The following is a 56655-nucleotide window of genomic DNA, read 5'->3' on the forward strand; positions in this document are numbered from 1 at the left end:
ACAATACCTTTCGCTATAAAGTATTTATTTCCTTCTTCCACCAAACTAACATCCTACTTTAGAAAGAAATCAATACCTTTTTGGAAAAGTATCGCACCAAATAGTTTAAGTGTACTACTTCACAAGTGAACAACTAATCTTATATTTTTTGTATGCTAATGGTGTCATGTTCATAGACTTTCGGAATTTATCGATGAAATAACTTGTACTGTTAAACCCTACTTGATAGGTAACATCTGTAACATTGGAATCTGGATGTTGTAATAAAATTAAACTTTTTTGAATTCGATAATCGTTTACGTAATTTAAAGGTGTTTTCTTTAAAATTCGTTTAAAATATCGACAGCATTCGGAACGGCTTAATTGACCAGCTCGTGCAATATCGTCTAAAAGGATTTTCTCAGCATAATGCAGGTGTATCCAATTTAGCATTTGTTTCATTCGATTATTCTTTAACATTTCCGTCTCTTCGGACTCTAATTGAATACCATTTATTATTAGGTTCTTCCAAATTAAAGTAAGATGTACGGTAATGTCAATTTCATAGCATGGTGGATTTTGTTGTATCAACTGATTGATTTTCATGATAGAGGCTAAAATATTTTTCGCCCAAAGCTCCGTTGGATCCAATAATAAATAAGGTATATTAGTTGCTTGAATATAGGGATTTACATAGGTTGTATAAAGTTCCTGAGATAAAATGAAGTGTGGTGAAACATTCAAACAAATATAGACACAACCCGACTCATTCTTATCTTTTGCCATGTGAAGGCAGCCACTATTTATAAATAGCCCTTCACTTTCTTGAACTGTAATATTCTCCTCATTTATTTGAAAAATTGCTTCTCCTTTTACAATGAAGATAAACTGAAATTCATCATGCCAATGAAGTGGTACATATCCATTTATATTTTGGTTAATGATAGTTTCATAACAAGCAATAGGTAACTCAACTGTACGGTGTTCAGTTAATTCTTTTAAACTTTCATCAACCATAAATTTTTTTATTTGCATATATATCACCTCAATATACTTATATTTTTTTATTCGATTCAGATATTATTTTAGAGGTTTTCCACTTATTATTTAAATATTATAACACTATTTTTATATTTAAGGGTGGAGGATCTATGATGAATAGACGAAAGGGCATATTTCTTGTTATAACGGGAGCAGTATTTTGGGGGATCGGTGGTACAGTTGCAAAAAAGCTTTTTCAACAGTATCAAATCGATCTAGATTGGTTGGTAATAATCCGATTGCTTATAGCTGGATTTTTACTCTTAGCAGTTCAGTTTTTCAGAAAAGATCGTTCCCAAATACTTGGTGTTTGGAAATCTCGAAGGACAGCTATTCATTTAATTATCTTCGGGTTACTCGGTATGCTTGCGGTTCAATACACATATATGGCTTCCATTAAATATGGAAATGCTGCTGTTGCAACACTATTACAGTATTTAGCGCCTGTTATGATTATCGTATACTTAATTTTCCGCAAACAATTGGTTTTAACACGAAGTGATTTGTTGACTGTTTCTTTGGCCTTATTGGGTTGTTTTTTCTTATTAACAAACGGCTCAATCTCTCAATTATCTGTACCTGCACTTTCAATCATTTGGGGTGTTTTATCAGGAATAGCATTAGCATTTTATACTCTTTATGCAGTTCCATTACTGAAGCAATATCATTCACTTGTCATTGTCGGATGGGCTATGATTATCGGTGGTTTTGCATTAAGTTTTATCCATCCTCCCTGGCAAATGGACCTTAAAAGCTTAACGATAGAAGCTTATTTATATTTAGTCTTCGTTATCATATTTGGTACCATGATTGCATTTTGGTTCTATATAGAAAGTTTACAAAGTCTGCTACCTAAAGAATCAAGTCTTCTTGGAAGCATAGAGCCACTAGCTGCTGTTTTGACAACGGTCTTTTGGTTAAAAGAAGCCTTTGGTTTATTTCAATGGGTAGGTACAGCTTGTATCATTGGAATGATATTATTGTTGGCTTTGAATAAAGAGTCTTCTCCAAGAACTGGTCAACCTCCTAAAAATGAAGAGCCCCTCAAAGTTAGTTGATTAGAGGGGCTTTCTTAAACTAACGCACTATTTTAAGGACAATACTTCACATCATCTTTTTGTGTTCTCACCAGATCTTTATATGTTTTTATCCTTTACACGTTTCATTTAAAGACAAACAGAGCCATAATGATGTCGCCCCTCAAAAAGAAAAGCAATGATACTCTCATAATAGGGTATAAATTTTTTTAATTCGATTAGCTCTAAGATTTCTTCTTTAGAGGCCCATTTGACTGCTTGTACCTCTTCAGTCTGTAATGTCAATTCATTCAAATCTAATTCATATTCAATTAAATAATAATCATCAAAGCCTCTTTCAAAGTTAATAGTAAATCGTGGGCGTATCCGTTCAAAGTTATAAAGAATCCCCAGCTCCTCGAATAACTCTCTTGAAGCAGCCTGCTGACTTGTTTCGCCTGCAACCGCACTACCACCACAAGTGATATCCCAAAGGTTCGACCATCCTTGCTTAAAGGGCTGACGCTGCTGAATGAGCATCTCTCCTTTTGGGTTAAATATACATACGTGTACTACTAAATGAAACTCATCTGAAGTCATTTCGTCGCCACGAGCTATTTGTTTATCAATTTTATTACGGTGCTTATCATACAAATCCCACTTTTCCATCGCCAAACTCCTATGTATATTTTTTGTACAAGATTCTCAGTATACTATTGATTAAATTTATAATAATGATTTTTACAAAATATATCCAACACTTCGTAATAAAATGATAACGATCCAAAAATCGTGGGAGAACATTTTATACTAAAAGTTAAAAGTCCCGTAAAACTGACGATACTCCTTATTAAACCAAACTACCTCTTTAGAAAGAAAGGCGATACCTTTTTGTAAAAGTATCGCTCCCGTTTGTTTAAGTACATGTCTTCACAAACAACGTCTTTTCCGTTCATTCTACTTTAAATTTCTTGAGTTATTTCTCTTAAAAATTGTTTTCTCTTCTCATCTGTTGTTAAGTTGACTCTAGAAAAATGTATCCATTTAGTGTATTCATTTTTAATTCCCAGGTCAGCTAAAGTTCGATTAATGAAAACTCCTTGAATAGCATTGCCTCCTTCAGATTCAATATATTCTTTATCCGTTGTAGAAGTTGAAATCACAGTTGTTTTTTCTATATTTGTCAATAGCCCTTTGAGAGTACTTGTTGTTTTATCCTCTAGGAAAGCGAATCCACTCAACATCACTTTATCAATAAATCCTTTTAGAATAGCAGGTAAGTCCCACCACCAGACAGGAAATATAAAAATCAACTCGGTTGTCTGACTTAATTTTTTTTGATAGTCCTTAACTAATTCGTAAGGTGTTTCTCCTCTATTAAATTGCGCCAATTCTTCTGCTGTAAATACGGGATTAAATCCATCTTTATATAGATCGATCACTTGAAATGTTTCTTTCTTAGCTTCTAAGTGTTTCGTGATAGAAGTTAAAATTGCATGATTATAGCTTCCTTCCCATGGATGTGCATAGACAATGGTTTTCATTACTAGTTCACCCTTCTCCCTTATTTTCATTATTTTGATGTACATTCATCTTATTGTATGCTATATATTTTTACAAGTACGGTAATTAAAGTACGATACTAACCTAAAGGAGAGTGCTAAATGAAAAAAGAATCTTATCTATTTGAAGGGAATTTGAAGGATACTGGTTTTGGATATACTTTGTCATTAATTGGCGGAAAATACAAAATGACAGTTTTATATGCGTTATATTTAAACAATAACCCTATACGATATAATCAGTTGAAACGGAAGCTTGGCAATATTTCTTTTAAAACATTAACCAATACACTAAAGGAACTTGAGAGTGATCAACTAATTATTCGAATGGAATATCCTCAAGTACCGCCAAAAGTAGAATATAGTTTATCAGAAAAGGGGTTGTCACTGATTCCTGTATTAGATGCAATTTGCTATTGGGGAGAAGAACAATTGGATAAAAGGAAGGAAGTCACGATTAAAGAAAATAATAACTAAATAAAGCTGCCTTGTCAGCAGCTGTAGATTCATTTTCCATATTATTATTCAATAAACATACCCCGATTATGAAAAAAGATTGGTTATTGACATGCTGGCGACTATATTCAATAACAAGCATAATCAAGCAAATGACAGTAATTTTTACTATAGGATGAATAAATTGAATATATGAAGTTATTTTAGGTGAAAATACCAGTGATTATCATGTAGATCGTATATTTTCGGAGGTTGTTTATGAAAGGAAACTGGAAAATGTATTTATTATTGGTATTGCCTTGGTTAACTATAAGAAAACTTGGTAAATTTAGCTTTCTTCGCTTTCTCCCCACTATTATTTTTAGCGACTTGGTTATTGCATTAATAAGTGAGCTATCCCGAAATTTAAAATGGTGGAAAGTAAGAAAACCTATATTCCCCAAATTAGCAACGGATGTCTCTTTTGTATTTGGACCTTTTACAATCCTAAACTTTTGGATTTTTAAATTAACTTACAAAAGATTTTGGCTATATCTATTTTCTAATGTCATTGCTGACTATTTATTTGCATATCCATTAACTTCAATAGCCGAGAAGCTTAGAGTATATAAAATGGTAAGAATGAGCCGAAAACAACTTTTCTTTTTAAGCATTGCAGTAGCAATAATTAACTACTTGTATCAATCATTATTTGTCGAACCTTTAAGAAGGAAGCATAAAGAATGTAAATGAGAATTTATATCTATACCAAAGAACCCCTAGTTTATGTGTTGTTCAAACCAGGGTTCTTCTATTGTTTCATCTACACCAAGAATGCAAATTTTGTTAACCTGCCCCGTTAATACCAAGTCTAAAAGCAGCAATAATACCTATTGGATTAACAACCGGAAATGAAATAAGTTAGTCTCTTATAACTGTAAACTCATAGTAATAGTCCTGGTGTTAAATCCCAATTTCTCATACAGTTTAATTGCATGATTCTCTGCAAATGCACTTAGACGGATTTCTGAATATCCATCTTGTTTTAGATGGTCAATACCTGCTCTCATTAACAGTTTGGAGATTCCTTTCCCTCTAAATTCTTCTATAACAAATAGTTCGTAAATAAATCCAATTACCCTATCAGTAAATTGGTCTTTACTTGTCCCTATAAGAATCCAGCCCATTATTTTGTTGTTTTTTGTTGCTATTAAATAATAGCTTCCGTTTTCCAAAAGTGGTTTAACAAGCTGGTCAATTTTTTCCTTCGTAGGTTCCACTTGTCCTAAAGTACCATCAAAAACAGCTTGTGGTGAAAGAGATAATACCTTTTTTAGTTCAAAATCATTAGGTTTTCTAATATCCATTAATTGAATCAGTCCTTTGATTTACTTTTATTCAAGTTTAGCATATATTTTGAAGGCGATTATGCTAAACTTGAATTCTATTTGCGCCAACCTGCCCTGCCCCTATAGCGACACAAGAATATCGCTAAGATATTGCATAAACTCCAGTAAATTCAATATGAAAATAGCCACTAGAGGATGTATGGAATTATTAAATTTACCTACCATTTTATAGGTTCATCAAATTAACCACAGCGATTTCCACTATAGCAACACAGAATATGGCCCTCTTTCTTTAAAGAAAGCCTCGGCTAAAAATTATGTATAATTATATTCACTCTAGATCAACTATCCTACTTTAGTAAGAAATGCGATACCTCTTTGTTGAAGTATCTCACCCTATAGTTTAAGTGAATACATTCACAATCATTCCATCTCTTAAGAAAAAAGAGCTGACAATAAGCAGCTCTTTGATCTAAAAATTAAAATTATTTTCTTAAAACTGGAATCCAAATTTCGCTTTTCACAGATGGTGAAGTTAAATCTTGGGTTTTAATCGACAAGATCTCGGGTCCTTCTGTTACTTGATAATTGGAAGATGGAAACCACTCAGAAAAAATCCTACCCCAAGTTTCCTGTAAAGTACTAGGAAAAGATCCCGTTGATTCAAATATCGCCCAGGTTAAAGCAGGAACTTCAAGTTTTGAAAAGTTTTCAGGACATTCTTCTGTTGTTGCCACTCCTATATACTGATCAAGCTCTCCTTTTTCTTCCATACGTCCATCAGAAAAGTTTGTAGATGCTTGAATCATCCCTTTAGGTTCAACATTAGAGAGTTTTTTTAATTGATCTATTTTTCCCATATCCAAAGATTTCCACATTGCTGTAATTTCTGGGTTTTCCCCTTCAAAAATAATTGGAACTCTTTTCATAATACCAACTATGTTAAATGCCTTTTTTTGTTCAATTCGGTAATTCATTTCATTTCCTCCTCTAATTGATAATTGGAAGGTCATTGGTGGAAAGGCCTTTAATTGCTGTCCGTTGTTTCTTGCTTCTGATGGTGTTACACCATGTAAATTTTGAAAAGCTCTAGTAAAAGAGTCTGGAGAATTGTATCCATATTTAACCGCAATATCAATTATCTTTAAAATACTATTTGTAAGCTCAAATGCTGCCAAACTCAGTCGTCTACGGCGAATGTATTCTGATAATGTTATACCTGCCAGAAACGAAAACATTCTTTTAAAATGATATTCAGAGCAATGAGCAATTCTTGCCACTATTTTAAAGTCTATTTCGTTCGTGAGGTTATCCTCAATATACCTCATTGCATTATTCATGTTCTTAAGCAAATCCAATAAATGACCCCCTTTCATCAATAGAATAACAGGAGTTGAATGTATCCGTCCGACATTATGTGCACCATTTTGTCGGTTTAATCCTATCTTTTACTAAACTGACCTTTTCTACCATAAGAAAGATCTTACATATTACAGTTTACTGCCACTTTAGCACCACATGAAAAAGGCCCCCCTTTATATAAGAAATGCACCCTTTTGTTTAAGTACATACTTTCACAAACAGAACCCATAATCTCCATAGTAAGAAAGCTGCCCAGTTTGGATTAGATTTAGATATTCCCATCCTTCATTAGCAGCACTTTAGTTCCACCTTCTTTAATTCCCACTACTTTCATATCTTCGGTACCAAAGGTCTCATTGACTTACAAAAGTGAAGTATTCAGCCCCTCTGCCTTCAACTCTTCTTCAGATTGGCCAAGGCCATTTTGAATATTAGAGGGCGATGCATTTCCGATTCCAATAGGACTGGCCGTATTTTCAGCAAACAAGCTATTGTAAAAAAGAGTATCTGCATGTGCAAGTGGAGATTTATTAGAGACCAAGGCAATTTCACTTAGAAAATGTGAACCTTCGTCTGGTTCGATGAGATTATGTAACACTTCTTGTCCCTTTGCGGCATAATAGTCGGTAATCCGTCCATCTTTAAAAATTAGATAAAATTCATCGATCAATTGAAGTTCCAGAAGATCTAAATTGCAATCTATAGAAAACAGAAAAAAATATATCTGTTCTCTTGGCTAAAATCTTCATCTGATCTGATCTTCTCCTCCTCATCTTTACAATTCTCCATCAAGATACTTTATTAGGTACAATTCAGGCTGCGCGAAGAACTCTGTAAAGCTGCATAAATCCAGATACGTCTGATGCTCTACATCATAACATCCTATCAGGCCATTATTCTTTGGGTTCCAAACCAACTGTAGGTCAGAGTAATTGTCGATATCAGCTGAAAGACGCAGCAGCTTTTGTCCACCGATTTTCATCTCAATTGTATCGTTCAACGTAAAAAAATCTATATACTCGATTTCATATTCATTTTGCGCTAGCTCAAGGCGTAGCTGATCTCCTGTAAGGAAGCAGACCAGTTCATCAGGTAATTTATATTTTTTAAGCTCATTTTTCTTGTTCGCTGGATCATGAAATTCAGCCGGCTCCAACGATTTCAAATAATTAGCCATAACCGTATCCTTATTGCTGACCGCAATCGTATATGGCCGATCGCCGTCTTTTTCCGCTTTAGTAACATCTGCACCATGTTCAATTAAAAATTTAACCATGCCCATATTCCCCATACGAGCAGCCACTGTTAATGGAGTCGCTTGATAAGGATAGACCATATCCGGTTGATTATAATTGATGTCCACTCCATGATTGAGCAAATACTTGAGTGTCTTCAGGTCATGGTCCGATGCAGCTTCACGCATGATGGCACCGCCGTGCAGCTTGATATCTAATCCCAGCTCATGAATAAGCGGAATGTTTTTTTTGTTGCCATAATAGGCTTCTGAATATGCACCCGACCCCATTTGATTAGGCTTGTCCATATCGGCTCCTTGCGCTGCAATGTAACGGACGATATCCTCCCCGCAATAACGTACAGCTCTCAAAAAAGCTGGATTATGATGAACATTCAGGTTAACGCCATGCTCTACCAGCAGCTTTAGAACCTCCATTTTCTGCAATACGAGCGCCAGATCTAACGGACTAAGAGAAATACGCTTACTAAGTACGATACCCTCCTCAATATCCCAGCCTGCTGCGATTTCCGCCTCTAAAGCTGGAATATTTCCTTCATAAATATGCATCGCAATTTCCGGCAGCTCCTGAAACCTTCCAATATCTCTCAAGACGATCAACCTTACCACTCCTTAGCTCAAAATTTTATGACACACCTTATCCGGATCTTTTTTTATAATTGTAAAACATAGTTAAATTGGGTTATTTTTTTTGATTATAACAATCCTTTATATTCTTAGTATTACTACGATTAGTTTTAGAAAAAGTTCCCGTTATTTAACAAACCTTTACCAATAGCAAGATTTCACTTATTGCAGGAATGCTTCCCCTTTAATAACTTAATAGACAAAAGTGCGTTCATCCGTCTTGGATCAATGCAACAGTTAGCTGAAGAACTAGCGTATTATCTTTATCTCCTTAAAGCCCCTATCCAAACATCACCTTTGTCGAGACTATATTGCAGGAAACTCCCATCTTCATCTTTAATTCTTACGGCATCATAGGCTTTTTCTTTTATTCTTGATACTTCTTTTTCAGTTAAAGCTCCTTCTTCTAACCATTCATTTAAGTCGTTTTCATCGTAATAATCACTCTCTATATGCAAATCCCATTCAAATTGTTCTAACTTGTCTCTCAAAGAATGAAATTTATCAAATGGAAATCTCTTATTTTCTTGCCTTCTTTTGAAGGTTTCATCATAAAAATCAAGACAATTTCTATATGCGACGACAATTTGTGAATTAATAAAATGGGGGTCATAAAGCCAGAGTTTCAAATAAAAGTCTTCATCTTCTTTTTTCATTTTTTGATGCCACTTTAGGTAAACTTCGATCATTGCATCAAGTAAAAGGCAATTATACCAATTAGGAGGGGTTCTTCGTTCTAATCCATAAAAAGGGTGAATCCATAATTTTTCGTATTGTCTTTGGTAATTCCTTAAGTAGTCCATATCTAAATTCATTGCATTTTGCTTCCATCTTTCGATTTTTCTTTTATGCCTTTTCCAACCTCGTATTTTCTTCTTTTTTGAAAAATAAAACACTTGTACACTTCCTTTATTGATTTATATAACTCAATGATACCTTATCTTCTTATTTAACTCCCTGCACCTTTAGCTACATGAGAGAAAAACTTCCCTTCTATTTAAGAAAAGCCCCCCATAGTTTAAGTACCTTCACAAAGTGATATTTAGAATATACCAAAAAGATGAATCAAAAAGAATGAGTAGCAACTTTCATTTCATGCTGTCCATAAATCAAATCAGGTGACGTTAGAGATGTTTAAAAGGATAAAAAAATGCAACTAATAATATCAGCTGCATTTCTTTAATATATTCTTTGGACTTTTTATCTGTTATTTATGGTCATGGATTGAAATTCTAGCGGCTTACTCCCCTACCATACCGTCGTTATCATTATCGCGCATATATTTGTACAACCAATGATCACTTGTTATTGGCATGCTATATCCTGCTGCTTTTGCTTCTTTAATTGTTACTTGACCATCACCGTTTGTATCCACAGTAGAAATATCCTCTTTCTTCTTCGAACTAGCTGATTCAGAAGACTTACTGCCAGTTAATCCAAGTGATTTATTTACTTCATCAGGGTTCACATTGTCGAATTCATCCTTAATGACATTTCCTTTTATTGTATAGGTATACTGATATCTAGAAGGAATCTGCGTTTCTGTATTAGGATATGTGATGATTGCTTCAAAGTTCGTGGCTCCACCTGCCTTACGGATTGCGTCTTCCATATAAGCTTGATCACCATGGCGGTTAAGCGTACTATCTTGTGGGGTAATATTATAAGCATTCGACACTCCCCCAAGTGAATCTGCAATGATATGTCCTTCATCTAAATCTGCTCTCTCGACACCAGGAACCTTTGCTTCATCAGAGTAGTATCTGCCAGACGATGTTACTGGTTCCTTATTGTCATCTTGTAGAATGATTTCTTCAGCAATGACACGGACTAGCTGCCCATGCTTATTCGTAAATGCCCAATATTCACGATCCCCGTATCCAATATCAACAACAACATTCGGTTCACGATGACCAGATAAATCACCGCCATCCACTTCAATAAGTTTGTATCCTTTGAACAGTTCATTTTTTGATTGGGCTGCTGCTTCCTCTACTACTTGTTTTTCAGTCGATGTTTTTTCTGTTTCACTATTTTTGGTAGTTACTTCTTGTGAATCAGCTTTCCCATCTGTATTCGATACATCTTCTACGTTGGAACAACCAACTATAAAGATAGCAGTTAAAAGTAAGATTAAATAGTTCATTTTCTTTTTCATGTTAAGACTCCTCATGATGTTTTCTTATTATTCATTCTAGAAATTTTCAACTTATACAGAATTAACAATGTTAACCTGTTTAAAATAGTATATTACAATTTTAATATTATTACAGTAAATACTTAGATTATGTAGTATTAAATTCAATAAAAGATTTGGAGAGATATTACATTATTTTTTTCTAATTAGAAGTTTCACTAGTATTTGCTTTTCGATTCAACAAAAGATGCTATTTGATTAATTTTAGTACTGAAATAGGCACTATTCCAAGTCAGAAATTGTCCCCTTTAATATTACCTAGCATCTACAGTAGAAAATTTCTTTTTGTTTACTTTAACCAAGGTAAAAGATAATAAAGCAGAAATAAAGATTAGGATGGAGGCAAATATATAAACGGCTCTTATTCCAACAAAGTCAGCAATGAAACCTATTAGAAAAATGGATAAACCTGTAACAGTTGATAATAGAATACTCTGTGATGCAAATACCTTGGGTAAGTCTATGGTTTGAATATTTATTTGAAATGCAGTTTGTTGAGCCACATCTCTTATTTGGTAGGCTGGACCCATTGCAATACAAAGCAGAAGAGCCAATATAGGACTACTGGTCAGCCCATAAATTAAAGTAAAAATACTAAATACTAACGAACCAACTGCCATACTAAGTATCAAGTGCTTCTGAATTATTTTAGCTATGAATATGGTGATTATCCCCCCTAAAATAGCACCAACATAATAGCTTGCATTAATAAAACCCCACCATTGCTCTCCTTGGTTTAGGGCTTCTTTTACATACACCAATGTTATTGCCCCAACCCAAATGGAACCTGCCATTCCCTCAATAACATCCATTAAAGTAACCATTCTAAGCGTCTGATTATGCCATAAAATCTTCCATCCTTCATTCATCAGCGCCCACTTGGATTTATTTTCGACAGGAACTTCCATATTAGAAACGAAATGTTTTGATGTAATATATAAAGCCAATACAGAAAGCCAAAGCAATACTACATTAAACGCCAAAGTAGAATTATGTCCCCAATTTATTACTGCAAAACCTGTAAAGCTGTAACCCGCTATTTGAACAGATTGAGTTGTGATGGATAGTGAACTGTTAGCTCTCACAAGATTTTCCTTTGGTACAATTTTAGGTGTAACAGAGTTAAGTAATGGGTTTCCCCATCCTTCCATAAAAGATATAACTAAAATAAATAGAAGCAAAACATAAATATGATTCGTTATCGGCATAAAACCGAGTAGTAAAAAAGAAAGTAATAATGCTTTCAACCCCTGAAGCTTTAACATTAATTTAGTGAAAGCAAACTTTCTATAAATTAATGGGGATGTTAGACCTGCAGTTAAATTAGCCAAAGCCTTGAATAAAGGAAACAATGAGGACATTAATGCAGATTCCGTTTTTTGATATATGTAGGTGGTAATGACCATAATGTAAATGACATCCGCTAAGGCTATGCTTGTCTTAGCAAACCAGAAACTATAAAAACGTATACTATTCATACTATCTCCTCTCTTGATTAATCGAAAACAACCCTATGATTATATCATTAAAATACAAGTTTTTCCTTCTTCTTTTTGTTTATTGCGCACATATCAAACGATTATATATCCATTCCACCGCATAAAAACGCAGCTTTTATACAACCTGAAAGTTAACTTAAACAAGTAGTCAACTTTTTTAGTTACCTTATAAAATTACGCTCTTACTTCTTCATTACTTTTTTAAAGTGGAAAAATTCATATTCTGTATCTGGTTTCGTTTCATCCACTTCAAAGTCTGGGCCAGGGTTACCTCTATGCAAAAATTCCACAATATGAAAACCACATTTATTCACATAAAAGTGAATATTGCGTTTTTCAAAATAGGGTGTATATAGCTCCCAAACTTTTGTTTCTGGGTATGCTGCCTCTATTGCTTGCCACGCTTTTGTCCCGATTCCTTTACCATGGGCATTCGCATTCATATATAAAAATACAACTTCATTATGCTGTGTGTCTTCATCAATCTTTAACACTGCTCCACCCAGATTTTCTCCGCTCATTACGAGATGATAGATCGCTGCATCTGGTTCTGCGAGCATTTGCTCAACATCCTTTTCAGATGGAACCGGTGCTATTTCAGCTGGATTATCATGCTCTGGAAAACTATCCTTTAACCCTTTTAAGAAAGCTTTGTGTAATTCCTGCTTAAAATCGGCCAGCATATACTTGTTTACCGGAAGAAGTGTAACGTTTTGTTCCATATTACCTATCATCCTGCCACGTCCTTTCCACACTTCTTTGTACTTTACCTTATTCATTATTCTCCAAGTACAGAGCAGAACTGTAGTAAATGGTATATAAATACCTAATCTACTTCCCGTTCACTTCATGTTTACTATATAAAAGGAAGTCATCTTAAAATGGCTGTTGAAGTGATCAATATTAGATCTTATCCTAGTAATCAGCCCACGCCCCCTTATGCAAAAATCTTTTGCCCGATCTTGTCTCCTTATTTATGTAATCGGTACTTTTCCTTTAAACTTGAAACACCATATTTGCTCGTTCTTTTGGATATTCTGTGTTTACATAATAATCCTCTGCCTTCCAGTATCTATGCTTAAATTTATTTAGATTCTGCTGCGTTTCCTTGCTTTCTCGTGCAAATCTAGTTTCCTTTGAACAATCTAAATAGAGGATAAAATCGAAAAACTCTCTCCATTCTTTCCGTTGTAAGAAAACTCCTTCTATTATGATTAAGTCAGTATGCGATAAGGAAATCGTTTCTATTTGGTGGGTATCATCGTCTGAATTATATTTACGCAGCTGTAATTCTGTTGTCTCTTTTAGTTCCTTAAAAAGTGATTCTCGTAACGTATGGACATCCCATTGTAAATGATAGTATTCATACCATTCCTCATAGCCGGTATGATAACGCCGATTTTTTTCTACAATATAATCATCTATGTGTAAAACTGTTACAGAAAATCCTTTTTCATGGAGACTTGCTTGTAGTTTTTTCACGATGGTTGTTTTTCCAGACCGGCTTAACCCGTCTATCCCAACCACAACTCTTTTCCCACTTGCGGGTATTGGAATGCTTGCTGCTATAGCATTTATATGATCTTGCAAATTAGTCCCTCTTTTCCTTTAGAGCTGTTTCACTAAATTTGTTATCATTCTCTCATTCTTCTTTATCATTAGATTTTAACAGACCAGTCTGATTACATCCAGTTTTTTGGAAAATTCCTCACCTATTAGGTATCTCTTTTTTCAATCTAGAAATCAATTATTTTTCTCTTTTTATCATCTGACCTCTCCTACTTCAATTAAATAAGCGTTTTAAATTTCCTAATCTAAAGCAATGGAGACCAAAACTTTTTGGTCTCACTTTCTCTTTTACTAAAAGGGGATGCTTGCTGCTTTTCTTTTGTAAAATTCTATTAAACTTTTTTCGTTAATGGAAACAGTACACAATCTTTAATTGTCTCACTGTCTGTTAATATCATTAAAAGGCGTTCAATCCCAAATCCCCAACCAGAAATTGGCGGCATTCCATATTCCATTGCCAATAAGTAGTCTTCATCCATTTCCATTGCCTCTAAATCACCGCCGCTTTTCAAAACAGCCTGTGCCTCTAATCTTCTTCTTTGCTCAAGAGGATCCACTAATTCAGAATATGCATTGATAATTTCAGCTCCATTTACTACTAATTGAAAGCGATCCGTAATTGCGGGATTATGATCATTTGCTCTTGCCAAAGGTGACAAATCAATAGGATGATTGATTAAAAAAGTTGGCTCTATTAGTTGCGGACGGCACATTTTTTTATATAACAAATCGATAAAGTTCCCTCTTCCTAAGGTCTCGATATTGTCTTGTTCTAAATAGATACTTCTCCGCTTTGTTTCTTCATACAAGTCATCTACATTGGGAAATAAATCAATATCAATGCCTGTATCTTTTAGAATTAAATCCCTAAAGGAGACGACTTTCCAGTCTAAAGAAAAATCAATGGTTTTTCCTTGGATGGAAATAACGGTTGTATGAAAAACCTCATTCAGCACATATAGAAGTAAATCACGCATGAGTGCCATTGTATCCTCATAGCTCCAATAAGCCGCATAGCCTTCTACCATCGTAAATTCTTGAAGATGCTGAGGACTGACTCCTTCATTTCGAAAGCACTTTGCAAGCTCAAATATTTTAGTAAAGCCTCCTACTATTAATCTTTTTAAGTAAGTCTCTGGTGCAATTCGTAAATTTAATTCCGAATCCAATGCATTATGATACGTTCTAAATGGACGAGCTAATGCCCCGGAAGAAGTATGCTGTAATACAGGTGTCTCCACTTCTAGGAAACCTCTTTCTTCTAAAAATCTCCGAATTGCACGCACTAACTTTGTTCGTGTTAACATTCGTTCTTTTGTTTCCTTTGTCATCATCAGGTCTAAATAACGTTGTCGATAACGGGTCTCTACATTGTTTAATCCATGCCATTTTTCTGGCAGAGGATGCAGAGCCTTTCCTAGTAAAACATATTTTTCGATCCGCAGCGTTTTTTCCTTTGTTTTTGTCGAATACATTTTTCCTTCCACACCAATAAAATCTCCTACATCAAAATAGTTAGCGAAAACATTGGCTGACTGCTCTCCGACCTCTTCTTTTTTCAAAAGCAGCTGCAGACTTCCTTGAATATCTGAAATCGTCAGGAAGCTAAATTTACTAAACTGGCGAATCCCCATGATTCTTCCTGCCACTCGCACTTCTTCTGTGCCATCCTCCAGTAAAGCTGCTTCATAAAGTTCATAATTTGTCTCATATCTTTCTGGATATACGAAAACTCCCTCTGATCTTAATGCCGCTAATTTTTCTATTCTCCGTATTGTTTGTTCCTGGCTCATTCTATGGCCCTCCAGTCCTTTTATTGGATTTTTTATTTATTCTATATAAAATAAAAAAACTCCCACCCCCAAGATTATTCATCTTGAGGACGAGAGTTATTATTAACTTCGTGGTACCACCCCAGTTTATTGATATGTTGCCATATCAACCTCTTCGGGTACGGCAATTAAAAAATTGGTTATACCCTATCTCTATAACGGGAGATCCCGTCGCAGTATCACAAAGAGTGTTTCTTTGATCCGTGCGAAAGCTCCAAGTCTTTTTTCATTAAGATTCTTATTACTCCTTTTCACCAGCTGGAGCTCTCTTTAAATAATAAATCAAAATTACTCTTCTCTTCTTAGCCAACTATTCCGTATTTATTTTAGAAAATATTACCTTAAATTAGATTTATAGTCAATAGTTACAACTAAAGGTTACTTGTATACTAGTTTTTTTATTTTCATTATAACTGGTTCTAAAGCAGTTATACTATTTGGTGAGATAACTCACTTATAAATTTCGTGAATTCTTCCCCACATTTTAGTAATTCTTTTAGAAACAATTGCTCTTCAAATGCGAATTTTTTCTGCTTGTTTCTTATACTGAACAATATTTGATTTTCTGGCTTTGTGTTGATTCTTTCCATTTTCCAAGTCTGATCGTTCATAAAATAACTCGTTTCTCCGCTGCCATTTTCCAAGTATTCTAACGTCATTCGCAGCAAACCAATCCACATTAATTCTACATCATCGCTGTTTTCCTCTGATGTTATATTATGATTATAATATGTGATATGGATGAAGCCGTCTATATAACCATTGTTTCGCACTTGATAGTCATTTGCTATGCTTATTGCTTTCTCTTCTGTAATAGCAATTTTTTCTCTTTGTGAATTAAATATATATGTATGTATATTTATCACACTCTCTCCTCCTTAAATGTTAAAAGAGAATATCCACTTGCATATTCTCTTTTATTTCCTATTTAAAAAGTAGGCAAATTATCTAAGTTATTTTCTTTAATCCCATCTGGTTCACTACGGATAATATCCCTGCCATATTTATGAAAAACATCTACATGCGCTAATTTCCCTGCTTTAGCTTCATCAATGGCAGTAATATAATCTAATTCTCTACCACTGCTCGTTTTAAAAGCAATAATATCATCATCCTCATTTTTACGAACAGCGACAATTTGTTCTACATTAGGATCTATTTCTTCGGCCGCTTCTTTTTGAGCTTGGCCACTTGCTTGCTGCAAGTAATTATCGTATATTTTTTGATAGTCTTTTTCATCCATTATAGCCACCTCCAAACCATTAGTATGCTCTGGAGTTTTCAAGTTATGTATCATCTATCTTTCATCATGGTTAATCAAGTATTTTTCTTTAAAGCTCGGGCTTAACTGACTCCACACATCAAATTTATTTCCATCAAGATCGTAAAAAACAAAATTGTTGCCTGGATGTCCTCTATCCTCAATATCGTCAACCGTAACACCTTTTTCTTTTAAGGAGGAATGAAGTTTCTTTAATTGGTCTATCCCATCAACTTCAAATGTCAGGAAGAAATGCTCATTTCCTGCATCATCTTGAAAGGCTGCTTTTTCTCCTTTTTCCGCTTTAACAAGAAAGAAACTTTGATTCGCAAAGTCTAGAATAGCTTTATCTCCATTTCTGAAATTTTCTCTTGCTCCTAATTTTTCTTGATACCAGTTTGAGGCTAATTCTGGATTTTCAACTGGCAGATAAATCGTTCCCACTCTGTGGATGATTGTATTCATTATTTTTCTCCTTTTCGATAGAATAGCTTGCTTTTATATTCGACGAAAAGGAAAATATATCCTCTTCTTTGTATGTGGTTTGGCTGATATTTTGTTGCTTTGACTGATTTTCCCGCTGGTTTGGCTGATATCTTTTTACTTTGGCTGATTTCCTCGCTAGTTTGGCTGATATCTTTTTACTTTGGCTGATTTTCCCGCTGGTTTGGCTGATATCTTTTTACTTTGGCTGATTTTCCCGCTGGTTTGGCTGATATTTTTTTATTTTGGCTGATTCCCCTGCTAGTTTGGCTGATAAATTTTTAGTTTGGCTGATTTCTCCGCTGCTTTGAATAATATTTCACTCTTCTGCCCCATTGCAACGTAAAAAAAGCTTCCCTTTTATTTAAAGGAAAGCACCTAAATGTTAAATCCATTTAGTTATTTTATCGTGGACAAGATTACTAGTTAATACTGTTTCTATTGCTGCGGATAACTCAATTGGAAAATTAATCTTTTCCTTACTATTTACAAACCTGATTCCTTTTATTTTATCCATTTCATTCATCGAAGGTATTCCGCTAACAGACTCTGCAAAATAGAAATAGCCCTTCCATTTAGTATGTCCGAAATAAAAATCTCCTTGGAAAACCTCTGTAAGTTGATGAATATAAAGACCGATTTCTTCTTGTATTTCTCGTTTTGCACACTCTACAGGTGTCTCTCCTAATTCCTGTTTGCCTCCTGGGAAATTCCAATTGTTTGCTCTATCTTGAATTACTAACATATGATGGTCCTCATCTTTTATAAGGACACGAGAAAATACCTTTTCCATATAATCACCTCTTTTTACACAATATCCCTCTCTATCTTTTTCTCTCCATTAGACTATTTTGCTTTATACTGCTTGTTATTTGCGCATACTGCACTTAGTACCAAAGAGTCCTAAAACTTAGGAATATTAATTAATGAATAGAACGATTAGCATTAAGATTCCCTTGAGATAGAATTAAACTTCAAATATCACTAAAGAACATTTCCACATAATATTCTATTTCCTTATCGTCACGTATAATAGATAGCATATTCTCAATACCTTCAGAAGAGATTATCCCCATTTTATTGAAATGATTAGCATAATTTGCTGCTATTTCCTTTATTTCAAGCACTGAGCTCTGTAGAAGATTTATTAACTTCTGCTCAATAAAGCCTTCATTCCCTTTCATATTTATACAGAGATAGTCTAAAGCTAACATCACTTGCGGTATGTCGTAAGTTGACAAGGCTGATTCAACATTATTTAGGTTCCAATTGATTGTCTCTGGCTGAAGATAAGTTTCTTCATCTTCTTCATTCTCCATTTCTGCTTCGACAGAGTATAACTCACTTAAGAATGTGGAAAAATCAGGAGCCAGGTTAATAATCTGTTCCATTTCTACATCAACAAAGATAATTGGTGGTTCTTCTCTTACGTTCCTGTAATCAAATGCAATCCAAGAGTGCCCATCTCCACTAAATAAGACAATATTATCCGGCAAACCCCACTCTTTAATAAGGTATTCACTATTTAATATGCCCTCTTCTTCTGCTATTCCGAAAATATGGTCTACATCGATATGGTCTTCTGCCCATGAATTAGGGACTTTCGAAGGAAAGGCTTTGAATTTAATAGATCCACCATTCTGTTTCTGCAGTAAATTAAGATAAGATAATGGCAGCTTAATATTTAATTGTTCTTCGGCCTTTTTTATAAGTTTATCTGTTAATGGAGCTAGCCTATAGTAATCATCATCTTCTTGCCATATATTATTTAACATTGATTCTCTCCCAATATCATTTTTTAATTTCCATAATTTTAGATATCCTTTTCACACTACTACGTAGCCACTAACTTGTATTCTCTAACCAGAGTGAGAAACCCTGCTTCTGCCAAAAAAGTCCTAAAACATAAACAATACTATTCTTTTTAAAATAACCAAATTTCTTTATCCCAGCTAATAATTTACTTCACAAATAACTTCCCTTTTCGCAATGCTTGTGCTTCTAACTTATTTTCTTCCATAAGACATCCAAACGAAAAAGACATTAATCTTTTTTAGATCAATGTCCTTTATGTTTAGAATAACCTTCGAAATTTCTTATGGTAAATCCTTGCTTTCGGGCATATTCATTAATGGCTCGAAGTAATTTATTTTTAGCGATAGAAAAAGACCCGTGAATTTCTCTCTTATCATCTATAACATACTCTACATAAACGATGAAATTTAACAGATCCATTTTCCGAATGACAAATTCATTGCATTCATATTCTCCACATCTTATATTGCCATTATAAATAAAATCAATAATGCCGTCATAAAACTCTTGATCTGAAATTTCTACTTCTAAAAATGATTCCAGTATCCCTTCCATCGTATATCATCCCCTTGCAAATTCTCCTCTTTTATATTCTTTGTTCTCTCGTTATACTCCTTCTTCAACATAAGTCATTTAAGTAAATATTGGACAACTTTTGTTTTCCAAACACCATATCCTATCCATGCACCTAACATATTTAAGATAAAATCATCAATATCGAAACTCCCTAATCTTGTAACTACTTGAACTACTTCAATAACTATTAGCAAGGAACTCATCGAAATAGTAAATCTGCTAAACTTGTTTAAATGCTTGAATAAATAAGGTAAGTATATACCCATTGGCATAAACATCATAAAATTACCAAATAGATTTTCAATAGGTATATACATATTCATACTTCCGTCAAACATTGCTAGAATATAGGTAGTTATCGTTTTAAATGGAACAAAATTGGATGAGTTTTTTATATATTCTATCCATGATATATCTGACCAGAAGATCGCTCTTGTGCCTAAGAATAATAAATATACTAGTGCTAATAAATAAAACACGAAACTTATCTTTAGAGCTACTTTTCCTATTTTCTTCATTTTCCCCTCCATTACTTTTCAATGTTTTGTAAGCTGCATACCTTTATTTACTCTCTTTCAATGATTAGACGATCCTCAATCAAGGTAAGTTTTACCTCTACTAATATTTGTTTATCCCAGCATAAAAAAAGGCTTCCCTTTTAACTAAGGAAAGACCTGTTAAATCCTACAAACGTGCCCTTTTAATGGTTTATCTCTTTGAACTTCAAGGGTTATCTGCCTATTCTAGTTCTTCTTGCTTCATATAAAATGCCATTGCTTGGTTAAACCATTGTTGTTCTTCTTCCGTAAAAGGAGATGGTGTCATATTTTCAATTTCTTGAATATCAAGTTCTTCCATATTAGTATCAGCCAGCTTTTGCATCAAATCCTCCCCAAGAAATGCCAAGGATGCTTCTATATAGGTCTTTATCATTTCTTGGACTTCTGGATCCTCTACTGGTTTACCATATAATCGTTTTACTTTTTTAGACATCTGAATATATGTTTTATCTAAAGTGATTTTATCTTCTTCCGATTTCTTTGATAGCTCTTCAACAACATCTGTTAACATATGACGCTCCATCCACTCTTCTTGGATATATTCGGTACGCATGCTATGAATGAGGCTAAATAAAACAGCACTATCTACTTCTCCTTCTTCCTTGACTAGCTTAATTACTCTTTTAATAGATTTTATGGATTGTTCAATTTGTTCTTGTTCTTTTTCTAACACTTGCAATTGGAGAGACAGACTTTCATTCAAATCAGTAGTAAAACTTGATTCATATAACAAATTAGCGATATTATCTAGACTATATCCTAGAAATTTTAGGCTAAGAATTTTCTGTAAGGTTACAATATCCTGATATTTGTAAATTCGGTGACCGGATGATGGATTCTTTTCGGGTCGTAATATACCAATCTCATCATAGTAATGTAAAGTAGGAATTGATACTCCTGTCTTTTCTGAGAATTCCCCAATCGAAAACTTGTTATTTTTGTCCATTAAAATTCCCCCTATTCAAAGTTTAATTTCATTATAACTCCTCAAGTAACTGGAGGTTCAAGGGAGAATTGGAAAAATTCTACCTAATGGTTGGCGATTGCCGAATAAGTTAAAAATCCCCCAACTTATAGACTGGGGATATACTTCTTCTAACAACAAATAACCCCACTTTCTGGATGGCTCTCATCCATCCAATAAGTGGGGTTTTATCATTTATTCTTATCCAGCTTACTCGCCTAAATCCACATTGTGGTATACTTGCTGCACGTCATCTAAATCTTCGATTGCATCAATCATTTTCTCAAATTGCGCCTGTGCCTCTGGATCTAATGTTACATCGTTTTGAGCAAGCATTGTTAACTCGGCTACAGTGAATTCTGTTACACCAGCTTGTTTAAATGCTTCTTGGACAGCGTGGAATTGATCTGGCTCTGCGTATATAATAACAGAATCTTCTTCTTCCATGATATCACGGACATCTACATCTGCTTCCATTAGTAGCTCTAATGCTTCTTCTTCTGTTTTTCCTTCTACACCGATAACAGCTGTTGCATCAAACATATAAGAAACAGATCCACTTACTCCCATGTTTCCGCCATTTTTGCCAAATGCCGCACGAACATCTGAAGCAGTTCTGTTTACGTTATTTGTTAAAGCATCAACGATTACCATCGAACCGTTAGGGCCAAAGCCTTCATAGCGAAGCTCGTCATATGTTTCTTCGGAACCGCCTTTTGCTTTTTCAATCGCACGATCAATAATGTGTTTTGGTACACTATATGTTTTTGCACGCTCTAGTACAACTTTTAATGCTTGGTTAGATTCTGGATCTGGTTCCCCTTGTTTAGCCGCTACATAAATTTCACGTCCGAATTTTGCATAAATCCGACTAGTATTTGCATCTTTTGAAGCTTTTTTGTCTTTAATATTGTTCCATTTACGACCCATTATGAACACTCTCTTTCTGCTTATACATTCAACTTATTTATTATAGATAAAAACACGGTACTTCTTCAACTTTTAGTTACTGTATTTAGGCGCTTATCTATCTGTCATTACTTAAAGCCACTAATATTATACATGAAATGACCATTTTATTCAGCTTTTTGAAAAAAACTTTGTGGCAAACCTTGGACATTTTTAATGGGAATGCAAAAAAACTTGCAACCAAGGTTACAAGTTTTTACGATCAATTACTGTTTTTGCACAAATAGCTTTTCTCTGGTTTCTTTCGCTGCCTCTACCATTACTTCAAGTGCACGAATCGTTTCTTCTTCATTTCTAGTCTTCAAGCCGCAATCAGGATTAATCCAGAATAATTGTGGATCCAAAACACCTAAGGAGTTTCCGATTGTTTGCGTTATTTCTTCTTTTGTTGGCACTCTAGGACTATGTATATCATATACACCAAGGCCAATTCCTTTCTCATATGTTTTATTTGCAAATGTTTGAATAAATTCACCGTGACTTCTCGAAGTTTCAATAGAAATGACATCCACATCGAGGGCATCAATAGCATCGATAATGTCTTCAAAATTCGAATAACACATATGGGTATGAATTTGTGTTTCCTTTTCCACAAAAGTGGTAGCAAGTTTAAAAGAATAGACGGCAGTATTTAAATAGCCCTGCCACTTTTCTTTTTTCAATGGCAGCCCTTCACGAAGTGCCGGTTCATCTACTTGGATCATGCGTATATCGTTTTTCTCCAGCTCCTCTACTTCATTCTTAAGGCTGAAGGCAATTTGTTTGGCAACTTCTGATCGTGAAATATCATCTCTTACAAAAGACCAGTTTAAAATCGTAATGGGCCCTGTCAGCATTCCTTTCACAGGCTTATTCGTCAGGCTTTGGGCATAAACCGTTTCTTTCACCGTCATTGGATTCACATAAGCAACATCTCCATATATAATAGGCGGCTTCACACAGCGGGAACCATAGGATTGAACCCAGCCAAATGTTGTAAACTGAAAACCAGCTAGTTTTTCGCCAAAATATTCAACCATATCGGTTCGTTCGAATTCTCCATGTACCAATACATCTAATCCCAAGTCTTCTTGTATTTCCATCCATTTTTTTATTTCTGCTTGAATAAAAGTCTCGTACTCCTCATTCGTTATTTCTCCTTTTCGCCATCTCAAGCGTTCTTTTCGTACTTCCTTTGTCTGCGGAAAACTTCCGATTGTGGTGGTTGGAAGAATTGGGAGTTTAAAAGCTTCTTGTTGTGCTTGCTGTCTGATTTTTGCATTTTCACTTCTTTCCACTTTATCAGGAAGCCATTTTAATTCTTCTTGAAGGTGTTGATTATTTCTTGCTGAGGAGGCATTCAATTGACCGATTGCTTCTACGCTTTTATTGATTTCTGCTTGAATGACTGCTTTTCCATTTCTAATTCCTTTTGTTAATGCATTTAATTCTTGCAGTTTTTCATCTGCAAAAGAAAGTGCCTCTTTTAAAATGGGAGCAATTTGCTCTTCCTTCACTGTTACCGGTACATGAAGTAAGCTTGATGACGGCTGAATAATTAACTTATCACTTCCGACCGCTTTCTGTATCTCTGTAAGCAGATTCCATTTTTCCTCTAAATTAGCTCTCCATACATTTCTACCATCAATAATGCCTGCCGCTAGGATTTTATCTTGGGGAAATCCGTATTGCTGGATAGATGCTAAATTCTCTCCATCATCATGAACGAAATCTAAACCGATTCCTGCAACAGGCAACGAAACAATTGTTTTATAATCTGTTACAGAATCAAAATAGGTTTGTAGAATTATTTTTAAGTTTGGAGCCGCTTCTCGCAATGTTTGATATATTTGCTGCGTGATCTCCCATTCTCTTGCTGTGACATCTGTTACTAAATATGGTTCATCAATTTGAAGCCATTGTACCCCTTCTGCTTCTAGCTCTTTTAAAACCTGCGCATATAAAGGAAGATAGGATGCCACTGTTTCTGCAAGCTTATCTTCTTCATAGCCTTTTGCTAATTTCACAAAGGTCAGCGGTCCTAATAATACTGGTTTCCCTTCGATTCCTAATGCTTCTTTTGCTTCCCGATAAAAAAACAGCGGGCGATTCTCCGTTAATGTTGGTGTTCTCTCCCCAAGCTCTGGCACGATATAGTGATAATTTGTGTTAAACCATTTTTTCATGGCTGCTGCTACAGCAGTCGGATTTCCGCGAGCTATCTGAAAATAAGTTTGTAACGGGACCCTGCCCCCATCATAAGCAAATCTAGCTGGCACTTGCCCAAACATTGCAGCCGTATCTAATACATGGTCATAGAAACTAAAATCACCAACTGGAATCAAGTCAATTCCTTGAAGCTTTTGCTTTTGTAAGTTTTTCAATCGAAGGTTTTTCGTTTCTTGTAAAAGCTCTTCTTCGGAACACTCTCCCTTCCAATAACGTTCCAATGCTTTTTTCCATTCTCGCTTTTCTCCAATTCTCGGATAGCCTAAATTAGAACTTTTGTACATTTCTTTTCCCCATTTCTTATTTTTTCTCAGCCAAAAGTTAGTAAAAAAAGAGTCTGACATCCACATTCTCTTCAGAAGCTTCCTACTTTCTTGCTTCTTGGATAAACAGTGGAGTCAGACTCTTATGAGATTTTCTCTCATTTTAGTCCAGCACTAACTAGAGTTGAGATACGCTTTATCCCAACACATGGTCTCCCTCCTCTATATCCACGTAGAGTAGCTTACTTACAAAATAGGCAGGTCTCCTGACTTAGAATCATCACTCTTTCTCCCCTTCCCATCTAAAAAAGACAGTGGATATTGAGAAATTGCTCCTCCTTACAGTGGCGGGACCGTGCCGGATTCTAACCGGTCTTCCCTTTTAAGCTATGAATACTTCATTCACAGCACCTATTTGCGCTATTCAATTGTCCTGTGCAAAAATAAAAAACCTCCCTTTAAAAAAAAGAGAGGTTTCACCTTGTATCCTTATCCCCCTCTTATCTTTCAAAGCATAATAGCTTTGCTGGAATTAGCACCTTTTCTTTAAAAAGAATGGTTGCTGAGGCTTCGACGGGCCAGTCCCTCCACCTCTCTATATAAGAGTTTTTATTCGATTTTGAATTAACAAAATATTAGCACGATAATTTCTTGTTGTCAATTCTTGTTTTATAGACGTTGAAAGTTTTTTTACTTATTTTGGATACGTAAAATTTTTATTCTCTAATATTTCATTTCCTTCTTTTACCTCTTATTTTTCTTGTTCCCTTCCTTGTTTACGAACGTTTGTTCTGATATGATGAAACCATTAAGGAGATGATGAATACGCAATCGAGGCTCGATTAAATGGACATCGCTGCTGCCGGAGCATGTTTCAAAGTATAAAAGAGATTTTAGAGTAACCGGAAAAAATAACAATTCTCATTTTAGAAAAAGATAAAATGCAGAAATGGAGCTACTCTTACTAGAAGGACTCGAAAATAAGCTTTTGCTTCACTACGATATTTTTAACAATGGAACGATTGATCGTTTAAATGGCAAAACCACCTAAAACAAGAGTTTCGTATTCAAGGATAAGAATAATCATATGCACTCTATTCCTTTTCACAGCTTAGTAAACATACAAAATGATTAAAAAAAGGAGCATTACCGTGTTTGATTATGACCAATTGCCCAATAGAGCGATTCTTTGCGTCGATATGAAAAGTTTTTATGCGAGTATTATAGCGGTCACTAAAGGTTTAGACCCTCTAACCTGTCATCTAGTTGTTGTCGGCAATACCGATCAAAAGGGCAGTGTCGTACTTGCGGCATCTCCAGCTATGAAGAAGGATTTTAAGATAAAGACTGGCTCCCGCCTTTTTGAAATACCAGATGATCCAAGAATTCTCGTAAGTAATCCCAAAATGGAACTATTTATTCGGGTGTCAACGGAAATAACGAAATTATTTTTTCGATATGTCCCTGTTACTGCTGTCCATACCTATTCTGTCGATGAAAGCTTTCTGGATGTCAGTGGAATGGAAAAAAGCTTGGGCACACCTTTCCAAATAGCACAAAAAATAAAAGCCGATATTATGCGTGAGTTTGGGCTGCCTTCAACGATCGGCATCGGCCCAAATATGCTTATGGCAAAGCTTTGTCTCGATTTAGAAGCCAAAAAGGCAGAAGGTGGTATAAGCAGATGGACTTATGAAGACATTCCAGATAAATTATGGCCTATCTCCCCTTTACGCGATATGTGGGGGATTGGGAAGCGAACGGAAAAGACATTAAATAATATGGGAATATTCTCTGTTGGTCAACTTGCACACTATGATTTAGGATTACTAGAGAAAAAATTGGGAATTATGGGCAATCAACTTTACCATCATGCTTGGGGCATTGATTTATCGGAAATTGGCGCACCTATTATGCAGGGACAAATCAGCTATGGGAAAAGTCAAATTTTATTACGGGATTATAAAGAGATTGATGAAATCAAATCGGTTCTTCTTGAAATGTGCGAAGATGTTGCCAAAAGAGCACGAAGTAATCACCATGCAGGACGCACGGTTACATTAGGCATTTCTTACAGCAAAGATGAATTCGGCGGCGGTTTCCAGCGCTCACGAACAATCGAAAATCCGACTAATGTAACCATGATTATTTATCAAGTTTGTCTTGAATTGTTTCATGAAAATCACCGAGGACAAACCGTTAGACAAATTTCTGTTTCTATTACAAAATTAGAGAATGATGATGAAATGCAATTAGATTTATTTGATACAGGCGGCTGGAAAAAAAGAAAGCTTGGATATGTTGTCGATACTATTCGAAATCGCTATGGATCAACTGCCCTCTTACGTGCTGTTTCCTACACTTCTGGCGGTACAGCCTTGCAGCGCGCACAGCTGCTTGGCGGTCATAAAAAATAAACAAAAATGAGGTGCATCAAATGTTAAAGCAAATTCGCTTAAAAAAAGAAAATATCCCATCAAAAAGTGGCTATCCTTTTACCATCCCTGCTATTAGCCATTTCAGCTCCCTTGATTTTCAAAATAAAGTGACTTTTTTTGTAGGGGAAAATGGTTCTGGAAAGTCGACCTTGCTTGAGGCAATTGCCTATCAATGTCAATTTAACACAGCAGGCGGCGGAAGAAATAACAGTTATGATATTCATGCTTCTCAATCGGATTTAGGAGAATATCTGCAGCTATCTTGGTCTCCGACTAAGCTCACCAATGGATTCTTTCTGCGGGCTGAATCCTTTTATCAATTTGCCACCCATATTGATCAACTAGAAAGTGAAAAAAAGTATGTGAGCTATGGTGGAAAGTCCTTATTGCAGCAATCTCATGGCGAATCCTTCTTATCCCTCTTTCTCCATCGTTTTAGAGGGGAAGCCATTTACTTGCTGGATGAGCCCGAGGCTGCGCTATCCCCGCAGCGGCAATTAAGCTTTCTCCGCATCCTCCATGATTTAGCTGAAACGGAAGAATGCCAATTTATTATTGCCACCCATTCTCCAATTCTATTAGGGTATCCAAGTGCAACAATTCTAAGCTTCGACGGGGACCAAATCGAAGAAATAGCATACGAGGATACAGAACATTATCAGATTACTAAATACTTTTTGCAATATCGGGAGAAAATGTTAAAAGATATATTTACAGAAGAAGAAATGTAAAAAAACATATATAGGATAATCTAATCAAAGTAAGTAAATAGTATAACTATCTAATTACTTCCAGGAGGATGTTATGCTTGGATTATTACTCTCTGTCTTTTTATTTAACTTGATTGCTTATAAAACAAATAAAAAGTTAACAGTAAATCAAATCTTACATATATGGATCTTCACGATTGCATTTCAGCAGCTATTTGACTTATATATTGATATTGGATATCATGCCTACTGGTACTTCAGCAAAACCGAAGTAGATTGGGAATCCATCATTCATATTCTATTTTTAGTACCGCCTGTAAATATTATTTTCTTAAACCTTTATCCGATGAAAAAGCGGATTCAAAATAAAATTTTGTTTATTTTCCTATGGAATTTTATCATTGTAGGATACGAGTGGCTTACTTTACTCCCTTCTCCATGGGGATTCTTTCATTATGGCTGGTGGAAACTCGCCTACTCCTTTCTTATTAATCCGTTCTTATTATTTATTTTAATTAAATATTATAAGCTAATAAATAAGCTCGAGAAGAAATCCTTTTTGGCGTAATTATAAAGAAAGCGCGTCCTGGTTGGGTTGCTACTCGGCTTTTTGTTGGGGTTTTATTTGGTTTGGCTGATATATCCTGCAGGTTGGCTGATTTCCTCTCCGCTTTGGCTGATATATCCTGCAGGTTGGCTGATTTCCTCTCCGCTTTGGCTGATATATCCTGCAGGTTGGCTGATTTCCCCTCCGCTTTGGCTGATATCCTGCAGGTTGGCTGATTTCCTCTCCACTTTGGCTGATATACCCTGCAGGTTGGCTGATTTCCTCTCCACTTTGGCTGATATTTCTGCAGGTTGGCTGATTTCCCCTCTACTTTGGCTGATATACCCTGCAGGTTGGCTGATTTCCCCTCCACTTTGGCTGATATATCCTGCAGGTTGGCTGATATAGCGGCAATTCATCCCGTTCCCTGCCGCTTTTGGCGGTATACCAAAAAATCCATCTCTTTTTTCCTGCCACATTCATGAATATAATCGAATATATATCTGAAATTAGTATTGACGCTCGTCTACATTTCCTTATTTGACAATAAATAGGTCTATAAACTCATTTTTTTTACAAAAATATTAAAAAATCATGACTTTATACCTTGAATTAACAGAGGAACATGGTAGAATTAAATTTGGGCAAATTTTACGAAAGTAAAAGACGCAAAGCCACGGGCCTAAAGCAAAAATGCTATGGTAGCCGGGTTGCCAAGATTATCGTATATCTTGTTAATAAATCTTCCTGTCTAATTTGCCTTATAAAATTAGAAAAGAGGAATGTTAATGTTTTACCCAACTGTAGTAACGGATGAAAAGCCTTGTCTTAGACATGTTGTAAAGGACAAAAATTATTGTATGTGTGGATCAAAGTATAAATCATACTCCACCTTTAAAAAATCAGACTTTAAACGAATTGAATTTAAACAGTTAACTGATATCACCTGTCCTTACTGCCAATCCATCATTAATTAATGATGGATTTTTTATTGTCTACTGTTCCTTTCCATTCCCTTTGCCAAATCAGACTTTATTCTCCACATTTCCCGACTCTACTGAGAATAAAATTATTAAATAGACGAAAACTAAAAATGATTCATATTTAGGAAAATTTCAAAATGGGGATGGAATCCAATGTCGATTGTTATTTTAAGAATTTGTATGGTTCTGATTAGTTGGGGAAGCTTGTTTTTTCTTCCTAAATCAGCAGTTAAAAAATTTCTTCCGGTTACTTTTTTCTCTGCTTCTATCCTTTTAGTTGAAACGCTCTTATCACTTATCTTTAAATGGTGGGAGGTAAAAGGCGGATTAAAATCATTGGTCGCAGACGCATTAGGGTTTATATTCGGACCTTTCGCCGCCATTAATATTGGGATATTTCATTTCACATATAAAAGATTCCTTGTGTACACACTAGTAAACTTAATCATGGATCTTATTTTTGCGTTTCCACTAAATTCCTTTTTTCAAAAAGCAGGCTTTTATAAATTAAAAAAATTCACATCCATTCATTTATTCTTAATTGCATATGGCCTCTCTTTTCTTAATTACTGGTTTCAAAAATTTATCATCTCCGATAAAAAGATAAGGACTGCTTCTTAACGAGCAGTCCTTATCTTTTTAGTTATTATTTTCCCATTCGGCAATTTTTTTACGGACAATCGGGGCAACTTCTGTTCCAAGCAATTCGATTGAACGCATCACTTGGTCGTGTGGCATGCTGCCAACAGGAACATGAAGCATAAAACGTGTGATTCCTACATTTTTGCGCAGAGCAATAATTTTATCTGCGACTGTACGCGGATCTCCGACATATAAAGCACCAGTTTCACTACGAGCTGCATCAAAAGTTTCTCGCGTATATGGTTCCCATCCTCTTTCTTTTCCAAGCACATTCATTGCATATTGAGTGGATGGGAAGAATGCATCTGCTGCAAGCAGTGTATCTTCTCCTACAAATCCATGAGAATGAGACGCGACTGTTAACTTTTTCGGATCATGACCGGCATGCTCCACTGCACGGTAATACAGGTCGACAAGCGGGGCAAAGTTTGCTGGGTTCCCTCCGATTATTGCTAACACTAGTGGCAATCCAAGAATCCCAGCACGTACAACAGACTCACTATTTCCTCCACTTCCAATCCATATTGGCAGTGGATCTTGTACTGGCCGTGGATAAACACCACGATTCTGAATAGCTGCGCGATGCTTTCCACTCCAGGTTACTTTCTCGGATGCTTGCAATTTTAAAAGCAAATCTAATTTTTCATCAAATAATTCATTATAATCATTTAAATCATAGCCAAAGAGCGGAAATGATTCAATGAAAGAACCACGGCCGGCCATAATTTCGGCACGTCCATTTGATAGCCCGTCCAATGTTGCAAAATCTTGAAACACGCGAACCGGATCATCAGAAGAAAGAACCGTCACCGCACTTGTTAACCGAATCTTACTTGTCTGTGTGGCAGCTGCTGCTAAAATAAGCGCAGGTGCGGACGCGGCATAATCTTTTCGATGATGTTCTCCTACGCCAAAAACATCTAATCCAACTTTATCTGCTAAAATAATTTCCTCCACTACTTGGCGAATTCGCTCTGCATGACTTACTACCTTCCCTGTATGCGGGTCTGGAGTTGTCTCTACAAATGTACTTATTCCTATCTCCACTATATATATATCCTCCTTAATAATGACAAAAATCATCCCTTCTTCTCTATTAAAACAGGAGATGTCTCGAATTACAACTATTGTGTTAGCGAAGAAAAAAGTAATGAACTTCTGACTCACTTCCCTTACAATGAAAGAATATACATAATCTAACCGCGGAGGGATACATATGTTTGAACATACAATTGACGAAAATTTAGCACTACGAGTGTTCCGTTTAGACGATGCCGAAGAATTTTTTCAATTAACAATGAAAAATAAAGCTTATTTAAAGAAATGGCTCGGCTGGCTTGATTATACGCGAACAGTGGAAGACACAAAAGAAAATATTCGGCAAAGACTTCAAGGAATGCTGGAAACTGGTGGCTATCCAAAATCCACCGCCATTCTCTATAAAGGAAAAATTGCTGGAACCATCGGCTTCAATGAGATTAACCGTACGAGTAAGATTGGCGAAATTGGCTATTGGTTAGGAGAAGAATATCAGGGAAAGGGAATTATGACAAAAGCATGCCAAGCGATCATCCATTATGGCTTCACTGAATTAAAGCTTAATCGTATTCAAATTGCAGCAGCAAGCGAAAACAAAAAAAGCAGAGCACTTCCAGAAAGACTTGGATTTACAGAAGAAGGCATTATCAGACAAGCAGAATGGCTTTATGACCATTATGTTGACCATGTTATCTATGGTTTGCTGCGTGAAGAATGGGAAAACTCAAAATAAAGGACGGGATACCATGTTTTATAAATTAACTAGAGAACAGCAAAATGCGATGATTGCAGACATTCAATACTTCTTTTCTCAAGAGCGAGAAGAAGAAATCTCGGAATTTGCTGCCGAACGGTTGTTAGACTTTGTGAAAGAGTCTCTTGCTCCCCATTTTTATAATGCTGGAGTAAAAGATGCAAGAAAAATCGTAGAAGAAAGAGCCAGCTCTCTTGAAGACGAATTATTGACACTTGAAAGACCTATTAAATAAAAAGGAAAAGGGTTGGCTCACTGCCTTCCCCTTCTTTTCTTTCTTTTTCAAAAACTACCTCCATTGTTAAAGACTACTCCACCGTTTCTTGCATATTCATGAACAAATTGGTTGATAATCCATTTGGAGTATTCCACTCAATCCTTTAACGGGAATGGAAACAAATTGATAGGCAAACATATAATCAGCTCCTCCACGTTTTTTAGCGAATCACCGAAAACCCCCTTCTCTCTTCGATCTCCCTCGCTTTATACGTATTCACCTCATCAGTGGTTTTCTATACGCTACGATTTTTTTCCCTAACTTCACATATATATCATCATTATGCGCATATTATAAAACGAACAAATGTTCTCAAAAAAGTATTGAAAAGAACGTCTGTTCGTTTTATTATAATAATATAAGGAGTGTGTTTGCATGATTAAAGACCGTGGAACAAAAAAATGGGTAGCAATGATGCTGCCAGAACATGTTGCTGCTGTGAAAGAAGAGCTATTAAATGAGAAAAAAATAAAAAAACCAGAATTGGATCAAGAAAAATTAAATGATATCGATTTGCTTATTCACGAGGGAATGGAATACCATTTATTCCTGCAATTTTCATTATTTAAAAATGGATTTATCGAAACACTCATTGGCAGAACTGTTTTTATTGACTACTTAAAAAAAGAACTTCGGATAGAGGACGAAACCAATGTTATTCACTACATTCCATTCCATCTATTAATCGATGTGGAACGCCTATAATTTAAAGGAAATCACCATGAATAGACTATCAAAGGAAGACATAAAAATACTGGAACATCTCATATATTTGCCTCTCTTACTAACTGTTTTAGAAAGAGATTACCAGCAAGCAAAAACAACTCCCTTTAAACTTAATCAAGTCTATCTAAACTTAATCGAACATACGATGAAAAAAGTCCAAGATGATTTAAAAAGCTTCAGAGAAAAAATGTATAGAAAGAAAATAAAACTACTAAAAGGCAATGTGGATAAAAACTTTACCGAGTATCATTACTATGTAGCCAACTATCACGAAGTTCACCGATTTGCTAATACAGAATTAAAAGCAAATACAGAAAAGCTATTATCTTACTATTTATTTAAGGAAAATGCCATTTTTTAAGTTGCCTTAAATAAAATCCTGAGATTAATGGTCATAAAAAATGGACTCCATTTATCTCAGGAATCAATTTTTTAGCCTACTTAAATATACTAACAATCAAATCCCTTATAACTGGGATATCTGCTTCCTGCTTTACTCTAAATAAATGATCCGCTTCCCCTTCTGCTGGATTCCCCCTGTTTGTTTATGCTGACGCTCAAGAACCTCTTCGTAAGTGGCCGCTGTTCTTAAACGTAATTTATCCCGCTTACTTTTAACTATTCTCTCCTTTAGCAGCTCTATCGGCAGATCAAAATGGACAAGAATCGTCGTGAAACCAAGTGTTTTATAATATGGAAGCAGTTCTGCCCGACTTTCACGATCGCGATTGCTATTACTCAAAATAAGATGGCAGTCAGAGTGATGGACGGCATAATCAACAATTGTTTTTGTGAGGGCATGCTTAATAAGATTAGGCCCCTTTTTTGGCAAAAGCTTTTCATAATAGGTCTGCAAAAATTCTGCATGATTATCTTGATCAATGACAATCGCGTTTTCAAGTCTGCTTTTTAACGTTTGCGCAAAAGTGGACTTTCCGCTATGTGTCATGCCCACTGTCATAATGACTAATCTTTTCATATTCCCCCTCCATTAGCTAATGCTTCCTTCACTCTAACAAAAATCATCAGCTTTTCCTATCAAAAAATTTCCAACTCTCCCTAGTTCAGAATAGATTCAGCTACTTTTGGAATCATAAAAGCGATATGCAGATTATCAAAAAGGAGCTAGATGATGTATGTATTTTTATAAAGAAGATTTAATCAATATGATCGTCCCTGACAAACCAGATCCAAATGCAGCAAAAGTATTGCAGGAGGCATTAGGCGGACAGTTTGGAGAAATGAGAACACTAATGCAGTTCTCTTTTCAAAGCGCTAACTTCCGTGGAAAAGCAAAACAGTATCGTGATCTTATCCGCGGCGTATTCTTGGAAGAGCTTAGCCATGTAGAGCTTGTACAATCCACTATCAATCAGCTTCTAAACGATTCTGGTGGTAGCATGCCAGGCAATATGGCAAGTGATGGAGCTCCTTTAGATGATGTCATTAAAGGCGGGGCAAACCCTCACCATTATATAATCGGTGCAAAAGCTTCTCTTCCTGTCGATGCAGGCGGAAATCCATGGAATGGTTCTTGGGTGTATGATCATGGAAACCTCGTTGCTAATCTTCTCAATAATGTGATGTTAGAATCAACAGGTGTACTTCAAAAATCAAGAATTTATGAAATGAGCGATAATAAGACATTAAGAGAAACGATTGCCTTTTTAATCGTTCGTGATAATGCTCATCAAAATGCTTTTGCCAAAGCATTAGAAACATTAGGAGTAAATTGGGGGAAAATTCTGCCAGTTCCAAACTACGATATTAATAAATATCCTGAATGTCGTAAATATGTAGAAATGGGCTTCCACAATGCCCAATTTAATTTCCGCCTAGACGATACGAGAATCGGTGAGATTTTTCAAGGCACAACCCCTAGCCGAAATAATGGTGATTTAAATGTCGTTCCACCACCGCAAGGCTATCCAGTTCCAGAACTGCCAGATATGCCAAATGAGCATGCATCAGGCCTTATGGATTTAAATAATTAAGCCTGAAAAAATGGGAGAAGCCTATTATGGCATCTTCCATTTTTTCTTCCTCTTTTCTTTCTCTCCTTAACACCATCGTCATTCCATGTGCATATTAAAAAATAGGATCTATTCCTTAAAATTATGTATTGGAGGAAAACACATGTCAAAGTCAGGCTATATTCCTGATAACACGAATATTCATTCATCGAGTGGCACTCCTAATCTTATTTATAACACTCGTGATAATGTATTTTTTGAAAGAAATCCAGAAAACATTGCCTATAAAGTTACGTCTACACAATTACCAGCCATGATTGGCGGAGCCTTTGTCGATTTATTTTTAACAAAAGGACATATGCGGGAGCCGCATTGGCATCCAAACGCTTGGGAATTAGATGTCATTGTATCCGGTGAAGCAATGATTTCGATTGTCGATCCAGATACAAGAAAACTTCATCATTACCATGCAAAGGTCGGGGATGTCGTATTTATTCCAATGGCATGGTGGCATTGGATTCAGCCGACGACAGAGAAATTGCATTTACATCTCTTCTTTAATAATGACCAATTTGAAAGTGCGGAAGGCTCCGATACATTACGCTTAACTCCACCAGAAGTTTTTGAAGCAGCATATGGAGTGGATTCAGAAAAGGTTGCCAATGCTTTTTCTGCGCTGAAGGAATCTGTTGTCATTGGTCCACCAGATTCCCATCGCCTCCAAACTTCCTCCGTCTCCAATCTGGAACAAACAAAAAAAGAAGTTCCAGATAAAATATCTATCCAAATTAATCATAAACAGATTGCTTATTAATTTTTTGCTAAAAAAACTCTGCTCAGGATGAAATGAGCAGAGCTTTTCGCGTTCCTAGCTGGCAAGTTATTGGTTGTCCATCCACTTTATCATATGCAGTCTTGACAATTTGGCTATAGAAAAAACAGCATTTTTTCAATTCTGGGGGAAAGTTTCATAACGAAAGGAAACTTTCTCATCCACGGGAGCGTATATGTATAAACAAGCTATTTGGAGTGATACAAATGAACATAGATAAGAAGTATTGGCTATTAATGCCTCCCTTTTTGATACTAGGAATTGTGCTTATTCTCTTTCTTCCACCAGAAAAGAGTTTTATTCCCTTATCTTTGCCGATTGTATTTTGGTGCATTTATTATGTTTGGAAGCATTATGAGCAAGACAGAGAACGTAAGCAATAAATTTGTTTGCTGCTATTCTCCCTTCCCGCACTTCTCTATCTGCCAGTGGACGTTGCTCTCCACCTGCCTCCCTTTGTTAATAGGTAGAATATCTAGAAGTCTTCCTTTATATTTTTCTGGATAATTTCTGTCCCAGCGGCAATACTATGGATAACTATCTATTTGAGCAGGTGAAATTCCCATGAATATGGAAAGATGGATTTTAGTAGGAATTATTGTAATCAGTATCCTTGCCATTTTCTTACTTGTTCCCAAACAGAAAACGAGAGAAGCGTGGGTGATATTTTTATCTCTGCAGATTATCACTTGGCCTGCCGGATTACTTGCTGTGGAATGGAATATGATTGACTACCCTGTTCAACTTTTCTCCTCCGCAAACAAATTTAACCGGTCTAGCTTTACGTTTGAATTCTTTCTTTTCCCAGTGACAGCGATTATGTTTAGTTTATATTTCCCCAAAAAATTAAAAAAAACAGGCAAATTCTTCTATTATTTTCTCTTTGCTGGATTCTTCACTTGTCTTGAAGTAGTGATAGAGCGCTGCACCGAACTCGTGGACTATCTTAGTTGGCACGGATCTTATACGCTACTAAGTGTTATGGTCACATTGTATATTAACCATACTTACTATAGTTGGTTTAAGAAGGAACTGAAAAAGAATGAATAAGGAACTAATTATTTTAATTATTTCATGGGTTGTCTGTTTGATTTTACTCATTCGCATTATTCCAAAAGAGAGAAAAAGATATTTTCAAATTGTTTTTTTATTCGCCCATGCAACAGCTTGGATTTTTACACATATACAAGTATCTATGGACTTGGTGAGATTTCCATATAGAGAATTTTCGCATGCAACAAAAATGAGTTTCTCCCTCTACTACATTGTATTGCCAACTTTCGCTGTTCTGTTTCTTCTCTATTATCCGGAAAAGAAACATTGGCTAAAAATTTTCCTCTATTACTTAATCTTTAGCAATGGCATACATCTTTTTATGTTTTTAGTAGAGAAAAATAGCAATCTTATACATGATCTAAACTGGCATTGGTGGCTTGCTGTCAGCATCGACTTTCTCGTTTTATATATGACTAAGAAATTTGCCTTCTGGTTTAGAAAAGGTTTTGCATGATTACAAAGGGCTACAACATAAGGCCAAATTCCCTGTGAGCATGAAGGAATTTGACCTTTTTCTTAACATCTTACATATTTCCTTTTAAATCCTAGCATTCCTCTGTCCAGCTCTTTTTGAATTCTGTCTGATATAATTGAGGTCGTGCTTTTTTTCTTGCCTTTCTTGATTTCCACTGGACCTACTGCTCTAGCCGTTTCTACTGCCATTTCATGTAAGGAAACATAGGAAATGGCTACAGTAGCGATAAAATTATTCATAGATGATTTTACAATATCTGGAGCTTGATGAATCGTATTTTCTACTTGATTCAGCATACTCGCCAGCTTAGTTTCACTAAATTCCTCGTCCTTGCGGTTTCCTAACAGCCAGCAATAACAGCTCCATCCGGCTGACATGCGAAATTCTTCTCCGCTTTCGATCCACTTATCAGCAACATCTTGGGCAAAGTCAGTTTCCGCTAAAGAAACGGCTACTATAAAATCGGAAATCATGTAAAAATAGGCTGCATCAATCCACCGCTCAAAATCTTCCTCTGTCATGCTCTTTGGATCACAAATAACCCCTGCAAAATACATGGCATCATAGTTACCCGTTGCATATAGCTCTTCTGCCAAGGCTTGATCCTTCTTAATCATCCTAGAAAGTGGCTTCATCGCACCTGTTGCAATCCCAAAAACCGGCTCTTGTGCCCCATTGCCCATATAAATCTTTTTCGTTCTCTCCTTCCCTAGTGCTTCTAGTTCCTGCATAACTGTTTCCAAATCCATTGTTTCACTTCCTCTTCTATATGTGATTCTAAATGTATTCTGCCGGACTTCTTCCCTTCTTTATAAGACAAATGAAGGAATTATCTGTTCCTTGTTGAAGTATATACCTATCCATTGTATTTAGAAAAAAGGAGTATTGTCAATGAAGCAGCCATTCCCCATCATAGAAACAGAGCGTTTGCATTTAAGACAGGCAAGAGATGAAGATGCAAAAGATATGTTTATCTACTTATCGAATCAAGAGGTAGTGCAGCATATGGGGCTTGAACCTTACAAGTCAGCAGAAGATGTATTAGAAGAAATAAATTGGTACAAATCAATCTGGGAAAAAGGCACTGGCATACGCTGGTGCATCACATTGAAAAAGGAAAACATCGTTATAGGAAGCTGCGGCTTTCTGAATAGACAGCCAAAGCATTATAAAGCAGAAATTGGCTATGAATTAAGCAGCAGCTATTGGGGACAAGGAATCGCAGGTGAAGCCCTCAACGCTGTTCTCGCCTATGGATTTCAACAGCTTAGCTTGGAAAGAGTCGAAGCCTTAATCGAACCAGCCAATACAGCCTCGCAAAAATTAGTCGAAAAACACGGCTTCTTAAAAGAAGGCCTATTAAGGCACTATGAGTATACACGCGGAAAGTTTGATGATTTATATATGTATTCGATCCTTAAAGGAGATTTTGAAAAAAGCTCTGTGTAAGAAGCAGAGCTTTTCTAATTTCTATCTTGCTTATTCATCCATCCTCATATTCCCATTAAAAAAGCAGCAGGAAATCTTTCTTCTTTGGTTAAACTAAAAGAAAAGCAAAGGAAAGGGAGAATCTACTGTGAAGAAACGCAAGCAAGAAAAGCTCCTGTTACGGGTCCTATTTGTAATTGGAATAGGTTCGTTTTTAAATTTACTGCGAAAGCCGCCACTAAAAGATTGGCTCATTATTTTCTTATTGAAAAGTTATATCGCCTCTATTTTAGATAATCTGTTAGTAAAAAAGGGCTATCTAACTTATCCTGTAAAATTTTTAAAGACATTTGATGTCAGTGTTATCTTCAGTTATCTTCTCTTTCCTGTCACTTGTATCTATTATAATCAAGTAACAAGAAATTCAAGTATAGTGGGAATTTTGGTTAAATGCTTATTGTTTAGCCTTCCAATAGCGATTGCCGAACATTGGATCGAAAGAAAAACCAATTTAATTAAATACAAAAAATCCTGGACCTCTTTCCATAGCCTGGGTTCCATCGCAGCAACTTTTTTATTTGTTCGATTTATGATGATACTAATTAGAAAAGCAGCTATTAGACAGCCAGCTAAAAACTGATTGACTTTTTCAGTCCTTTTAACATGTGCAAAAAAAGCTACTAAATCTTTCGAATCTTAAAGGAATATTTTCCCCTTATATAGAATCTTTATCATACATTCTATATAAAGGTGGAAAATAAATGAACTCACTCTCTTCTCCTATTGCTTGTAAAGTAAATAATGTTTTTATTCATGTTGATAATCTTGAAAAGGCAGCTGAATGGTATAGTGAATTACTCGGACTTCCTTTCAATAAAAATAATGTTGAATCGCCTGTATACAATATTCCAGTTACTTCAGAAACGGGGATTACTTTGGACGACCATACTTTCGATCCAGGCTTTAAGTTAAATCACTCTGAGCATGTTTTGTTTAACTTTTTTGTTCAAGATATTGATGAAGCATATCAGTTTATCAAAAACAAAGGGATTACTATTGTGAAAGAGATAGAACGAATTGGTGATTTTGCTTATTTTAACTTTAAAGACTTAGATGGAAATGTATTAATGATTTGCAATAACTAATACATTTCCATTCATCCATACAGCTTCTTTTTGCTGTAATTCTTTATTCTAGGCTTCTAAGTCCATTATTGTTCGTTTCCTTGTAAGTCTGCAATCACCTGTAAGCTTATACTAACTCTTCTATTAATAAAACTCTTCCTTTTCAATGAAAAACAGCCTTCTTATAAGCGGCTGTTTTTCTAAAAGTTACTTGGATGGTTTAGGAATAATGGGCACCCAGAGTTCATGGCGCGGCTTATGTCCTGGGCCATAATAACATTCTATACATGGTAAATTGGCAAGCTCATATCCAGAGGTCGGAACCCATTCGGAATATAATCGTTTCCAAGCTTCTACGATATTGGGAAAAACAGCCCATGTTGCTGGAGGAATAAAGATGCTTTCCATCCCATTCTTTGCTTCTCCCTCATACCGGACACCCGTAAAATAATTGAATTCCTCGTCCATTATGGCGGCTTCTTTTCCACATATACCTAAAATCCCTTCCAATGAGCACTTTGGATTTTCCCATGACAGGTCAATCAATTCCTGCATAAATCCATCTTTTTTCGCTTTGCTCCAGATGGTCGGGATCGTTTTAAAGGCTCTACTTGTTTGAACCGAATTGCTCTTCCCAACAATCCTTACTTCAAAGTCTATATTTTCGATTCGATATTCCATTTCTGTGTCTCCTTTCATAGTGATTTGAAAGGAGATTTTTGGAAAGGCCTTTAGCTGTGTTCCTTGATGACGGCATTCTGAAGGCTTTATTCCATGTAGTTTTTTGAAAGCACGAGAAAAAGAATCAGCCGATTCATAACCATATAATTGAGCAATTTCAATAATCCGCTTATCGCTTTTTTGTAATTCAAAAGCAGCAAGCGTTAAACGTCTTCGTCTTATATATTCAGATAGAGTAAATCCAGATATAGATGCAAACATTCTCGAAAAATGAAACTCGGAACAGTACGCAATTTTGGCTAATTCTTTGTAGTCTATCTCTCCTTCTAGATTTGCTTCTATGTAGTCTAGTACATGATTCATTCTATCCAGCCAGTCCATAGAATCCCTCCTTTCACTTCCTATCTTATAAAAACTAGAGACATTTCGTCCGACATATGATGCCTATAAATGTCGTATCCAGATGGAATGATAAAGACCGCTAATCTGCCATATACTCATTCACTAATTCATAGCATCTCTTCTTAGTGGATTCGTATAAAGAAATATAATTAGCAACATTTTCAAACGTACCGCCACTATATTTTGATCTCTCTTCCTTTGCTGCCGCTTCCTTTTGTTCAATCCACTTCACTTGATCTGTTTTCAAATTATTCATTACTTCTGGTGATAACTCTGCCTTTAAAATGCTATAAATCTCGTTCAGAGCCTCATCATACTTCTCATAGGATACGCCATAGTAGTTAATCATCGCGTTTGTTACCCCTTTATCTGAATCTTTCTTATCAGGCATAGCATCAACTTCTTTTTGGATGTTATCTAACTTTGCGATAAACTCTGCTTTTCTTCCTTCTACTTTATCACCTGCTTGCGATTTATCTTCGCTCGCCGGTTTGTCCATCTTGCTATTCTTACTATTTACAGCAGTTTCTGTCCTATCTGCAGATGCTTCATTAGACGAAGAAGAAACGTCTGTGTTTTCTGCTTTCTGATCAGTTTCTGACTGCTTATTATTAGTGTTATTCGATGAATCACTTTCTGACTGCTTATTATTAGTGTTGTTCGATGAATCACTTTCAGATGTGTTGCTACATGCAGACATACCTGCTAATAAAAGAACAAGCAAGGTTGCTGCAAAAAATATACTGCTTTTTTTCATTTTGTAAAACTCCAATCTCTTTATGTCTTGTCCGAAAAGTTTAACCTTCCATATCCATTTTAACATAGATTCCCAAATTTCTTCCTTTTCCGCTAATAAATCAATGTGTAAATGATAGAAAAGGAGTTTTATCCAAGTCTTAGATATAATTTGGGAGCTTTAGTTCATAAAACAATGTTTTACTATGACAATGGCTTGGGATACTGAAGAAAAAAGCTTATTCTTAGATTTAATTCACTTCTTCTCCTGATAAAGGTACTGAAAACTCATATTAAATAAAGTGACTGTTGATTGAATCTTTCTAGTAATAAGAAAATACGGATACAAAAAAATAATTGGTGGATTGGCTTTTTTTGAGCTAAATTCTTTTTCTCCTAATCTATTTTGTATTTGTAATAGAAAGCGAGATAAAATGAAGATTTTATTTGGGGATAAAGGAACGGTTTTTGGCTCTATTAGCGTTATCTAGAAAGGCGCCAATAGACTATTTCCTGTTTTGCTGATATTTAGAATGTAGACAACCGTTTGAAAGTTGGTTTGAAAAGAATGGTATCAATAATAACAAGCGTAGAAACAACAAAGAATAAGTAGAAAGCAGCTAAAAAATGAATTTGAAAGCTGCAGTCTGCATTTACAGACACAGCAGCCTCCAATAAACTTTAGAAAATTAACGATAAACTAAGCCACCATCTGTTAAGATTGCTTGTCCTGTAATATAATCGGCATCATCAGAAGCTAAAAATGATACTAAGTTCGCTACATCTCTTGGTGTTTGATAACGCTGTAACGCAATATCTGCACTATACTGAGCAAATGCTTCACCTGGTTGTAAAGCACCATTACTATAACGTACCATTTCTTCATCAATTCGATCCCACATTTTTGTTTTCGCAATCCCTGGACAATAAGCATTAACAGTAATTTGATATTTGGCAAGCTCTTTCGCAGCAGAATGTGTAAATGAACGTACTGCATGTTTTGTAGCAGAATAAGTACCTAACATTTCAAAAGATTCATGACCTGCTATACTGCAAGCGTTTATGACTTTACCTTTTGAGCCTTGCGCTATAAATTGTTTAGCAGCAGCTTGTGTACCAAAAACTACACCATTTACATTGATGTTAAATAGGCGGTTTAATTCATTTTCTTCAATTTCCAAGAAAGGTTTAACTGCATCAACACCTGCATTGTTAACAAATACATCTAAACGTCCAAATGCGTCTACTGCTTTTTGGACAAGATTAAACTGATCTTCTCGCTTTGAAACATCTCCCACAACACCAATTACATCAGCATTTTGAGATTTCATTTCTTCTAGAGTGGCATTCAATAACTCTTGATTGATATCATGTATTACTACTTTGAAACCATCTTTAAGTAAACGTTCTGCAATACCACGACCTAAACCACCGGCTGAACCTGTAATAACTGCAACTTTACTCATTGAATAAACACCTCTTGTAATAAATTATTACAGAAAAATCAGTTTTCTGTCACTTTAATTATATAAATTACCTATAAAATAAAAATCAAAACATTTGAATTCAAGCAATTTTTAATTTTGGTCTCCAAGACCCTCAAAAAATCATGTTTCAGTGGATGTATTATGAGAGTTTGTTTGTATGATTGATGTTGGATTTTGTTAATCATCTATATATGCTCTACCTTTATCACTAAATCAATCAGCCGAACGTTTAACGAAAAAAACAACAGGGTACAAATTAAACATAACATAAAATGAGGAGTGATCAATCATGGCAGAAAATAAACATAGTATCGCAGATAAAGTAAAAAGTGGTGTATCAAAAGTAAAAGGCGAAGTAAAGGATCAGATTGGTAACGCGAAAGGCGATACGAGTATGCAAGCTGATGGTAAAAAAGATAAGCTGAAAGGAAAAATGCAGGAAACAGCAGGAAAATTTAAAGAAGATGCCGACCGTAAATAATGAAAACAAAAAGGGACGTCTTATTACCAGACAAAAAGTCTTGTTAAAGGAAAAAAGCGTAATCTCTTTTGGTGATTACACTTTTTTCCTTTATTTTATAGTTGGTTGGCAAGATATTATCCAAAACTGGATCCATATCAATCTTACGTTAACGGTAAAATTTTTAGTCGACACGAAACTGAGTATGACGAAGTCTAGTGTATGTCCCTCCTATTTGAATTAATTCTTTATAAGTTCCCTGTTTCTGTATGCCTGCTTCCGGAATCACTAGAATACAATCAGCAATTTTTATGTCGCAAACCAGCTGGCGATGACTAAGATAGTTCTTCTTTGTGACAATTCAGTGGATGCTCTTTGTATAGCTGCTTCGGTTTCAGTATCTCAAGCTGAAGTAGCTTGATCAAGAATTAATATAGATGGATTTAAATTTCTCCCTTTCGGATATATATCAATAGTTGTTCATAAAATAGTGAAGTTGATTATTAATTTATTTCGCAAAATCCTAAGTTAATAATATAGTAGTTTAAGTTATTTAAATAATCCTCAACTAAAGTACCTTTGTTGGAGGATTCATTCATTATTTATGATATGGTTCTCAGTGGTGTATCTCATTGAAGTTCAAAGTGCATTACTTTCCTAATAAAGTACGATGTTCAAGTAATAACCGAAGCCATTGCGAAGGTTTATGATTAGAATCAGATTTATCTTGTCTATTTGGTGTGATATATAAATGCCAGCTTAGCGCTCTTTGAATACATGCTAGCTCATCAGAAATCCGAAGAGTTTTATCAATCTCTTTCATTGACCCAAATCTGGTCCAAGGTTCCAGGTAATATGGACGAAATTCTTCTACCATACCCAACCATTCAGTTTCTGATGAAATTAAGTTATCAAGCGCATGCCAGAAAACTCGGGTACTGAAGAAGGGATGTGAAATTGATGCGTCACCCCAGTCAAAGAATACAAATTTATTTTCCACAATTCTAATATTGTTTGTATGAAGGTCCCCATGTTCAATTGAAGCTGGTATATTGGATGCCATTTCATCACACATCTCAAGTAATATTGGCAAGAGTGAAAGTATCTGATTAGTTTCTTCCTTGCTTAACCCTGTTAGACACATTTCTTCTAAATACTGGTTGATTTCCTCTTTAAGAATAGGCATTCTTCGATCAGGAACCCCAATCTGTAAAAACTTATCCACGTTACCGATTTGTGAAATTTGAAGTTCAGCATAATCCCCTATAGCTTTTTGCCAAAGTTTTTTATCTTTTTGTATCCGTAAGGGCTGGCCTTTAAAATCCTTCATCAATAGCCATCCTTCTGTTTCATTTATAGCTAGTATATCACCTGTTCTTTCAGGGCATTTCCTATATAATTCCTTGCTTAGGGCTGCCTCAAACTTTAGTACTGAACCAACTGCCTTAAAATAATAATTATCCTCATTTGTTGGCACACGAAGTAGGAGTGTCAGATCGGTTTCTTTTATATGCTTTATATTACCTTGTACTCGTAAATTTACTTTGTCTAGTTCTTCCACAATCCAATCAATTATTCTTCCGTAATAGTTCTCTTGGGACCACGGAATAGTTCCTTTTTTTTTCGACATGTAGATATTCTCCTCAACAATTTCCTATAAATAATTGATATATAAATTATAATCAAAATTTCCATTTTTTTTAAATGAAGTATATTGTAACATGTTATTACTAAAAAACGGGAGATTTTCCACTAGATTTTCCATTTTAAATTCTTTGTTTTCATATAACGTTTGCTTCCTGTAGATAAATAGCGGTGATCCAATGACAAATATAATGATTCCTATAGGCAATTCAACATTATGTATTAATGTTCTTTGGTAGAATATCCGCTCAAATTAAAAGCAAGCCTCCTACTAGAAATGTTCCTAGCATTAACGTTTATAATCTTCCCCAAAAACACTTCTACATATATGGGGAATAATAAGCCCAACAAAACCAAACATTCCTGCATATGCAACCAATGTTCCTGTAACCAGAGCAGTAGCAATCATGTAAGATTTACGGAAAACGCTTAAATCAATTCCCAGAGTAATAGTAGATTCATCCCAAAGTAGCCTTGTGTTTAACACGCGATATTGAAAAAGAAACAAAATGCACCCTAGCATAATGACTACTGCCATAATAGGGACTTTTGTCCAACTAGATGATGCTAAGCTTCCCATAGACCCAAAAATAACTGTTTTGATACCATCACATTTATTAGAAAAATAAATAATGAGGCTAGAGAAGGAACCACATAATGTAGTAATCATAGCTCCAACAAAAGCACCAAACGCGACACCAAATTGGGATAAAATCGTACCACTGCTAACCCCAAATTTAATTTTTCCATAATAAAAGAGCCCTTCCATGCTTATACTAAACATCGAAGGGCTCTTTATTATTCTTATCTTAATTGGTGTTTTTTCCCCCACCATTTAAAGCTTCTTTAATTAACTCATTTACCTTACTATTTACTACTAATCCTAAATGGCCAACACCGCTTATTTGTATGTTTTTAGCGCCTTCCAATTTTGAGAGCATATTAGGAACTAAATAATCATTTTTGCTGTAAATAGAAGTATAAAGGATTTTATGATTAGGATCTTTTCCCACAGGTGCTTTTGACGTAATGAATTTATTTGGAGATCCCAATGTAATCACATCATTTACCTTCGTTCCGCCCGTATTTTGGATATACTTAAGGGTATTGATTCCACCAGCACTGTGACCGATAATATCTACTTTGTTTTTTCCCGTTTCCTTTAACACTTTATCTACATATGATTCAAGCTGCTTAGCATTCGTCAAGCTGTTGCCTGTTTTATCAATTAATTCAATTGCGAATAATTCATCAGAAGACCAGCCTTGCTTAAGCAAATAATTTTTTATCGCAAGAAAGTTTGTACTGCTGCCGCCAGTTCCATGAACATAGATTACTGGATCATGTCCAGTTGTCTGAGCTTTTAAAACAGTTGGTTTCATCCCCATAACAGAAATGATTATCGCGATACTCATAGTTAGTGATAATAATAGTTTAGTTTTTCTCATGATGTTCCTCCCTGTTTGGTTGACTGCTATCTTGCTATATCATTGTTATATATTTTAAGAGCAGAAACAACCGGTAACTTTTTCTAGTCTGTTTAAAGATTATATGAATATGCCTTTTGGATCCACAACTTTACTCAAAAATACATGATACAAAACTCCTTTTCTTTTTCATTATTGTAATAAACCTTTTTTATTCATTTCCTCCTCTTCAACAAAAGTAAACAAAACAGAGACTAAGTTATTAAACAATACTATCTTTTATGTACATACATCCTCTCATCGACCCCAGCGTCAATTCGTGAATAGCTTGTTAGCTAGAAAATAAAAAAACACGGCTAGTACTAACCGTGTTTGAGAATTAACAATCACCATGTTTATTAAGATGTAATGGCGGTGGAATAAGCCAGCCTTTTTCTTTATTTAAGCGAAGAACTTTTGCTCCAAGAGCTGCCTTTTTGGTATGAAATTGACCATACATAGCAGCAACGTCTTCTCTGATGTATTTCCCAATTATTTGGCTGCAGGTAACTAAGCCCGCAGCAATATCAGCAGAAAGTGTAGCTGCTATTGCAGGATCTGGAATTTTTGCTCCAACTGGAATATCCTCTAAACATGCTTCAGGAGGTTCGGGAGCAGCTGGTGGTGTAGCGACACCATTTTCTTTCAGAATTTCTTCTAGCTGTTTTTTTTCTTCCTGACAAGTTTCAATAGCTTCGACTAATAACTTCTTTAAATCCCCATCACCAGCATGATTCAACATCGTTTGGTAACCTGCTGTCATACTGTTTCCGGCCAATAGGGAAGCCCAAATATCAAAAACTTCCCCATAGTGTAAGGGCTCTTCCTTTGGATTTCCAGATAAAATCCCCATTATAATCCTCCTTCATGTTAAGTAATTCTCTAGTTAGTGCATCTGTTCGCACTTCCATAGCTTTTCCAACAATAGAGAAGATTATTGATATTACGGTCGTTTTTTTCAAATAATATAAGCTATCACAACAATGATTAATATTATGCTAATAGACAACACCCGATTTTTAGTCTTTTTAAGGAAATAGATGCTGAAATCACTTAATATGTTGACTCACAGCAATAAACTAAAACTCTGAAAGTACAATGAAGGAAAAAAACTTGTTAAAAATAAACGATGATAGGACAGAAATATTTCGATCCCCCTAAGTTACCTCTAATATGTACTAATCGGTTTATTATCCGAGAAAATCAACTAACACTATAGCTAATTTCTTTGTTCTTGTCGTTTATTACTTTAAAATGGTCATTTTCCTTCATAAATAGCTGAACTATTTAACGATATTGCTTTCAATTCTAAGTAGTGATGTCTTTAATGTAGTCACAAGAAGGCTTTGTTCTAGTAACAATACGTTAGCATCTAGCCATTAGACAAGAGTGTTATCACTATTTTTTTTTTAATGATTTTCTTTCCTTTACAAACTGAAAGCCATATAAAAGTAAGGATTTAAAAAAGAATAACAATGATAGTTGATACTTTTTTAATCGAACTAACGAAGCAATTCCTAATTTTTTTAACCAATCTACCAAGAAATAGACGAAGATCGAATCAACCACTAAATTTATAAAAATGTATCTGAAGTATTTGCCGTAAGTCCATTTTAAAATCCACAAGGAACCAATAAAAAATGGGCCCCATAAAAAAGGAACAATGCCAGATAGCTTTGGATGAATTTTTTCGTACCACCACCATTTTCGCTTTTTTGCAATTATATCTTCTATGGTGACAATCAAAGCTATAAATAACCCTGCTGGCAAAAATCTTTTTACAGCATCTTTCCCGATTAAAGGAAGGAAAAACCAAGACAGAAACATCATCAATACTAGTAATCCCCTTGAATGCCTCATCAACTTCATTAACAATCCTCCTATTCATCCATTGGGAATAATATTCCCAATAACAGGAAAAATATAAAAAGTATTTTATATAAAGAAATGGGCTAATTAAGGCAATCACTTTTCCCAGTTCATATTAGACTTATTCTATTGTTTATTTAGCGTAATCTGTATTTTTTACACTCCATTCTTTTTACCAGGAAAAAATTTTTCTATTAAGTCTTAAATGGTATATAAGTTACTTGTTCCCTTAGGTAATGTTTCCCCTTCCTTGAAAATCTGTTAATATTTTTTTATACTTCTCTTTACTCATGTTTATATATTAGGACTTATATGGGTACAGCCTAAATACGTATGAAAATAGGTCATAAATTCACTTTTATTCCCCTTTATAAACGATACAGTTTTCCAAACTAAGTTTATCCTTCTAGCAAATGGAAATAATAATGGTATAAACTATTATATGGAGGAGTTAAAGTGGCCGACAACGCTAATTACAATGAAAAATTACCACCTAACACCGAATCTTATTGGACAAACACTATTCATTTACCAGAGTACCCATGCCTTGAGGATAACATGCAAGTTGATGTAGCTATTGTAGGTGGTGGCATTACAGGCATTACTTCCGCCTATCTGTTGGTGAATGAAGGTCTGAAAGTTGCTATTATCGAAGCAGACAAATTACTGAATGGGACAACGGGACATACCACAGCTAAAATCACTGCCCAGCACGATTTAATTTATGAGGAACTAATTCGCTATGCCGGGAAAGACACGGCAAGATTATATTACGAGGCGAACACCGATGCTTTAAAATTTATTCAAGAAACGGTCAATAAGCATCAAATTGATTGTGATTTCACTCATCAAGATGCCTATGTATATACCACAACAGAAGAATATGCACGGAAACTAGAAAAAGAAGCAAAAGCCTATGAGGAGCTTCATATTGAAGGAAAACTCGTAAACAAACTTCCTTTCGATTTAGAAATATATAATGCACTTGTTATGAAAAATCAAGCTCAATTCCATCCACTTAAGTACTTAGCTCATCTTACCAAAATAATCACCAAAAAAGGAGGATACATCTTTGAAAATACAACAGCTGTAAATATCGAGACTGGCGAACACCCCACAGTTCTTACCCGTGGGGGAGCACGAATTACAGCGAAATATGTTCTTTCCTGTTCTCATTTTCCCTTTTATGAGGGGGCTGGACTTTATTCTACAAGAATGCATGCAGACCGTTCCTATATTATTGCTGCAAAAGTAAAAACAGCCTATCCAGGTGGTATGTATATTAGTGCAGATGAGCCGAAAAGGTCTCTCCGGTATGCAACAATTAATGGGGAAGAAATGATTCTCATTTCTGGGGAAAGTCATAAAACAGGACAAGGCGGAGAAACACTGAAGCATTACGAAGCCTTAGAAGCGTTCGGTCAACAAGTATTCGGAATTGAAAATATTATCTACCGCTGGTCAGCACAAGATCTAACTACTCTGGATAAAATTCCATACATTGGCGAAATTACTTCCGGCCAAAAAAATATATTAATCGCTACTGGATACCGGAAATGGGGAATGACAAATGGAACTGCAGCTGCGCTTTTATTCCGAGATACCATACTCGGTAAAAAGAGCAAGTACCAGGAATTGTATTCTCCTTCCCGTTTCAATTTGAATCCAAGTCTAAAAAATTTCTTAACGCAAAATGCGAACGTTGTTAGTCACCTAATTAAAGGGAAATTAGAAATACCTCAAAACGATATCCATAACCTATCCCCTGATGAGGGAGCTGTTATTGACATTAATGGACAAAGAAAAGGAGCTTATAGAGATAAGGAAGGTACGCTTCATATTGTCGATACAACTTGTACTCACATGGGGTGTGAAGTTGCATGGAATGATGGTGAACGATCTTGGGATTGCCCGTGCCATGGTTCTAGGTTCTCGTATACAGGAGAAGTTCTTGAAGGACCAGCTGAAAAGCCATTACAAAAATATGATTATAAAATGATCGATAACCTTACCTCAGAAGACTCCGGTTATTAACTAAAATTAAGTAGGTAAAAACAGCTGAACCATATTCAGCTGTTTTTACCTACTTTTTTATTAAAACGAAAGCACCCGTATTAATTTAAGTGGGATTATTCCTTTATTATTGAATAAATACAAATGTCAGTTAGCTTGCTGCCATCTGCGGATAAATCATCATTTCTTAAAATTCCTTCTAATTCAAAACCTAGTTTTTCTGGAATCGAACGACTTTTAACATTTGTTGATTCACATCTTATTCCAATCCTGCTAAAATTGAGTTGTTGAAAACCATGGTTAACTAACGCTCTTACTGCTTCTGTCATATATCCTTTGCCAGTATATTTTGTATTAATCCAGTATCCAATTTCACATTTAGCAATCTTCCAATTAATTCCGTGAAGGCTAGCAGTTCCAATAAATTCGTTAGTTGCCTTATGAAAGATAAGATAACGAAAGCTTTCTCTTTTCAAAAAATCAATATGGGCATTTCTCAAGATAATTTCTATTTCTTCAACAGTATGCATTGTTTGAAATAAGCTTAACCATTGCTTTAACTCATGAAATGAATCCTTTATAGCTTGGCATACGACATCGCCGTCACCAGCTTGAAGCGGTGCTCGAAGAATCAGTCTATCTGTTTCGATTTGTAACGGAATATCTAATAAAATAGGATTCATTTAAAATTCCCCCTCTAATACTTAAATTATGATTGTATTTATTATATTCTCTGGGTAACTAACTATCCCTGTTAGTAGCAGAACAAAAAACAAAAAAGAAGCATAAACAATTTAAGAAGAGTTTGTGTTTATAAATCCTTTCTTTGGTTCAAAACACCACTCAATATTTTCATTTAAACTCTTACCATCAAAATTTTCGTAAAATACCCAATTTTTATACTTCAATGATTCCCCTCCTATTAAATCAAACCTTACAATTACATAAACCAAATTTTATTTGTTCTTAACTAGATCTATCACGTATTTATTTAGTTTCTTTTTTTGCCTATAACTATAATACTCTTATAACTACTAAGTCCATTTACATTATGATAGGAATGGAAAGAGATAATTTAACGAAGGAGCAAACACTTCAACAAGTAAAGACCATTCAGCAGCAATTGGATAATGAGTCGATTGATTTTTAATTAGCTAAAGTTGGCTACTATAGTATTGTTAATGGCGAGAGAATGTTATGAATATGCTAGTTTTACTTCACATCAATAAAATAAGCATAAAAGATGTAGATTAAATATCGTACACTTTTTAGGCTTCCTTTCGGGCAATTAATGAAAGTTCTGTTCTAAGTTATCGGGCAACTTTATAACAGAGGTTATTAGGAATGCAAAAGTTAAAAAATTATATTTTTAGATTAGACTGACCTAGCCAAATGGGGCAGTAATAAAATACCAACATATGCTGCCTGTTGCCAATCTCTATTGGTAACAGGCAGCATATGTTTACTCGCTATGATCCTCATAAACTGTTCTACATGTTCTGTTACTTCTTTTGAACCCTCTCTAATTTTACATTCGAATGAAAAGGCTCAATGACTGTGTTTTCCCAATAGTTTCCTCGGCGTGACATACTACTGACTAAATTTTTTCTTTAATCATATTTTTTGATATGTATAAGAAGCGTAGACGCTGCATTGATCAGAATGGATGATTATGCCTTTATGGTTTCCTCATTTTGCTAAGACTTCACCAAGGGGCAATCACCAAAATTGATGATATAGCTTATAAGCTACGATTTATTTATTAAACAAGTCTATAATTATTGAAAACCCACTGTTATTTCCTGCCTGTCCAATTACTATTTCTACACAGAGAGAATCTAATCACTTTTCTTTTTGATAAAATCGGCGGGCTTTAGCTCGATTGCCGCAATCAGCCATTGAACACCAGCGACGGCTCCTATTCCGACTCGTATCAAAAAATAACCATCCACAAGAGTCGCCCTCACATTTTTTGACTCGTTCTAAATCGTTTTTAGAAACAAGTAAATCAACAGCAGATTGCAAAATTGGAGGCAGCATAGTGTCCAAGTTTTCCTCGTTATCCATGAACTTCAACGTGTAATGATCCTTTTCATGGATTACACGCAAAGTTTGGTAGAAGTTACTTACAAAACCATTGAAACATTCAAGGTCTAGCGGATGTGGCGATGTCCCCTTTGAAACGGACTTGAAGATTTGATACATGACCTCCCGCATTTCGATAATCCGCTTTAGAACTTCTCCCGCTTCAGACGGTTTCTCCTCGGCCTTTAAAAGAAGTACTTTTGCTTTTTGTTTGGTCAAGACGTCAGCATGGATGCACCAGTCGACTATTTTAGCGTAACTCGTAAACCAATCCCGCCTTTTCTCACCACTTTCCCGCCAACTGACAGTATTGATAAAATCCATACACAAACGTTCTCCGACCATCATATAAGAGTTCATTTCCGACATATTCAAAGCTCCTTTACTATAACTATCATAATACAAATTGACAGTTAGAATCAACCTAGCTATAATTTAACCATCAAAAGTATTTTTGATGGTTAAACACTGAATTTAGGAGGTACTGAGATGGACAATCCGATGTTGGTGGCTATTAGAACATTGTTGAAGGAAACATATGCTGGACCTGAAGAAAACGCAAGCTGGTACACAGAAGCGAAACCTGGTAGTGGTTTATTCGGAACACTTGAAAAGATATCGGCAGAAGATGCTTCAATACCTGTCAACGGTACGACAATCGCCGCACAAACAGATCATACCCGCTATTACTTATGGGTTGCGAACTCTTACTTAAATGGGGAAGTACCCAGTAAGGACTGGGGAGCATCATGGAAAATCACAACCGTTGATAAAATCACATGGGCTCAATTTACTGACGAACTTCAACAAGAATACACAAAACTAATAAAAAAGATTGATTCTCTTGGCTCCTTAGATAAACAAACATCGCATGGTTTGTTAGGGGCGCTCGCTCACTCCGCCTACCATCTCGGATCAATACGACAGATGATAAAATCGATTAAAGTTCCAAACCAAACATAATTCAGAAAAAAGCCTGTCACTAAGAACATACGTATCCCTTAGTGACAGACTCTTCCAATAAAGTGAAGGTATTTAATTTAAACCATATCATTTAAAATAATTTTTTTATCAACTAGTATTAAATTCTCCTAATCTAGTCATCTTTAAAATTTCATGTATCATACTAGGTTTATTTAGAAAATATTTTTGTCATGTAATATTCGCTTTGCGATATTAGCCGCCTTTTTTCCATTGGCTTTTCCAGTTTTATTTTGAATATTTATCGAAAAATAATAACTATAGCCATCTTTTTTCACAAAGCCAACAAACCAACCATTTATTTCTTTCCCATTAATTGTACCAGTTCCTGTTTTTCCATATAGCTGTGCCTGCTTTTGTTCATCTATGAAAATAGCATTATTTACTGAACGAATATTTTCCTCTTTAAAGCCCAATTTATTTTCTTCTAATGCAGATAATAATTGAACTTGCTCAATTGGAGAAATTTTCAAAGAGGATTCCATCCAATAGCGATCTATATTACCTGACAAATTTTCATTCCCGTAGTTTAGTTTGTGAAAATAACTTTGCAGCTTTTTCTTCCCAACTTCACGATCAAGGTGTTGGAAATACCAGTTAACAGAACTCTCCATAGCAGTTGACAAATTCTGATTGGTATTCCATTTTTCAAAAGGATATGCCGTTCCATCCCACAACTGCTCGTTGCTTGTAGTGGAAATTACATTCGTTTCTAAAGCGAATAATGCAGAATAAATTTTATAGGTGCTATTGGGGGAAACCCTCTGTTCACTCATTTCACGATTATATATTTGATATTGTTTTTTGATAGCATCATATAGAACAAAACTACCCATATCCCCATTAAAATAAGAACTAAGATCTTCATAGATAACATTTTTCTCATTAAAATGATACACATCGTCTGAACTAGCGAGTACAGAAGAAAGCGAAGTAAAGAGTAACACAACAATTGCCAATATAGTATAAATAACTTTACTCTTCCATTTTAGTAATGGAGAATCCACTCTATAGTTAGCTATACTCTGAATTCGTCGTTTGAGTTGTTCCTTCGTTCCTCCCATTCCAGTGGAAAACTGTTTATATGGTCGGTTAAACTGTTTATCCGCAAACTGAATGATTGTATAGCCATATTCGGTGTATCTACTTTCATCCAAAAGATTTAGAACAGAAGCATCACATGCCAACTCACGGTCGATTCGCATTTTTTTTAAAGCCAACCATACTAATGGATTAAACCAATAAATAATTTGAAGCAACCACATTAGGTAATTAACGAAACTATCTTTACTTTTTTGATGGCATAGTTCATGTAAAAAGACATATTTTATTTTACTTAACGAGAATTCTTCTTTGGTTTTTTGGGGTAAAAATACATATGGCTTCCACAATCCTAATGTAATAGGAGAGGTAATAAGTGCGGTCTCCAGTAAAATTATTTTTCTTTTTACCCCGACAACCTCCTTGCACTCTTCTAACATTTCATTTATTTTTTGATCTTTAATACTCGTAGATGACTTTTTAATTTGCCTAATTTGATAATTTGCATAAATAGCACTCCCAATGAAAAACATGATTCCAGTGATCCAAATTACCAAAAAGAACTGTTGAAAAAATTCTGTATTTGTTTTGTTCACAGAAATAGAGAAATCATTCAATAAATCATAATTGGATGTCTGTGAAATGCCCAAACCACTGAACCTTTCATTGCCCTTAGTTATATCTTTCTCAATGAATAGGAAGTTTTGCATATATTGAAATATTTCTCGAAACTGTAAAAAATCCCATGGAATCACGTAAGTAATTATTGGAGCGAAAAGAAAATACCAAATTTTATAATGTGTTTGCTGAGATAAATGGTTGTAAAATACTTTTTTGATTAACAGGATTATTAAAATAAGGAGGGATACAACAAGTGTACTTAATAATAACCGGGTTACAACCATTATTTTTTCCCTTCTTTCTTATCCCTCTCAGCTAAAATACTCTTGAGTTCTGAAATATCTTCCTTTGATAGCTGCTCATTTTCAATAAAATTTAATACCATTGAGTTTAATGTACCACCAAAAAATTGTTTCAGGAAAGATTTACTTTTCTGTTCCACATATTCGTTCTCTTTAACAAGTGATGTATAAATAAATGCTCTGCCATCTTTTCTTGTTTGTAATACTTTTTTCTTCACTAGACGTACAAGCATTGTATGAATTGTATTCGGTTTCCAATCGCTATTTTTTAATACTCTCTCCACAATTTCAGGAGTGGAAATCGGCTCATAGTTCCAGACTACCTTCATCACTTCATATTCACCTTCAGAAATTTGCGGAATTTCTTTCATCATGACCCTCCTGCTTTTACATTTGTAGTATTTATTATAGCAGGTTGGGCCAAATTATTAAAGCATCACAAGGACTTAAAATATTTATACAACTCATCGATGAATGATTTATTTAATTGAGTAGCCGAACCGCCTTTTGAATAGTGTTCCACTAATGAAAGTAAAAGAAACTGATCATTCCCTGTATCAAAAGCTAATAAAAAGCTATTTTCATCCCCCTTCTCTCCTTGGTGCATTTTTAATTCAGCGGTACCCGTTTTGGCTGCTAACTGATATTGTTGATTATAGAGCAGATGTGCCGTTCCATTTGGGTTGCTCACAACAGCTTCTAAAAAAGTTCTCATTTCATTTGCTGTTGAAGGGGTAATAGCTGATTTAGTTTTCGGCCCGCTTTTATCCTCTAGCAATCTCGGATAAACGATTTTTCCTTCGTTTTGAAAAATAGAATACATGGCAGCTTGTTGAATAGGTGAAAGTAATAATTCTCCTTGTCCATATCCTGTATCAGCAAGAAGGATATCTGAATTAAATGACTTGTGATTTGAAATTTGCGCTGGCTTCATTGCGATTGGTAAATCCAATTCCTCGCCAAAGATAAATTTATCCAGCCCATTTCGAAACGTTTTTTCTCCCATTTCTAACGTTTCTTGAGCAAAATAAATATTATCGGAA

At 35.3% G+C, this 56655-nt stretch carries 64 protein-coding genes, 2 pseudogenes, 3 riboswitches and 1 other annotated feature (1 of these 70 only partly in view); of the genes and pseudogenes, 24 read left to right on the forward strand and 42 right to left on the reverse strand.

The genetic code is table 11. The features are described from left to right. Positions 1-114: 114 nt before the first annotated feature. Positions 115-1014 (reverse strand): AraC family transcriptional regulator, encoded by a 900-nt coding sequence (locus BCI01S_RS21045; RefSeq protein WP_047940183.1) that lies wholly within the window; start codon positions 1012-1014, stop codon positions 115-117. Positions 1015-1133: 119 nt separating this feature from the next. Between BCI01S_RS21045 and BCI01S_RS21050 the strand changes: the two genes are divergently transcribed. Continuing rightward, positions 1134-2078, forward strand: a complete 945-nt coding sequence (locus tag BCI01S_RS21050) for an EamA family transporter (RefSeq protein ID WP_061800965.1) — start codon at positions 1134-1136, stop codon at positions 2076-2078. A 108-nt stretch (positions 2079-2186) separates the two neighbouring features. Here BCI01S_RS21050 and BCI01S_RS21055 read toward each other — a convergent pair whose 3' ends face one another. Together BCI01S_RS21055 and BCI01S_RS21060 are read right to left on the reverse strand one after the other, a co-directional pair. Next, the gene (locus tag BCI01S_RS21055) at positions 2187-2705 is read right to left on the reverse strand and encodes an NUDIX hydrolase (RefSeq protein WP_047940181.1); all 519 of its coding nucleotides are present in this window, start codon (positions 2703-2705) and stop codon (positions 2187-2189) included. A 293-nt stretch (positions 2706-2998) separates the two neighbouring features. Beyond that, positions 2999-3580 carry an NAD(P)H-dependent oxidoreductase gene (locus BCI01S_RS21060; protein ID WP_061800966.1) on the reverse strand — a complete coding sequence of 194 codons (582 nt, stop codon included), beginning with the start codon at positions 3578-3580 and terminating at the stop codon, positions 2999-3001. Positions 3581-3700: 120 nt separating this feature from the next. Here BCI01S_RS21060 and BCI01S_RS21065 point away from each other — a divergent pair, with 120 nt between their 5' ends. Next, positions 3701-4075 (forward strand): winged helix-turn-helix transcriptional regulator, encoded by a 375-nt coding sequence (locus BCI01S_RS21065; RefSeq protein WP_061800967.1) that lies wholly within the window; start codon positions 3701-3703, stop codon positions 4073-4075. A 237-nt stretch (positions 4076-4312) separates the two neighbouring features. Next, positions 4313-4786 carry a hypothetical protein gene (locus tag BCI01S_RS21070; RefSeq protein WP_061800968.1) on the forward strand — a complete coding sequence of 158 codons (474 nt, stop codon included), beginning with the start codon at positions 4313-4315 and terminating at the stop codon, positions 4784-4786. 176 nt (positions 4787-4962) lie between these two features. Here BCI01S_RS21070 and BCI01S_RS21075 read toward each other — a convergent pair whose 3' ends face one another. From BCI01S_RS21075 to metE, 20 genes and pseudogenes are all read right to left on the reverse strand, one after another. Beyond that, complete coding sequence (locus tag BCI01S_RS21075) at positions 4963-5400, reverse strand: GNAT family N-acetyltransferase (protein WP_047940177.1); 438 nt, start codon at positions 5398-5400, stop codon at positions 4963-4965. 467 nt (positions 5401-5867) lie between these two features. Next, positions 5868-6740: an AraC family transcriptional regulator gene (locus BCI01S_RS21080; protein ID WP_061800969.1), complete on the reverse strand. Its 873-nt coding sequence runs from the start codon at positions 6738-6740 to the stop codon at positions 5868-5870. Between the two features lie 365 nt (positions 6741-7105). Next, positions 7106-7414 carry an aminopeptidase gene (locus BCI01S_RS21085; RefSeq protein ID WP_061800970.1) on the reverse strand — a complete coding sequence of 103 codons (309 nt, stop codon included), beginning with the start codon at positions 7412-7414 and terminating at the stop codon, positions 7106-7108. Positions 7415-7519: 105 nt separating this feature from the next. Beyond that, positions 7520-8599 (reverse strand): ankyrin repeat domain-containing protein, encoded by a 1080-nt coding sequence (locus BCI01S_RS21090; RefSeq protein WP_061800971.1) that lies wholly within the window; start codon positions 8597-8599, stop codon positions 7520-7522. Between the two features lie 290 nt (positions 8600-8889). Beyond that, positions 8890-9441: a hypothetical protein gene (locus BCI01S_RS21095; RefSeq protein WP_176473254.1), complete on the reverse strand. Its 552-nt coding sequence runs from the start codon at positions 9439-9441 to the stop codon at positions 8890-8892. 425 nt (positions 9442-9866) lie between these two features. Next, on the reverse strand, positions 9867-10784 hold the full coding sequence (locus BCI01S_RS21100) for a DNA/RNA non-specific endonuclease (protein ID WP_061800972.1): 918 nt from the start codon (positions 10782-10784) through the stop codon (positions 9867-9869). A gap of 293 nt (positions 10785-11077) precedes the next feature. After that, positions 11078-12301 carry an MFS transporter gene (locus tag BCI01S_RS21105; protein WP_061800973.1) on the reverse strand — a complete coding sequence of 408 codons (1224 nt, stop codon included), beginning with the start codon at positions 12299-12301 and terminating at the stop codon, positions 11078-11080. Between the two features lie 203 nt (positions 12302-12504). After that, positions 12505-13044, reverse strand: coding sequence for a GNAT family N-acetyltransferase (locus tag BCI01S_RS21110; protein ID WP_061801000.1), 540 nt, complete (start codon positions 13042-13044; stop codon positions 12505-12507). Between the two features lie 274 nt (positions 13045-13318). Beyond that, positions 13319-13912: a kinase gene (locus BCI01S_RS21115; RefSeq protein ID WP_082810114.1), complete on the reverse strand. Its 594-nt coding sequence runs from the start codon at positions 13910-13912 to the stop codon at positions 13319-13321. 311 nt (positions 13913-14223) lie between these two features. Then, complete coding sequence (gene lysS, locus BCI01S_RS21120) at positions 14224-15684, reverse strand: lysine--tRNA ligase (RefSeq protein ID WP_061800974.1); 1461 nt, start codon at positions 15682-15684, stop codon at positions 14224-14226. Between the two features lie 82 nt (positions 15685-15766). Beyond that, positions 15767-16036 (reverse strand) — a binding site (T-box leader). 115 nt (positions 16037-16151) lie between these two features. Then, a complete protein-coding gene (locus tag BCI01S_RS21125) occupies positions 16152-16589 on the reverse strand; it encodes a hypothetical protein (protein ID WP_061800975.1) in 438 nt (145 codons plus the stop codon). 62 nt (positions 16590-16651) lie between these two features. After that, a complete protein-coding gene (locus tag BCI01S_RS21130; protein WP_061800976.1) occupies positions 16652-16966 on the reverse strand; it encodes a DUF3892 domain-containing protein in 315 nt (104 codons plus the stop codon). A 54-nt stretch (positions 16967-17020) separates the two neighbouring features. Beyond that, a complete protein-coding gene (locus tag BCI01S_RS21135) occupies positions 17021-17449 on the reverse strand; it encodes a VOC family protein (protein WP_061800977.1) in 429 nt (142 codons plus the stop codon). 403 nt (positions 17450-17852) lie between these two features. Continuing rightward, complete coding sequence (locus BCI01S_RS21140) at positions 17853-18260, reverse strand: NUDIX hydrolase (protein ID WP_061800978.1); 408 nt, start codon at positions 18258-18260, stop codon at positions 17853-17855. A 520-nt stretch (positions 18261-18780) separates the two neighbouring features. Further along, a pseudogene (locus BCI01S_RS26385) lies at positions 18781-19242 on the reverse strand (SMI1/KNR4 family protein); the annotation flags it as partial. Positions 19243-19525: 283 nt separating this feature from the next. Beyond that, a complete protein-coding gene (locus BCI01S_RS21150; protein WP_061800979.1) occupies positions 19526-19837 on the reverse strand; it encodes a hypothetical protein in 312 nt (103 codons plus the stop codon). A 74-nt stretch (positions 19838-19911) separates the two neighbouring features. Beyond that, positions 19912-20376 carry a VanZ family protein gene (locus tag BCI01S_RS21155; RefSeq protein ID WP_047940164.1) on the reverse strand — a complete coding sequence of 155 codons (465 nt, stop codon included), beginning with the start codon at positions 20374-20376 and terminating at the stop codon, positions 19912-19914. 220 nt (positions 20377-20596) lie between these two features. After that, complete coding sequence (locus tag BCI01S_RS21160) at positions 20597-21364, reverse strand: MerR family transcriptional regulator (RefSeq protein ID WP_047940163.1); 768 nt, start codon at positions 21362-21364, stop codon at positions 20597-20599. 228 nt (positions 21365-21592) lie between these two features. Further along, positions 21593-22312: a YebC/PmpR family DNA-binding transcriptional regulator gene (locus BCI01S_RS21165; protein ID WP_061800980.1), complete on the reverse strand. Its 720-nt coding sequence runs from the start codon at positions 22310-22312 to the stop codon at positions 21593-21595. 245 nt (positions 22313-22557) lie between these two features. Continuing rightward, positions 22558-24843, reverse strand: a complete 2286-nt coding sequence (gene metE, locus BCI01S_RS21170) for a 5-methyltetrahydropteroyltriglutamate--homocysteine S-methyltransferase (protein WP_061801002.1) — start codon at positions 24841-24843, stop codon at positions 22558-22560. 218 nt (positions 24844-25061) lie between these two features. After that, positions 25062-25252, reverse strand: a riboswitch (cobalamin riboswitch). A 67-nt stretch (positions 25253-25319) separates the two neighbouring features. Next, positions 25320-25428, reverse strand: a riboswitch (SAM riboswitch). A 521-nt stretch (positions 25429-25949) separates the two neighbouring features. On the opposite strand from metE, the gene BCI01S_RS21175 reads away from it, so the two are divergent. The 3 genes from BCI01S_RS21175 (at position 25950) to BCI01S_RS21185 (ending at position 28538) form a co-directional block, all read left to right on the forward strand. Then, positions 25950-27239, forward strand: coding sequence for a Y-family DNA polymerase (locus tag BCI01S_RS21175; RefSeq protein ID WP_217275782.1), 1290 nt, complete (start codon positions 25950-25952; stop codon positions 27237-27239). A 20-nt stretch (positions 27240-27259) separates the two neighbouring features. Next, complete coding sequence (locus tag BCI01S_RS21180; protein ID WP_061800981.1) at positions 27260-27991, forward strand: AAA family ATPase; 732 nt, start codon at positions 27260-27262, stop codon at positions 27989-27991. Positions 27992-28064: 73 nt separating this feature from the next. Next, positions 28065-28538 carry a hypothetical protein gene (locus BCI01S_RS21185; RefSeq protein ID WP_061800982.1) on the forward strand — a complete coding sequence of 158 codons (474 nt, stop codon included), beginning with the start codon at positions 28065-28067 and terminating at the stop codon, positions 28536-28538. Between the two features lie 53 nt (positions 28539-28591). Here the strand turns inward: BCI01S_RS21185 and BCI01S_RS21190 are convergent, their stop codons facing one another. Beyond that, positions 28592-28936 (reverse strand): hypothetical protein, encoded by a 345-nt coding sequence (locus BCI01S_RS21190; RefSeq protein ID WP_144546242.1) that lies wholly within the window; start codon positions 28934-28936, stop codon positions 28592-28594. 214 nt (positions 28937-29150) lie between these two features. Beyond that, positions 29151-29235: riboswitch (cyclic di-GMP riboswitch) on the forward strand. Positions 29236-29305: 70 nt separating this feature from the next. Here BCI01S_RS21190 and BCI01S_RS25435 point away from each other — a divergent pair. Further along, positions 29306-29494, forward strand: coding sequence for a hypothetical protein (locus BCI01S_RS25435; protein ID WP_141231309.1), 189 nt, complete (start codon positions 29306-29308; stop codon positions 29492-29494). A 159-nt stretch (positions 29495-29653) separates the two neighbouring features. After that, positions 29654-30121 carry a hypothetical protein gene (locus BCI01S_RS21195; RefSeq protein ID WP_047940157.1) on the forward strand — a complete coding sequence of 156 codons (468 nt, stop codon included), beginning with the start codon at positions 29654-29656 and terminating at the stop codon, positions 30119-30121. Positions 30122-30139: 18 nt separating this feature from the next. On the opposite strand, the gene BCI01S_RS21200 is transcribed toward BCI01S_RS21195, so the two are convergent. Then, positions 30140-31189 (reverse strand): LLM class flavin-dependent oxidoreductase, encoded by a 1050-nt coding sequence (locus tag BCI01S_RS21200; RefSeq protein WP_061800983.1) that lies wholly within the window; start codon positions 31187-31189, stop codon positions 30140-30142. A 169-nt stretch (positions 31190-31358) separates the two neighbouring features. Between BCI01S_RS21200 and BCI01S_RS21205 the strand changes: the two genes are divergently transcribed. The 4 genes from BCI01S_RS21205 (at position 31359) to BCI01S_RS21220 (ending at position 33298) form a co-directional block, all read left to right on the forward strand. Further along, positions 31359-31913, forward strand: coding sequence for a GNAT family N-acetyltransferase (locus tag BCI01S_RS21205; RefSeq protein WP_047940155.1), 555 nt, complete (start codon positions 31359-31361; stop codon positions 31911-31913). A 13-nt stretch (positions 31914-31926) separates the two neighbouring features. Further along, positions 31927-32169 carry a DUF2164 domain-containing protein gene (locus BCI01S_RS21210; protein WP_047940154.1) on the forward strand — a complete coding sequence of 81 codons (243 nt, stop codon included), beginning with the start codon at positions 31927-31929 and terminating at the stop codon, positions 32167-32169. Between the two features lie 417 nt (positions 32170-32586). Beyond that, positions 32587-32916 carry a YolD-like family protein gene (locus BCI01S_RS21215; protein ID WP_047940153.1) on the forward strand — a complete coding sequence of 110 codons (330 nt, stop codon included), beginning with the start codon at positions 32587-32589 and terminating at the stop codon, positions 32914-32916. A gap of 16 nt (positions 32917-32932) precedes the next feature. Beyond that, the gene (locus BCI01S_RS21220; protein WP_047940152.1) at positions 32933-33298 is read left to right on the forward strand and encodes a YhjD family protein; all 366 of its coding nucleotides are present in this window, start codon (positions 32933-32935) and stop codon (positions 33296-33298) included. Positions 33299-33430: 132 nt separating this feature from the next. Here the strand turns inward: BCI01S_RS21220 and BCI01S_RS21225 are convergent, their stop codons facing one another. After that, complete coding sequence (locus BCI01S_RS21225; protein WP_235844548.1) at positions 33431-33916, reverse strand: ATP-binding protein; 486 nt, start codon at positions 33914-33916, stop codon at positions 33431-33433. 157 nt (positions 33917-34073) lie between these two features. Here BCI01S_RS21225 and BCI01S_RS21230 point away from each other — a divergent pair, with 157 nt between their 5' ends. The 5 genes from BCI01S_RS21230 (at position 34074) to BCI01S_RS21245 (ending at position 37252) form a co-directional block, all read left to right on the forward strand. Continuing rightward, positions 34074-34931: a manganese catalase family protein gene (locus BCI01S_RS21230; protein ID WP_047940151.1), complete on the forward strand. Its 858-nt coding sequence runs from the start codon at positions 34074-34076 to the stop codon at positions 34929-34931. A 142-nt stretch (positions 34932-35073) separates the two neighbouring features. Next, positions 35074-35724 carry a cupin domain-containing protein gene (locus BCI01S_RS21235; RefSeq protein ID WP_047940150.1) on the forward strand — a complete coding sequence of 217 codons (651 nt, stop codon included), beginning with the start codon at positions 35074-35076 and terminating at the stop codon, positions 35722-35724. Positions 35725-35948: 224 nt separating this feature from the next. Further along, positions 35949-36125: a hypothetical protein gene (locus tag BCI01S_RS25690; protein WP_162837567.1), complete on the forward strand. Its 177-nt coding sequence runs from the start codon at positions 35949-35951 to the stop codon at positions 36123-36125. Between the two features lie 181 nt (positions 36126-36306). Continuing rightward, a complete protein-coding gene (locus tag BCI01S_RS21240; RefSeq protein ID WP_047940149.1) occupies positions 36307-36792 on the forward strand; it encodes a CBO0543 family protein in 486 nt (161 codons plus the stop codon). Continuing rightward, the gene (locus BCI01S_RS21245; protein WP_047940148.1) at positions 36785-37252 is read left to right on the forward strand and encodes a CBO0543 family protein; all 468 of its coding nucleotides are present in this window, start codon (positions 36785-36787) and stop codon (positions 37250-37252) included. The genes BCI01S_RS21240 and BCI01S_RS21245 overlap by 8 nt, the downstream gene beginning before the upstream one ends. Positions 37253-37314: 62 nt before the next feature. Here the strand turns inward: BCI01S_RS21245 and BCI01S_RS21250 are convergent, their stop codons facing one another. Beyond that, positions 37315-38022 (reverse strand): DNA alkylation repair protein, encoded by a 708-nt coding sequence (locus BCI01S_RS21250; RefSeq protein WP_047940147.1) that lies wholly within the window; start codon positions 38020-38022, stop codon positions 37315-37317. Positions 38023-38164: 142 nt separating this feature from the next. Between BCI01S_RS21250 and BCI01S_RS21255 the strand changes: the two genes are divergently transcribed. The 3 genes from BCI01S_RS21255 to BCI01S_RS21265 all read left to right on the forward strand — a co-directional run bounded on the left by BCI01S_RS21255 (position 38165) and on the right by BCI01S_RS21265 (position 39846). After that, a complete protein-coding gene (locus tag BCI01S_RS21255) occupies positions 38165-38722 on the forward strand; it encodes a GNAT family N-acetyltransferase (protein ID WP_047940146.1) in 558 nt (185 codons plus the stop codon). Between the two features lie 127 nt (positions 38723-38849). Beyond that, positions 38850-39341 carry a CBO0543 family protein gene (locus BCI01S_RS21260; protein WP_061800984.1) on the forward strand — a complete coding sequence of 164 codons (492 nt, stop codon included), beginning with the start codon at positions 38850-38852 and terminating at the stop codon, positions 39339-39341. A gap of 121 nt (positions 39342-39462) precedes the next feature. Beyond that, a complete protein-coding gene (locus tag BCI01S_RS21265) occupies positions 39463-39846 on the forward strand; it encodes a VOC family protein (RefSeq protein ID WP_061800985.1) in 384 nt (127 codons plus the stop codon). A gap of 186 nt (positions 39847-40032) precedes the next feature. On the opposite strand, the gene BCI01S_RS21270 is transcribed toward BCI01S_RS21265, so the two are convergent. The 4 genes from BCI01S_RS21270 to BCI01S_RS21280 form a co-directional block, all read right to left on the reverse strand. Further along, positions 40033-40887 carry an AraC family transcriptional regulator gene (locus tag BCI01S_RS21270; protein WP_047940144.1) on the reverse strand — a complete coding sequence of 285 codons (855 nt, stop codon included), beginning with the start codon at positions 40885-40887 and terminating at the stop codon, positions 40033-40035. 100 nt (positions 40888-40987) lie between these two features. Continuing rightward, positions 40988-41665, reverse strand: coding sequence for a lysozyme inhibitor LprI family protein (locus BCI01S_RS21275; protein WP_047940143.1), 678 nt, complete (start codon positions 41663-41665; stop codon positions 40988-40990). Positions 41666-42171: 506 nt separating this feature from the next. Then, positions 42172-42306, reverse strand: a complete 135-nt coding sequence (locus BCI01S_RS26270; protein WP_268874878.1) for a hypothetical protein — start codon at positions 42304-42306, stop codon at positions 42172-42174. Between the two features lie 26 nt (positions 42307-42332). After that, complete coding sequence (locus BCI01S_RS21280) at positions 42333-43109, reverse strand: acetoin reductase (protein ID WP_047940142.1); 777 nt, start codon at positions 43107-43109, stop codon at positions 42333-42335. A gap of 310 nt (positions 43110-43419) precedes the next feature. On the opposite strand from BCI01S_RS21280, the gene BCI01S_RS21285 reads away from it, so the two are divergent. Continuing rightward, positions 43420-43611, forward strand: a complete 192-nt coding sequence (locus BCI01S_RS21285) for a CsbD family protein (protein WP_047940141.1) — start codon at positions 43420-43422, stop codon at positions 43609-43611. Between the two features lie 163 nt (positions 43612-43774). Here BCI01S_RS21285 and BCI01S_RS26460 read toward each other — a convergent pair. The 6 genes and pseudogenes from BCI01S_RS26460 to BCI01S_RS21315 form a co-directional block, all read right to left on the reverse strand. Beyond that, positions 43775-44034 (reverse strand): annotated as a pseudogene (locus BCI01S_RS26460) (multidrug ABC transporter ATP-binding protein); the annotation flags it as partial. Between the two features lie 205 nt (positions 44035-44239). After that, positions 44240-45220 (reverse strand): phosphotransferase, encoded by a 981-nt coding sequence (locus BCI01S_RS21295; protein WP_061800987.1) that lies wholly within the window; start codon positions 45218-45220, stop codon positions 44240-44242. Positions 45221-45523: 303 nt separating this feature from the next. Beyond that, entirely contained in the window at positions 45524-46018 is a 495-nt protein-coding gene (locus tag BCI01S_RS24980; RefSeq protein WP_369988543.1) for an iron chelate uptake ABC transporter family permease subunit, read from the reverse strand. 25 nt (positions 46019-46043) lie between these two features. Beyond that, complete coding sequence (locus BCI01S_RS21305; protein ID WP_047940139.1) at positions 46044-46682, reverse strand: esterase/lipase family protein; 639 nt, start codon at positions 46680-46682, stop codon at positions 46044-46046. Between the two features lie 358 nt (positions 46683-47040). Then, positions 47041-47553 carry a DUF3231 family protein gene (locus tag BCI01S_RS21310; RefSeq protein WP_061800988.1) on the reverse strand — a complete coding sequence of 171 codons (513 nt, stop codon included), beginning with the start codon at positions 47551-47553 and terminating at the stop codon, positions 47041-47043. 545 nt (positions 47554-48098) lie between these two features. After that, positions 48099-48569, reverse strand: coding sequence for a hypothetical protein (locus BCI01S_RS21315; protein WP_061800989.1), 471 nt, complete (start codon positions 48567-48569; stop codon positions 48099-48101). A 456-nt stretch (positions 48570-49025) separates the two neighbouring features. On the opposite strand from BCI01S_RS21315, the gene BCI01S_RS21320 reads away from it, so the two are divergent. After that, positions 49026-50603 (forward strand): FAD-dependent oxidoreductase, encoded by a 1578-nt coding sequence (locus BCI01S_RS21320; protein WP_061800990.1) that lies wholly within the window; start codon positions 49026-49028, stop codon positions 50601-50603. A 95-nt stretch (positions 50604-50698) separates the two neighbouring features. Here the strand turns inward: BCI01S_RS21320 and BCI01S_RS21325 are convergent, their stop codons facing one another. Then, positions 50699-51265: a GNAT family N-acetyltransferase gene (locus BCI01S_RS21325; RefSeq protein WP_061800991.1), complete on the reverse strand. Its 567-nt coding sequence runs from the start codon at positions 51263-51265 to the stop codon at positions 50699-50701. 302 nt (positions 51266-51567) lie between these two features. Here BCI01S_RS21325 and BCI01S_RS26465 point away from each other — a divergent pair, with 302 nt between their 5' ends. Beyond that, the gene (locus BCI01S_RS26465; protein ID WP_438825713.1) at positions 51568-51732 is read left to right on the forward strand and encodes a hypothetical protein; all 165 of its coding nucleotides are present in this window, start codon (positions 51568-51570) and stop codon (positions 51730-51732) included. Positions 51733-52424: 692 nt separating this feature from the next. Here the strand turns inward: BCI01S_RS26465 and BCI01S_RS21330 are convergent. Beyond that, positions 52425-53036, reverse strand: coding sequence for a CGNR zinc finger domain-containing protein (locus BCI01S_RS21330; protein ID WP_061800992.1), 612 nt, complete (start codon positions 53034-53036; stop codon positions 52425-52427). A 120-nt stretch (positions 53037-53156) separates the two neighbouring features. Between BCI01S_RS21330 and BCI01S_RS21335 the strand changes: the two genes are divergently transcribed. Then, a complete protein-coding gene (locus tag BCI01S_RS21335; protein ID WP_061800993.1) occupies positions 53157-53630 on the forward strand; it encodes a hypothetical protein in 474 nt (157 codons plus the stop codon). 173 nt (positions 53631-53803) lie between these two features. On the opposite strand, the gene BCI01S_RS21340 is transcribed toward BCI01S_RS21335, so the two are convergent. From BCI01S_RS21340 to pbp4, 3 genes are all read right to left on the reverse strand, one after another. Beyond that, a complete protein-coding gene (locus BCI01S_RS21340) occupies positions 53804-55594 on the reverse strand; it encodes a BlaR1 family beta-lactam sensor/signal transducer (RefSeq protein ID WP_047940132.1) in 1791 nt (596 codons plus the stop codon). After that, positions 55594-55983 (reverse strand): BlaI/MecI/CopY family transcriptional regulator, encoded by a 390-nt coding sequence (locus tag BCI01S_RS21345; protein ID WP_061800994.1) that lies wholly within the window; start codon positions 55981-55983, stop codon positions 55594-55596. The genes BCI01S_RS21340 and BCI01S_RS21345 overlap by 1 nt, the downstream gene beginning before the upstream one ends. Before the next feature lie 65 nt (positions 55984-56048). Beyond that, a protein-coding gene (gene pbp4, locus BCI01S_RS21350; RefSeq protein WP_061800995.1) for a penicillin-binding protein PBP4(5) crosses the window boundary here: on the reverse strand, positions 56049-56655 show its final stretch. The gene runs 1430 nt beyond the window's last position; 607 of the gene's 2037 nt are visible here — the last part of the coding sequence; the start codon falls outside the window, past its right edge; its stop codon occupies positions 56049-56051.

The organism is Niallia circulans NBRC 13626 (genome assembly GCF_001591585.1).
In the GTDB taxonomy this organism is placed as follows: domain Bacteria; phylum Bacillota; class Bacilli; order Bacillales; family Cytobacillaceae; genus Niallia; species Niallia circulans.

What these genes read in the sequence shown, in the direction of transcription:
- BCI01S_RS21240 (WP_047940149.1), top strand. Translation starts at nt 36,307, where the DNA reads ATGAATATGGAAAGATGGATTTTAGTAGGAATTATTGTAATCAGTATC.
- BCI01S_RS21330 (WP_061800992.1), bottom strand. Translation starts at nt 53,036, where the DNA reads ATGTCGGAAATGAACTCTTATATGATGGTCGGAGAACGTTTGTGTATG.
- BCI01S_RS21305 (WP_047940139.1), bottom strand. Translation starts at nt 46,682, where the DNA reads ATGAGAAAAACTAAACTATTATTATCACTAACTATGAGTATCGCGATA.
- BCI01S_RS21270 (WP_047940144.1), bottom strand. Translation starts at nt 40,887, where the DNA reads ATGGACTGGCTGGATAGAATGAATCATGTACTAGACTACATAGAAGCA.
- BCI01S_RS21210 (WP_047940154.1), top strand. Translation starts at nt 31,927, where the DNA reads ATGTTTTATAAATTAACTAGAGAACAGCAAAATGCGATGATTGCAGAC.
- BCI01S_RS21130 (WP_061800976.1), bottom strand. Translation starts at nt 16,966, where the DNA reads ATGGATGAAAAAGACTATCAAAAAATATACGATAATTACTTGCAGCAA.
- BCI01S_RS21105 (WP_061800973.1), bottom strand. Translation starts at nt 12,301, where the DNA reads ATGAATAGTATACGTTTTTATAGTTTCTGGTTTGCTAAGACAAGCATA.
- BCI01S_RS21165 (WP_061800980.1), bottom strand. Translation starts at nt 22,312, where the DNA reads ATGGGTCGTAAATGGAACAATATTAAAGACAAAAAAGCTTCAAAAGAT.
- BCI01S_RS21175 (WP_217275782.1), top strand. Translation starts at nt 25,950, where the DNA reads ATGATTAAAAAAAGGAGCATTACCGTGTTTGATTATGACCAATTGCCC.
- BCI01S_RS21295 (WP_061800987.1), bottom strand. Translation starts at nt 45,220, where the DNA reads ATGTCGAAAAAAAAAGGAACTATTCCGTGGTCCCAAGAGAACTATTAC.
- BCI01S_RS21110 (WP_061801000.1), bottom strand. Translation starts at nt 13,044, where the DNA reads ATGGAACAAAACGTTACACTTCTTCCGGTAAACAAGTATATGCTGGCC.
- BCI01S_RS21075 (WP_047940177.1), bottom strand. Translation starts at nt 5,400, where the DNA reads ATGGATATTAGAAAACCTAATGATTTTGAACTAAAAAAGGTATTATCT.
- BCI01S_RS21195 (WP_047940157.1), top strand. Translation starts at nt 29,654, where the DNA reads ATGTCGATTGTTATTTTAAGAATTTGTATGGTTCTGATTAGTTGGGGA.
- BCI01S_RS21280 (WP_047940142.1), bottom strand. Translation starts at nt 43,109, where the DNA reads ATGAGTAAAGTTGCAGTTATTACAGGTTCAGCCGGTGGTTTAGGTCGT.
- BCI01S_RS21275 (WP_047940143.1), bottom strand. Translation starts at nt 41,665, where the DNA reads ATGAAAAAAAGCAGTATATTTTTTGCAGCAACCTTGCTTGTTCTTTTA.
- BCI01S_RS21310 (WP_061800988.1), bottom strand. Translation starts at nt 47,553, where the DNA reads ATGGGGATTTTATCTGGAAATCCAAAGGAAGAGCCCTTACACTATGGG.
- BCI01S_RS21215 (WP_047940153.1), top strand. Translation starts at nt 32,587, where the DNA reads ATGATTAAAGACCGTGGAACAAAAAAATGGGTAGCAATGATGCTGCCA.
- BCI01S_RS21265 (WP_061800985.1), top strand. Translation starts at nt 39,463, where the DNA reads ATGAACTCACTCTCTTCTCCTATTGCTTGTAAAGTAAATAATGTTTTT.
- BCI01S_RS21155 (WP_047940164.1), bottom strand. Translation starts at nt 20,376, where the DNA reads ATGAAGAAAATAGGAAAAGTAGCTCTAAAGATAAGTTTCGTGTTTTAT.
- BCI01S_RS21315 (WP_061800989.1), bottom strand. Translation starts at nt 48,569, where the DNA reads ATGAAGTTGATGAGGCATTCAAGGGGATTACTAGTATTGATGATGTTT.
- BCI01S_RS21150 (WP_061800979.1), bottom strand. Translation starts at nt 19,837, where the DNA reads ATGGAAGGGATACTGGAATCATTTTTAGAAGTAGAAATTTCAGATCAA.
- metE (WP_061801002.1), bottom strand. Translation starts at nt 24,843, where the DNA reads ATGTACAAAAGTTCTAATTTAGGCTATCCGAGAATTGGAGAAAAGCGA.
- BCI01S_RS21340 (WP_047940132.1), bottom strand. Translation starts at nt 55,594, where the DNA reads ATGGTTGTAACCCGGTTATTATTAAGTACACTTGTTGTATCCCTCCTT.
- BCI01S_RS21100 (WP_061800972.1), bottom strand. Translation starts at nt 10,784, where the DNA reads ATGAAAAAGAAAATGAACTATTTAATCTTACTTTTAACTGCTATCTTT.
- BCI01S_RS21230 (WP_047940151.1), top strand. Translation starts at nt 34,074, where the DNA reads ATGTATTTTTATAAAGAAGATTTAATCAATATGATCGTCCCTGACAAA.
- BCI01S_RS21235 (WP_047940150.1), top strand. Translation starts at nt 35,074, where the DNA reads ATGTCAAAGTCAGGCTATATTCCTGATAACACGAATATTCATTCATCG.
- BCI01S_RS21185 (WP_061800982.1), top strand. Translation starts at nt 28,065, where the DNA reads ATGCTTGGATTATTACTCTCTGTCTTTTTATTTAACTTGATTGCTTAT.
- BCI01S_RS25435 (WP_141231309.1), top strand. Translation starts at nt 29,306, where the DNA reads ATGTTTTACCCAACTGTAGTAACGGATGAAAAGCCTTGTCTTAGACAT.
- BCI01S_RS21070 (WP_061800968.1), top strand. Translation starts at nt 4,313, where the DNA reads ATGAAAGGAAACTGGAAAATGTATTTATTATTGGTATTGCCTTGGTTA.
- BCI01S_RS21160 (WP_047940163.1), bottom strand. Translation starts at nt 21,364, where the DNA reads ATGGACAAAAATAACAAGTTTTCGATTGGGGAATTCTCAGAAAAGACA.
- BCI01S_RS25690 (WP_162837567.1), top strand. Translation starts at nt 35,949, where the DNA reads ATGAACATAGATAAGAAGTATTGGCTATTAATGCCTCCCTTTTTGATA.
- BCI01S_RS21220 (WP_047940152.1), top strand. Translation starts at nt 32,933, where the DNA reads ATGAATAGACTATCAAAGGAAGACATAAAAATACTGGAACATCTCATA.
- BCI01S_RS21135 (WP_061800977.1), bottom strand. Translation starts at nt 17,449, where the DNA reads ATGAATACAATCATCCACAGAGTGGGAACGATTTATCTGCCAGTTGAA.
- BCI01S_RS21180 (WP_061800981.1), top strand. Translation starts at nt 27,260, where the DNA reads ATGTTAAAGCAAATTCGCTTAAAAAAAGAAAATATCCCATCAAAAAGT.
- BCI01S_RS24980 (WP_369988543.1), bottom strand. Translation starts at nt 46,018, where the DNA reads ATGTTTAGTATAAGCATGGAAGGGCTCTTTTATTATGGAAAAATTAAA.
- BCI01S_RS21345 (WP_061800994.1), bottom strand. Translation starts at nt 55,983, where the DNA reads ATGAAAGAAATTCCGCAAATTTCTGAAGGTGAATATGAAGTGATGAAG.
- BCI01S_RS21140 (WP_061800978.1), bottom strand. Translation starts at nt 18,260, where the DNA reads ATGGAAAAGGTATTTTCTCGTGTCCTTATAAAAGATGAGGACCATCAT.
- BCI01S_RS21065 (WP_061800967.1), top strand. Translation starts at nt 3,701, where the DNA reads ATGAAAAAAGAATCTTATCTATTTGAAGGGAATTTGAAGGATACTGGT.
- BCI01S_RS21245 (WP_047940148.1), top strand. Translation starts at nt 36,785, where the DNA reads ATGAATAAGGAACTAATTATTTTAATTATTTCATGGGTTGTCTGTTTG.
- BCI01S_RS21045 (WP_047940183.1), bottom strand. Translation starts at nt 1,014, where the DNA reads ATGCAAATAAAAAAATTTATGGTTGATGAAAGTTTAAAAGAATTAACT.
- BCI01S_RS21050 (WP_061800965.1), top strand. Translation starts at nt 1,134, where the DNA reads ATGAATAGACGAAAGGGCATATTTCTTGTTATAACGGGAGCAGTATTT.
- BCI01S_RS21190 (WP_144546242.1), bottom strand. Translation starts at nt 28,936, where the DNA reads ATGAATTGCCGCTATATCAGCCAACCTGCAGGATATATCAGCCAAAGT.
- BCI01S_RS21325 (WP_061800991.1), bottom strand. Translation starts at nt 51,265, where the DNA reads ATGAATCCTATTTTATTAGATATTCCGTTACAAATCGAAACAGATAGA.
- BCI01S_RS21055 (WP_047940181.1), bottom strand. Translation starts at nt 2,705, where the DNA reads ATGGAAAAGTGGGATTTGTATGATAAGCACCGTAATAAAATTGATAAA.
- BCI01S_RS21335 (WP_061800993.1), top strand. Translation starts at nt 53,157, where the DNA reads ATGGACAATCCGATGTTGGTGGCTATTAGAACATTGTTGAAGGAAACA.
- BCI01S_RS21255 (WP_047940146.1), top strand. Translation starts at nt 38,165, where the DNA reads ATGAAGCAGCCATTCCCCATCATAGAAACAGAGCGTTTGCATTTAAGA.
- BCI01S_RS21285 (WP_047940141.1), top strand. Translation starts at nt 43,420, where the DNA reads ATGGCAGAAAATAAACATAGTATCGCAGATAAAGTAAAAAGTGGTGTA.
- BCI01S_RS21225 (WP_235844548.1), bottom strand. Translation starts at nt 33,916, where the DNA reads ATGAAAAGATTAGTCATTATGACAGTGGGCATGACACATAGCGGAAAG.
- BCI01S_RS21095 (WP_176473254.1), bottom strand. Translation starts at nt 9,441, where the DNA reads ATGAATTTAGATATGGACTACTTAAGGAATTACCAAAGACAATACGAA.
- BCI01S_RS21060 (WP_061800966.1), bottom strand. Translation starts at nt 3,580, where the DNA reads ATGAAAACCATTGTCTATGCACATCCATGGGAAGGAAGCTATAATCAT.
- lysS (WP_061800974.1), bottom strand. Translation starts at nt 15,684, where the DNA reads ATGAGCCAGGAACAAACAATACGGAGAATAGAAAAATTAGCGGCATTA.
- BCI01S_RS21205 (WP_047940155.1), top strand. Translation starts at nt 31,359, where the DNA reads ATGTTTGAACATACAATTGACGAAAATTTAGCACTACGAGTGTTCCGT.
- BCI01S_RS21250 (WP_047940147.1), bottom strand. Translation starts at nt 38,022, where the DNA reads ATGGATTTGGAAACAGTTATGCAGGAACTAGAAGCACTAGGGAAGGAG.